This window comes from Ruegeria sp. AG6, assembly GCF_056541565.1.
Map to the genome: position 1 here is coordinate 1 of NZ_JBQFYQ010000006.1, position 55,727 is coordinate 55,727.

The following is a 55,727-nucleotide window of genomic DNA, read 5'->3' on the forward strand; positions in this document are numbered from 1 at the left end:
AGGTCGTAGGTTCAAATCCTACTCCCGCAACCAATATTACCTACATAAAACAGTATGTTACGCACCGCCTCAAGGCGGTGTTGCAATTTGTCCCAACCCCGCTGGAAGCACTGTGGAAGCAAGCGGGCGTAATTAAGGTTGTGCTTTCGGGGTACGCTGTAACCGTCGCGTCATAGGGACCATCGGAGCTGTGCCAGAGCTCCTTCACCGGACGGTCACGTTCTTATTGATGGATTGCGCCAAACATAATCGAGACCCCGATCACATAACGAGGCGTTCTGAGGAGCCCGCTCCGACCGGTTTTGAGATCAAAAAGCAGTTCATAGCAGAGGCGGAAGAGGTCAGGTCAGCCGGTCTAGTATGCCAGCTGACTTTGAGAACAAATCAATCAACTTCCGGCAGCCAGAACCCACCACGTTCCCAACGGTAGACGCGGTCAACCAATTTCGACGGGCAACAATTTGGATCACCGTCAGCGAAGTCTTTTCCGACGATATGCATTCGGTTAGACGCGAGCGCTTCTATTGATATCAATCCGCGCGCAGGTATACCTACAAATTCAATTTCCGCCGTTGCCCACATGTCGACATGGGCCGCCGAAGGCCGGTATTCCGGAACACGTACTACGACCGGCGTGAATGCGCTTGTTCCAGCCCCACCTGCGCATCCGACATCTACAACCGGAAACGCAATATATGTAGTGACGTCAAAATCGTCAGTGCCAAGTTCCGCAAGCAAAGATTGTGCGGCTTCTGGATCCGCGCAGCCTACAGCGTCAACAAAACTACCTACTTTCTCGTTAATAATAGCCTCTCTGTCAGCATCCATTGCCATCGCATTCGACATGACCAATGCCATCGCTCCAGCGGATGCGAGAAATTTCTTCATTCTGTGCCCTTCTTGGATTTATTAACCACACCGCTCTTAATAAAGGCGAGGGTGGTCGTAAAGTGAGCCATTATTCGTTTGCATTGCCCTGCGCTGCCGCCGCTGCCCGGAGGAAATGTAATCTAATCGAAACAAGAGAGCTTCTTCGCTTTCAGAATGCGATCTCTCAATCGACGCAGCAATGCAGAATGGGGATTCGATGTGCCCTGTCGTTTCGAACCAGGCGGTTCGGTGGTTTAACGTTGGAGAACGCCCCGGAAAAATTCTCCAATTCTGGCCGATGATTCATTTAAGTTGGCGCCTTTTACCGTGATTTCAACGGGTTCAGCAATTTTGTCAGAGAGAGGCACAAATCATATTTTTCGCCTTGTATTCCCGTCGCTTGCAAGGATATACCCGTCGGCGGAGACGTGGCCGAGTGGTCGAAGGCGCTCCCCTGCTAAGGGAGTAGGCGGGAAACCGTCTCGAGGGTTCGAATCCCTTCGTCTCCGCCATCAACCTATTTTAGACAATTGACGTGGTGCGTATAACGTTCCATTTAGTTTTTATTAATAGGCGTTTACCGACTCACAGCATCATCGTGAATTTTACTGGTTACCCCTAGTGTTATTCAATAAGTGGCATTTAAATGTCTGCGCTAAGCGCAAAGCTGACAAAGAAGCTGGTGGAGAATCTGGGTCCGGGTCGGCATAGCGACGGCTCTGGTTTGCACCTTGTTGTTGATCCATCGCGTGCGCGGCGTTGGATAGTACGCGTACCAGTCACCCGACCGAACTGATGGTTCGGGTGCGGGAAAGCGTCAAACCAGAAGTGGCATCATTGCGGTTGCAAGGCTCAGGACGAGGAAGAACCCCGCCATGTCGGTTATAGTCGTCAGTAAAGGGCCGCTGGCGACAGCAGGGTCCTGACCGATGCGCTTCAACAGCAATGGCAGAACACCGCCAATGGACACGGCGACGACGGTGTTGAGCGCAAGCGCTCCACCAATCACCAGCCCCAAAAACGGGTTGCCTTTCCACACCCAGGCAACGAGGCCGATCAGAAGCCCCAGAACGAACCCGTTGATCACCCCGACCGACACTTCTTTGAACCAGACACGCATGGCGTCGATGGGCCGGACAAGGCCGAGGGACAACTCGCGCATGCTGACGGCGACGGCCTGATTGCCCGAGCAGCCGCTCATGTCGGACACCATCGGCAAGAACACTGCAAGCGCGATCACCGCGGCAAGGGTTTGTTCATACGCGGCGATTACGCTGGCCGCGATCACATTGAGAACAATGTTGGCCGAAAGCCATTGAAGCCGTCGCCTCGCACGAAGCGGCAGTGGCATCGACCGAAGCTCATCGCCGAAGACACCCTGGCGTTTCAGGCTGGCCGATTCCGCACGTTCCAAAAGGGCTTCATCAACGGCAGACCGCGAGACAACGCCCACCAGGTGCCCGTCTGCTTCCACGACCGGTAATCCAAGAAACGGGTGTTCATCGAACAAGTCTTCCAGTTTCTCCAGCGGCATGTTGGCTGGGACGGTAATTGGGGGCACCATGATATCGGTCAAACGCGCGCTTCGGCGTGTGGACACGAGGCTGCGCAATGAGACCACGCCAATTGGGGCACCATTCGAATCCAGCACATAGGGGTGCTGACCCCGATAGCGTTCAAGGTCGTATTCTTCGTTGGCGAACCGCCGTAGAACCTTCCCAACTGTATCGGTTTCGGAGAACGTGAAGGCTTCGGCAACCATGAGGCCGCCCGCGACATTATCCTCGTATTCCACCAGCCGACGAACATCTGCGGCGTCCTCAGGATCCATCCGGGTAAGGATTGCTTCCGCATCTGCGTCTTCAAGCTCTCCGATGACATCGGCCTGAACATCAGAAGCCAGCTCTTCGATGACTTCTGCGGCCTGCTCCGACTCCATGCGCTCGACAAGATCGACCGCCATCGCGTTCGGCGCCTCTTCGACAAGTTCGGCAGCCAGTTCCGGTGGCAGCAAAGACAGTACGGCACTCCGCTGCTCTACTGGCAGATTGAGCAGTTCACGCAGGGCATCGCTCAACGGAAGCGGATCAAGCAGCCGAGCGAGTTCAGCGCCGTCACGCTCTGCCAGGGCTTGCTGCAACTGCGTTTCCAGTTCCCTCGGGATAGTATCTGTGTCGCTCATATTCGATTCTTTGATGTGAATTCTGGAGAATGTATGACTTTTAGCAGATTTTTTTTACCTATAGACAAATTTTAATTGCCAATATAGAAAAAGTCATGCTTGAAAATGACTGGATATCCATGACCGCCGTACGCCTCGCCGAGCTTTACGATCAGGACTTTGGCGGCAAGCCGAATGGCCGTTATCGAATACCGGACAAGCTCGTGCGCCGGATTGCAGGGCGCAGGCGATTGTACGAAACAGACATCCGTGCACTTTCGGTTGCACTTTTTGAACTTGGGTACGTGTTAATCGACATGGATACGTTCTATGTCGTGATGGGCGCCAATTCGTTTGTGAACTACAGACGTGCCAACGATGACTGCATAGAGTAGATGCTATGGTGAAGCGTGTCTCATACCCAGAAATCATAGGTTGGCGTGAACGCATCAGCCTGCCCGACTTCGGAATAGAGAATATCCCGGCCAAGATAGACACCGGCGCAAGAACCGCAGCGCTCCATGCCGTGGACCAGACCGTATTTGAGATTGACGGCGAGCGATGGGTCGAGTTCATGATACCAGTCCAAAACCGCCGTTCACCAAACCGGGTTCGAACCAGGGTTGTCGACGAACGCGAGATCAAGAACACAGGCGGTGTCCCCGAACGTCGACTGATCGTGAGAACGCAGCTTTTGCTTGGGCGGCATCGCTGGCAGATCGACGTTTCGCTGGCCAACCGTGCGAAGATGGAATTTGATCTGATCCTCGGCCGCACCGCCATTCGCAGGCGGGGAATTCTTGTCGATCCGGGTCACTCCTATCTGCTGGGTTCCGGAAAAGCTCCAACTGGGATCAAGAGAAAAGCCACATGCAACGACCCGGAAGGACAACGCCAATGAAATTTGTCATGCTGGCCCGCAATCCAGAACTTTACTCCCATCGTCGTCTGAAAGAAGCCGCCGAGCAGCGCGGCCACGAGCTTGATATCGTGAACACGCTGCGCTGCTACATGAACATCGCTTCACGCCGACCCGAGGTCTACTATGACGGTAAGAAGCTTGGGCGTTATGACGCGGTAATCCCCCGGATCGGAGCATCGGTCACATTCTATGGGCTGGCCGTGCTGCGACAGTTCGAGATCATGGGGGTCTTTCCGCTCAACGAGTCAGTGGCGATTGGCAGATCTCGCGACAAGTTGCGTTCCATGCAACTCATGGCGCGGGACGGCATTGGCCTGCCTGTCACCACGTTCGCTCATGATCCTAAGCAAACCGACGAAGTTCTCAAACTCGCGGGGGACGCTCCTCTGGTGGTCAAGCTTCTGGAGGGTACGCAGGGCATCGGAGTGGTTCTTGCCGACTCGAACCGCTCGGCAAAATCCGTGGTCGAGGCATTTCGCGGCGCGAAAGTTAACATCATGGTACAGGAGTTCATCAAGGAAGCGGGCGGTACAGATATTCGTGCGCTTGTGGTTGGTGGCCGCGTTATCGCGGCGATGCAGCGGAAGGGAGCCGAAGGAGAGTTCCGATCCAACCTGCACCGGGGCGGAAGCGCCCAGCCCATCAAGATTTCACCCGAGGAACGCTCTACCGCTGTGCGTGCAGCCAAGACGATGGGGCTGAATGTCTGCGGCGTAGATATGCTGCGCGCCAATCATGGGGCGGTTGTCATGGAGGTGAATTCCTCACCCGGACTTGAAGGGGTGGAAAAGGCAACTGGCATTGATGTTGCAGGCAAGATCATCGAGTTTCTTGAAAAGAACGCCACCAAGGGAAATACCAAGACCAGAGGGCGCGGATAACAGCCATGCGCGAGCCATTTGAAATCGGCGGTTTCACCGTCCCGGCAGGCACGCGGACTACGCTGGACCTGCCGGTGAGCGTGATGTCCGATCATACGCCGGTCAGCATGTCAGTGCATGTGGTTCATGGCCGCCGCCCAGGACCGGTCCTGTTTGTCAGCGCGGCGATTCATGGCGATGAAGTGATTGGCGTCGAAATCGCACGGCGATTGCTACGGGCCCCTCAACTCGACAAGATCGCGGGCACGTTGCTGGTTGTGCCAATCGTGAACGCGTTCGGCTTCATGACACAATCGAGATACCTTCCGGACAGGCGCGACCTGAACCGGTCGTTTCCCGGCAGCGAGGGCGGATCATTGGCGGGCCGCCTCGCACATATCTTTATGACCGAAATTGTTGCGCGTTCCGACCTCGGTATCGATCTTCATTCTGCCGCGATCCACCGCACCAACCTGCCTCAAATTCGAGTTTCCCCGGCCTCGGATGCGACGATTAGATACGCCGATGCGTTCGGTGCACCGGTCGTCATGATTTCCAAGCTGCGCGACGGGTCCCTGCGAAAAGCGGCACAAGAGCGAGGTGTCGATGTGCTGCTGTTCGAAGGGGGAGAAGGGCTGCGTTTCGACGAACTTTCGGCCCGGGCGGGTCTTGCAGGTATTCTTCGGGTTATGAACGCGATGGGCATGGTCGCCAGGCGTGGCATCGCTACCGTGCGTGAGGCGCCGGTTCACGCACGGACGAGTTCCTGGGTGCGCGCTCCGGTCGGCGGTTTGCTTAGAACGTTCAAGGCAGCGGGCGAATATGTGGAGGTCGGCGACTTGCTTGGCCGGATCTCGGACCCGTTTGGCGAAGTAAGAAAGGACGTTCTTGGAGAAACGGACGGCATCATTGTGGGCCGTACCAATTTGCCATTTGTGCACGAGGGCGACGCGTTGTTTCATATCGCCAAAACGACGAGCGCAGATGTTGAAATGCGGATCGACATGATCGCCAATCAGCTCGACGGTGATCCAATGTTCGATGAGGACGAGATCATTTAGGTGGCCTGAATGTGGGGGCGCGGGGCAGTTTCCCACCCCGCGCCGGTTTACGAGATTGCACGCAATCCGCGGCTTGCCATTACCTCCCATGCGGCGAGCGCGATCAGCGCCGATCCCGTTAGCCATGCATTGGCCGTTGCCACAATATGGCCGGTGAAATTCAGCGCTGTTGGTGCGACGATCAGCGAAATCCCCAGTGCCGATACCGGAGTCACCCGTGCGAGAAGGTGGCTCCGACCGTCAGCGCCGGACATGACCAGAACACCAATGCCAATTGCCATGAAGGCGAGAGCTTCAAGTTCAGCCATGCCCTGCAAAAGAGTTTCCTCACGAAACAGGACAAAGGGGGACAAAACCAACCAGATACCCATCGCGGCAAGCAGCCATTTTTGAGGCAGGATTGGCTTCCTCATAACCGTGACAACCTTTGCTTACTGATCCCCTGTGGGACCAGGGAGAAGCTCTGCATCAACGGCGGCAACCAATTCGTCGTCATTGATGAAACCATCGGCATTTGCGTCGATCTCCAGGAAGAGATCATCCGAGACTTCAGGATACTTGGTCTGAAGCTCTGCCAGCGACGCCAGGCCATCCCCGTCCATGTCAAGATCAGCGGGCATGGCGAATGCCGGAACAGCAAACAGTGAAGAGAGCAGAGCAACAACAGAAACTCGACTCATTTTGTTATCTCCATGAGAAAATGGGCTTCTTGCCCATTGTGGGGTTGGTGCAGCGCTCCGGTGTCGGTGGCGTTTCTACAGGTTTCAGATTGCAACGGTTCCTCAGATCGAGATCTCCACTACAAACGAGAATTTTGATTGGCGTTCCGATCTGGCGGGGCACCTTCGCGCTACTTAGAGAATATGGCACACACGTATCTTATTGAATAGCGAATTTTTTGCGCAGATAATATCGGATATTCGAATAGGTGACCGATGGATATTGAACTTGCTCGAACTTTCCTCGCTGTGGTGGAAACTGGAACCTTTCTCGACGCAGCCAACAAGGTTCACGTCACACAATCGACAGTGAGCATGAGAATCAGAACTCTCGAGCAACAGCTTGGTCAGCCGGTGTTCCAACGTGGTAAGTCGGGTGCAACCTTGACCATTGCCGGGCGACATTTCCTCAAACACGCTCAGGTTCTGGTGCGCACCTGGACACAGGCAAAGCTGGACGCTGGTCTTCCCGCTTCCATGGCCGCAGCGCTGGAAATCGGCGCGGCGCCGAGCCTTTGGGACGGGTATCTCATAAACGCCTTACCAGAGTTGATGGCAGCGTTGCCGAACGTTGCCGTCAGAGCCTCGGCGGCCTCCTCCGAAGCGATGGCTCGAGAGATCGAGGAGGGCAGCCTCGACCTCGCCGTCATGTACCGTCCGCGGAACGCCTCGGGCTTGTCCGCACTTCAACTTTTTGAGGATGAGTTTGTACTTGTCAGCAGCGGCCCTGACGCCGAACCCGCCGCACTGGGCAGCGCTTACATCCTGATAGATTGGGGCCCGGAGTTCCGCGCCGACCATTTGCTGAACTTTCCAGAGCTTGACGCACCGCGCCTTCAGCTGGGCATCGGAACCTTGGGCCTGCAGTATCTGAAATCTGTTCCCGCAGCTGGCTACTTCCCCAGGCGCGTGATCGAAACGGAACTTCAGGACGGGTGGCTCACGCTGATCGAGGCAGCACCAAGGTTTGCTTACGCGGCCTATGCGGTGTTTGATGAGAGCGAGGTGGATGGATTCCCGGGTCAGGCCGCGCGACGGCTTCGCAGCTTCGCGGACTCCATGGGTTGAATTGCCAACTGGTCAGAAACGACGTTTCACGAACTCGATTCCGGGAGAGATTTACTCAACAAACCAGTCCAGACTGAGATCACACATTGCAGGAGAGTTAGCAAGGAAGGGGCGGCAACTCGTCTCTAATGGAAACCCTGTGGAGGAAATCGTCGGCTTCAGCCGGGCGGTTCGGGTTGGAGCGTTCATCGCTGTCGGGGGCACCGCGCCAGTAGATGTGAACGGCAAGACGCTAGGCATCGGTGACGTCTATGCCCAGCCCAAGCAGTGTTTCGAGATCATCAAGGCCGCTCTCGAACATGTCGGGTCCGGCCTGCAGGACATCGAGCTAACCCGTGTTATCCTGACGGACATCAACAACTGGAAGGACGCGATCGAGGCCCGCAAACTGTACTGCCGCGACGCTCGACGCGATCTCGCTGCCAGCGCCCGCGCCCCGGGCATGCACTGCTAGGAGTGGATCGAAGCGTCGGCGCAATCCATGCCCCTCGACGACGGCGAGTTCGATCTGGCTTTCTGCCATCACGGCCTGCAGTTCTTTCCGGACAAGACAGCGGCCCTCAGCGAAATCCGCAGAGCGCTGAAGCCCGGTGCATTGTTGGTTGTAACGTGCTGGAAAGCCATCCCACCCCTTTTCGCGCCAAACCAGTTAGATCATGCTCATGCTGCGAAGGGAAAAGCAGATGAGAAACACCATCACAGGGTCGGTCGAAGAGAAAGATCCAGATTTGCGACCGAATGTCCGCTTCTGTAACGCTTGAGTGGTGACCCTGCGGTCGCATCGAACTTCCGCTTCCCGCCAAAAACGACAATTGTTGCGCTCGTTACCTAAGTCGTCTTTGGGGCTTGGAGCGGTCGTTTGCTGAACTCTGCTTGAGTGTCTGCTTTAGTGTTTTACCGACATCCTGTGATATGACACTGTGCGCGATGCTTGGCTCGAAATCGAACTTAGTGTGGTATATATCTCGGTATTATTTCTTTTTACCTAAATTTAACAGTAATTTGCAGGCTTAGTTATACTGACTTCGTCTCCGCCATCCAACTTTCTTTATCTTTCTGTCCGGTGGAATGCGGCTCGAAGCTGGCTGGGCCCGTGATATCCTGTCTTGCATTGGATTCCGAAATTTCTCGAAAGATCGGAATGCGGCGGCGGGGCCTGGTGTCCAGCGCGATCGAAGCCTTTTCTACCCTGGACATTCTCAAAGTGTTGCAGAACAGGGCAAAAAGCCTGTCGGAATGACCGGTCACGATCCGGTAACGGCTTCGTGCGAATCGTTGTCTCCGTCGATCGGGAGAGCAACATGCCGCAACATATCATTCCGTCTGAACCCTGGCAGGACCTGGAAAAGCCCAATCGTGGATTGAACCGGGATCAGTGTCTTTCGAACGCGCCGATTGGTGCCAGAGACAGGGCAGCCGCCGAACATAACGGCGAAGCAGACCTGTTTGCCGGGACTTGGCCCACGAGCTTTTCGAAGGGCTTGCGGCATGACGAAAATGGTATTGTCGACGCGCAGGTTTATACCGAGTTTCTGGAAGAAGTGGCTGACCCAACCGGCACCGACAATCATGGAAACAGGCTGACGCTGTTTGACACGCCAGCCTATTCCGGGCCCTTCCGCACCGCGCCATCAGAGGGTGGTGAATTTAGATGGCGTGCGTGGGAAGGGCCGATCCTGGGTCATCGGTTGGGGTTCAATGGATTGGATGCCGGCGGTTTGGGTATCGCTCCGGCGCCCAGGCTTGGGTCAGATGAACTGGCGGCAGAGATGGCCGAACTCTATGCGATGGCCTGTCTGCGGGATGTGCCCTTCGAAACCATTCGGGATGGTGCCGAGGGAACCGACAAGGTGCTTGGCGCCCTGGGCCGGTTGGAGTGGTTCCGCAAAGACGGTTGCCCAAAGGATGCCAGCGGTGCCGAGATCGGGAAAGTACCGGCGGCGCGCCAGGTTCGAGATGGCGAAGGTCTGTCTTCGCGAACTTTGTTCCGCGGCTCGAGCCAAGGCTGTTCGGAAGGGCCTTACATGTCGCAGTTCCTTTTGCAGGGGTACGGCCCGCTGACGTCAGACGCGGCGCATGTGCAAGGGCGGTGGTTGGAAAAAACAACAACACCAGGGACAATGCCGTTTGGTTCATTTCGGCTTGACCAAAGGGTTGTACCTCAGGCTGTTGGCGTGGACTATTTGCGGGACTGGGCCGAGTGGCTGGACGTTCAGAACGGGGCGGACGCAACCGGCGAACAAGCCTTTGAGGCCTGTGGCCCGAAGTTTGTTGAAACACCTCGCGACCTTGCTACCTATGTGCATTTCGACTCGATCTATCAGGCTTTTTTCAATGCCTGCCTGTTGATGTTGGGCAGAGGGTTTCAAGCAGATGACGGTCTGCCCGATGTCTGGAATTCCCGTGCGGAGGATAGTGGGGCCCATTGGGGCGGATCACACGCGCTGTCAATGCTGGCAGAAACCGCGACCAGGGCAATGCGGGCCGTGCGACGCCAGACCTTTCAGGTGCACAACCGCGCCCGCCCTGAAAAGCTGGGCAGCGTTGCAACCTTGGTGGCGAATGGTCATGGCGCGGTGCTTGGGGCAGCGGAACCGTTTGCCGCAGCCCATCTTGAGAAATTGGAAAGCGCCGCCTGCGAAGATTTCAGTCTTGTGGAAGCCATTGCCGCCGCGCCGGCCACCAAGCGGTTCGCCCACAACGCGGTTTCTCATAAAGGGCTGCCACAAATCGATCGCAACCTGCTTTTGCCTGTTGCTTATCCCGAGGGTTCGCCAATGCAGCCGTCCTACGGGGCGGCGCATGGCGCAGTTGCCGGGGCGTGCGCGACGCTGCTCAAGGCGTTCTTCAGAACACATGCGCTGGACGGGTCCAGGGTAACTTTGGCAGAGGCGGGTATGCCGCGCGTCTTTGTTCCGGCTCCGGGTGGCAGGACACTGGTTGAGTCCGTGCAGCCAGAGGACAACGCAGCGAAGCTTACGCTGAATGGCGAGCTGAACAAGTTGGCTGCGAATATCGCGATCGGGCGCAATTTTGCAGGGGTACATTTCTACAGCGACTATTTCGACAGTATCCGAATGGGTGAACGCGTTGCGGTGGGCATTCTGGCCGAACAGATGGCGAATTTCCGGGGGGCCGCGAAAATGTCGCTTGAAACATTTGATGGAGATCGCCTCAACATCGTTGGCGGTCGTTCTTGCGGTAGCGAAATCCACATTGTGAACAGTACGCCCGAATTGTGGTGGACCCGTCATTTGCCTGAACAGGCGGGGTGGGCATGATGAAGCTATCAGGCCCCATGACAGGTCGATTTCCATGATGCTTCCTTGTTCGTCACCGGTGGCGATCGCCCTGTCGGAATTGAAACCCTGCGGGCATCGACCTCTGACTTTCCATTCTAGTGTCTCTGAAGCCCAACGGTGTTCTTTGATGTCTGTATTCCAATCGCCGGGACTTGCTGATCAAGGCGTGAACGAAGCCACCCGGTCAGCGTGGAATTCAAGCATTCAGAACATATTCGACGTGCAAGGTGTCAGCCCGTTTCTGGTCATGGATCCGCGTGACATAGAGGCGGGCCAGCCTTCGAATGGGTTCAGATGGCGCGCCGATCCCCGGGAACCGCGGGACTGTCTGGGCGATGAGCTGGCGGCGCGCGTGTGTGACCAAGGCTGGCCCGGCAGGGTTGAGCTGCACAATGAATATCTTGAATACACGTTGGTAATGCGACCCGATGCCGGTGGCAGACTGCGCCCGAAGCGTTTTGTGGCCACTACCGAGTTTGTGGAGTGGTGGCAGTTCATGGCGGTGTTCGATCTAGATCACTTCCTGTCGGTGGTCGCATCGGTGACCGGGCGCTTCTACTCCTGCACGGACCTGCTTGAAGTCTCACGGTCGGTATGGACATCGATGGATGTGTCCGAGCGTGCGGCCCGCTTTCACAAAAGGCTGGTGGGCAATGATGACGCGCATCCGCCGGAACATCCGTTGAATATCCAGCATGCCCTGTTTCTGGCCAAGGGCACGAACCGTTTGACCGATCTGATCCAGACCATGTATTTTTCTTCCTTCCCGTATCTCGTGAAGGACGGCGAGAGCAGGCGGCGCGCCCGGCTTGAAGAAGTTCTTGATTTCGCGAACCGGCAGGATCTGTACTGCGGGCATGCAGGGATCCGCCTGGTGAGCGATACGCTTGAACTGGCCGCGGGGAACTGTGGCAAGTCACCTGCGGGCCGGGCGATGGCATTCTCAGATCCGCTTGGGCTGTATATTCAGGCATTCCATACATCAGAACTGTTTGTGGGTGCGGGCGGGGTGCCTCGGGGCTGGGTCCGGTTCAGGCGCGGTGCGCCGGGAATGCACATGCGACTTGAATTCGGACCTGCCGACGACGATCCCCGGTTTCTGGATGATATCACGCTGGGAACAGGCGCTTCGGCGCGCCCTGTCTCGGGCTATGCTCTGGCCAGCCTGATCGAGGTCGGACCGATGATCACAGTTGCCGCCAAGCCGCGCGTGATCACCCGTGTCGAATTTGTTGAAATTCCGCATGTTGATCCGGGGCGGGTTGTCCGCAGCCTGCCCGAGACCGAACGTTGCAGGCAGCTTTTGGAATTCGCGGACCGTTGCAAGGCAAAGACCAACGGCGACACGACACGCTTTCGCAGAGACGGATCCTGACAGGTGCTCAAACTGCTACGGCTTTGACCACCGGAAGGGGAATTTCAGGTGCCGTCATGTCAAAAACCGCAACCGGACGACCGAGGGCGCGGCTTGCCGCTGTCAATACCGTCGTCAGCGACGGGTTCGGGCTGTCCCACGCCTGCACGTCGTACAACCGCGTCGGAGCAACAGGCCGGTCATTCTGCGCGCCACGATAAAGCCGGAGCAGACGGGCCTGTTCGGCATCCATGCCGTGATCCGTTACACCGTTGTGTTCAAGCATCACCATGTTGCGCCAGGACACCACCGCCTCGGATGCTGCGTGCCAGACGCCCTGCGCCAGATTTGCGGAAAGCGCCGATCCGTAGGTCGGCCTGCCGCCATCCGCATCTGCGCAGACCGCGCGCAGCAGAAGGCCGATGCCCGGAACTTCGAGGATGTGAAGGCTCAGTTGCCGCAGCTGGACGTGCAGCCACTGCGTCAAATCACGGGGCAGGACCGTGTCCGGCGCCAGGTGGTCAAACCCCTGCGATCCAAGAGCGTGTTCCAAACACTCCAGCGCCGCCCACAGCGCAGCGGCTTCATGTGTCGGGCCAGCCGCGGCACCTTTCGAAGTGACCTTTCCGTCACTGCCCGGAACACCCAGTGCAAGCGCGTCGTTTGGCATCACATGGGATGCGCCATCCGACGCAATCAGGCTTTTGCGGGTTTGTGGTGCTTCGGCACTGTATTGCAAGGCATAGCGCTCAATCGCTTCGAACCCGGCCAGCCGCGCCGCCTCTTCCGGTGTGCGGCCGGTGCCGAAAGACACGCGATGGCCCATCCCGCCCTTGGGCGGCAGAGTTCCGTCGCGCAGCTCGATCAAGCGAAAAGCCGCGTGGATCGGCGCAGCTTTGGGGAATTCGGCAAACGAGGGTTTGGAAATTAGCCGAGCAGTTTCAGCGCGTTCAATCAACGTGTCGGTCATTTTCATTTCCGGATAAGCATATAACGGGGTATACAAGCGGGCATTGTTGTTTGAGAAGGAGATTTTACATGGCTCGTTTGGCAATCAATCCGAATTACTCGTTGAAAGACTTGGGGTGCGAAGTTCTGAATGCCGCGCGCGGCCGTGCGCTGGGGTCGCAAGATGATCAGGACGCGGCGGAACGCAAAATTCAAGAAATCCTCGCGGACAGTGGTAACCCTGAGGTCAGGTTTGTCTATGATACCAAGGATCTGGTTCATATCGTTGTTCCGGACCTGAGTGACAAAAAGCCGGATCCGAACCCCGATCACGAGTCATGGTGCTGCAAACTGGCCTATGAAGCGATGGGTGGTATCGTCATATTTGGATGCAGCGGTTAACGACAACCCCCGAACGTTTCTTGAGGGCTGTAAGTGACTGAGGCAATAACCAAGGTTTTTTTGACCGGACCGTTTCAGATTATCCGTGACGACGGTCAGGATGTGACGCCTCGGGGCACCAAAGCGAAAGCTCTTCTTGCTTTGGTGCTTCTGTCAAAAAACGCGATACGCAGCAGGGCTTGGTTGCAGGACAAGCTCTGGAGCGAGAGTTCGCCCGCACAAGGCGCGGCGTCGCTGCGCAAAGAGCTGAGTGTTCTCAGCAAGCACTTTTCCAAGCACAAACTTGATTTTCTTGAAGTCACACGTGAAACGGTGTCGATCAATCTGACAGCTGTCGAGGTTGATCTGTTTGACGAGCAGCTTAGTTCCGATCGGGCTGAATTGCTTGAAGGGTTGGACGTTGCCGACCCCGAGTTCGAGGCGTGGCTGACGGTTGAACGGCAGGCCTATTGGGACATCGATACAGACTCAGACGGACCGGTTCTGGTTGGCCGCGGTTTGCCGGTGCATTGGGGGCGCTTGCGTCCAGCGGTTGTGGTTGAGCCTTTTGAGGTTGTCGGGGAAACGCCGGATATCAGCATTGCTGCCTCCTCCATACGAGACGAACTCATGTTTCTTCTGGGCACAATGTCCGACGTGATCGAACTGCGTGACGCGCGCAGGCAGGAAGGCGCGGTTGAAGGTTATGTTCTCAGCGGCAGCGTGGTTGGCGCGGAAGGTCTGCGGGTGGCCGCTCAATTGACGTCAACCGCGGATCAGGTGTGCCTTTGGACACAGCGGTTCCGCTTTCGTGCGAAGGAAACATTCGACGCGGTCGAAGAAATCGCCATGAAGGTTGTCGAGGCGCTCCAACTGCGATTGCGTGACGGGTATTGGTCAGAAATCTGGTCTGGTCGTGCCACTTCGACCGAGGCCTGGTCTGCGTTCCAGAAAGCGCGCATATTGGAAAGTCAGGCAACGGAAGACGGGTTGCAGGATGCCATCCGTCAATACCGCGCCTGTCTCGAGTTTGACCCCGGATACCTGCCGGCCCGTGTGGCGATCGGTTTCTGTCATTTGGACATGATCCGCCTGGGCATGGATGCAAACCCGGCCGAGACGCTGGCAATGGTCGAGGCCGAATGCAAACAGTTGCGCACTCTGAACCCGACTGACCCGTATTGCTCGGCCCTCCATGCTTTTACCCACAGTGTTGCCGGCAACACGTCAGAGGCTTGCAGCTTGATGCTTGCCGTCGTGGAACGTTTCAGCGGAAGCCCGGAACTGTTGGGATATTACGGCATCCTGTTGGTGTATGATGACCGGGCCGAAGAAGGCGTTTTGGTCTGCAAGAAAGCGTTGGCGTTGACGCCGCATCCGCCCATTTGGATCGAAGCAAATCTGGCAATCGCAATGATGATAACCGGGGACAAGGCCGCGTGGCAGCATGCCCATAACGTGTTGCGGGTTGACCCCGGACGCGTTCGCCCCAGGGTCGTACTGTGCATGCTGTCCGCCGCCGCCGGGAACCATTCCCTGGCGCGTCGACATGCCCGGCAGATTCTGGAATTGCAGCCGGGCTTTACGGCCGAACGCTGGGCCTGGCCCGGCTGTTTCAAGAACCGGCAACACTACGAGAAAGGCGTGCGGCTGTTGTCGGCGGCTGGTCTGTGACGGGTCGTCAGGTTTCTTCCAGCACCTTGCGGGCCACGCGAAAACACTCCAGCGCCTGAGGAACACCGCAATATATCCCGACCACGTGGATGATGGCGCGGATTTCTTCCTTTGAAACCCCATTGTTGATAGCGCCCCGGCAGTGGATTTCCCATTCATGCATCTTGCCCAGCGCACCGATCATCGACAGGTTCATCATCGACCGGGTCTTGGCGTCGATCACGTCGTCGCCCCAGCCAAACCCCCAGCACCAGGCCGTCATGGCTTCTTGAAACGGGCGGGTGAAGTCGTCGGCGGCAGCAAGGTTTTTTTCCACATACTCTGCGCCCAGCGTGTTCTTCCTTTGCTCGAGTCCTTTCAGAAACAGGTCTTCGTCGAAAATGTCGGCCATTGCGGGTCTCCGGTGTGTCAGTGTGTCAGGCGGTGTTTGTAAAGGTGATCGTAATGCGGTTTCATCCTGCGGTGCACCTGTTTCACACGGTCTGGCGCGTCCGCGATGTCGATATGCGTGCGGGTCTGCGGCGCAAGCCCGGTCGATTTCGCCAGGTTGCCATGGAACGACCCGCCGTCCCACCAGCTGAGGGCGGACGGATCACCGCCCGGTTCCCATGTCAGCGCCTCCTGGATGAATGGGATTCCCACCGCGTCACAGAAGGCCCGGGTCATGCCGTGTGGGTCTTCCAGCAGGTCATCGCTGTCAATGACCGGCGGCGGAGTTCCGTTCAACGCCGTCAACAGATCGAACAGCGCGCGCTGTTCGGGAAAGCCAACCTCGCCTTCGGCAAAGTCCGGCCATTGTTTGTACATCGAAGTGATGGTCTTGGCCGGGTCCCGGATCAGGAAGGCGTGGGTGAAATACGACAGAAACTCGGCATCCCACATGTGGTTGATGTAATGCGGAAAATCCTTGAGAAAGACCGGCCCCCGTTTCGCCCGCTGCTGAATGTCCAGCCACACGCTGTCCAGTGTCAGGCCCGGCGTTGTCACATCACCCGGTTGGAACCGATGCCAAAGCGGGTCTTCACCCTGATACCACGCCTCGCCAAAGGGCTCGTGCAGGCAGTCGAGATCACCGCGTTGCCGCATCATCCACTCGAACGCGGTTGACGTGGATCTGGGCACGGCCCAGAGCGCGAGGATTTTGTGCATGGTCATGGCCTCTCGAACAACTCAAGACGTTTCAGCAATTGCCCGTGCGGTTTGTCGGGTGCGATACCGAGGGATTTGAAGATGCGCCAGTAAAGCGCGATGTCGTGGCCGATCACCGGTTTGCCCAGCGCGTCTTCTAGCGTATCGGCCAGATGCAGCGGGCGCTGGGGCAAGCCACCGGGACCTGTGCGGAAATTGCACATGCCATTGATCAGGATCGCTTCGGCCCGAGGTGCCTTGTCGGCCACATATTCAAAGCTTTTCAGTGCCAGATCGCCGTCAAAGACCCAGCGACAGGAATTGACGTCTTCCTGACTGTCGAACCAGCCCTGATCGTGGAAATTCCCGGCCCAGACCACATCAAACCCGGCTTCTTTCAAGAAGCCGACCGTGCCCTGCCACCATTCCGGCCAATGATAGGCGGCGTTCAGGGCAACCTTTTCGACATTCAGGTCACGCAATGCCTCGACCATGGCATATCCCGCCATGTGAAAGCGGGTGCCATATTTGTCTGACAGGCCTTCGCAGTGTTGCCGAACGCCTTCCACGCCCAGCCCGCAGGCATGGACCCAATTCGAACCGACCTGACCGCAGACATCCACACCGTTGCGAGACATACAGTGCACGAAGTCTTCGAGCATGCCAAAGTTCTGTCTCCGCTGATCCAACCCGTGCACATAATCTGGCACATGCAGCATCCACCCGTGAACGCCCACCGTTTCGGGGCACATGCGCAGGAAATCCGAGGGCGCGGCGTCAAAATCGAACGGCGGGCAGGTGAACCCGACCTGATGGGGGAACAGTTTGTGTTCCGGGCGCCAGACTTCAGGCATCAGCATCAGCGTGCTACCTCGGCCACTAATCCACAGCCTCGCGCATCCATTGCTGAAGCCGCGCGATGGAATGTTCCGACATCACCCCGCAGCCCGGATCCAGAACAAGCGGTCCGGGGCGATAGCCCCGCGACTTGAGCCCGCGATGAACGGATTCCACAAGGCGGATGTCTTCCTCGACCGTCGTTTCGCGGTCTTGGACCGCCAGTTGCCGGATAACCGCACTGTCCGAGCCGCTCTCGGTGTACCAGCCGCGCCAGACCGTGCAGTGATCGGCATCAACCGCGCGCCAGTGATAGGTGTTCAGCACGTTGCCGGGATAACACTGGAACGAGAACATCGGCCACAGGAACCACGATTGGTAATCGCCCGCGTGCGGTACCGACAGGTCGATGGGATAGGTCATCTTGTCGAGGCTCTGGCATTCCGTTGTGTGACGTAGGACGTAGCCGCCGCCCGCGTCCGGCTGAATGTCATAGGTTTCGGGCTTGACCACACCTTCGGCAAAGGTCGGGTGGTTGGTCGGGCAATGGTAGCATTCCGAGTAGTTCTCGACACTGACCTTCCAGTTGCAGTTTTCGGGGATCTCGACCCATTCCAGCGGTTCCAGATCGTCGATATGCGGGACGAATGCGCGGATTTCCTCGCGCACACCGGGGTACCATTCATCCATTGGCGCGGCGTTGTCGTCGAGGTTGACGAAAATGAAACCGTTGAACACTTCGGTGCGCACCGAGGTCAGGCAAATAGCGCTGCGGTCGAACCCGGGGACGGATTTGATATTGGGTCCGGCACGCAGTTGGCCGGTCAGCTCGTAAGTCCATGCGTGGTAGGGGCAGACGACGACACGCGTGTTGCCCGCGCCGGTGACCATTTCATGCGCGCGATGCTGGCAGACGTTATAGAAGGTGCGGATTTCGCCGTCGCGGCCGCGAATGCAGAACAGGTTCTGGCCGGCGATCTCAAACGCAAAGTAATCCCCCGTTTCCCGGACCTGCGCGACATGGCCCGCAAACTGCCACGTTCGGGCCAGAAGCCCCTGCATTTCCTGCTCGAAAATCGCAGGGTCGGTATAGTATCGCGCGTCCAGTGAGTGGGTCAGGGGTGCGTTCATTCGGGCTCCTCCGCATAGAGGCCAAGTTGGTGTCTGCGTTGGTGAAACCGTTCCACCCGCTCGACGATCTCATCGCTGGACACTGCGATCACGAAGGACAGCAGCGTTTCCAGCAAGGCAATCGTCGAAACGGATGACGGAAAGAACTGCGGCGTGTCGGCGGCGACGACAAAGCCGTGGTGGGCGTTCAGGATCACCGGGCTGGCCGGGCTGTCGGAAATACCGATGACGGTCAGACCCTGTTGCCGAGCCAGCTTGATCGCCTCGATGACTTCGGTGCGATAGGGGTGGCAGGTGATCGCGATCAGTACGTCCTGCTCATCGGCCCAGGCCAGATCATCGACCGGGTTCGAGCCGGGGCGGGGAATGGCGTGAAACTGCTTCATCCCGGTCGACGCAAGATAGGTGAAATTGCGCGCGTTCGCGTTGTTGACGCCAACGCCCAGCGTGAAGATCTGGCGGCAGTTCCAGATAACCTCGGCGGCGGCCTTCAGGGTCGCAGCGTCGATTCCGGCAAAGGTTTCTTCGATATTGCGGATCGCCGCGCCCACCATATCGGCATAAAGCCCACCCAGTTCCCCTGACTTGCCAATGTCCTGCAACCAACGCGCGCGGTCTGGAAACGACACGTTGCCCCGTCGAATCGATTCGCGGAAGGGGGCCCGGAAATCTTCGTACCCTTCGAAGCCCACCTGCCGGGCCATGCGCACGAAAGTATTGGGTTTCACCTTGGCCGCCTCGGCAATCTCGCGCACGGTTGAAACCCCAACATCCGTTGGGTTTTCCAGAACGTAACGCGCGGCTTTCTGCGCCTCGGGGGTAAGGGCGTCCCACTCCTGGCTCAGGCGGTCCAGAACGGTTGATGATACATTTGTGTCATTCATGATTGACGATGGTACATTTGTGGAATTAGCCTGTCGAGCAGAAACGCGACTCGGGAAGAGGAAAAATCATGTCCGGGAACGAACTGCCGTCACACGCCCGTGTGGTCATTGTCGGAGGCGGCGTGATGGGGGTCGGTCTGGCCTATCATCTGGCGCATGAAGGCTGGGGCGCTGATACCGTCCTGCTGGAGAAGGCCGAGCTGACCAGCGGCAGCACTTGGCATGCAGCGGGGCAGATCACGCATTCGACGTCCAGCTTTGGACTGGGCAAATGCGTGGATTACAATATTGGCCTGTACTCTGGTCAGTTGGAGGCCGAAACCGGCCAGCCCGTCACATGGCATGGCTGCGGTTCGTTCCGTCTGGCCTATACCGAGGATGAGATGGACTGGCTGCGCCACACCCTGTCGGTTGGTCGGTCGCTGGGTTTCAATATCGAGCTTGTTGGTCCCGAAAAGGTGGCCGAACTGCACCCGTTCTACAACCTCGAAGGTGTTTTAGGCGCGTTGCACACACCGGATGACGGACATGTCGATCCAACCAACGTGACCATGGCGATGGCGACCGGTGCGCGTCAGAAAGGCCTACGTATCTTCCGCAACTGCCGCGCGACCAACATCACGCAGGCCGAGAATGGCGAGTGGGCGGTTGAGACCGAGCAGGGCACCATCACCTGCGAGCATGTGGTGAACGCAGGCGGCACTTATGCCCGTCAGATGGGCGAATGGTCGGGGCTGCAATTGCCGATGACCTCGATGACGCACCATTACTTCGTGACCGAGCCGGTGCCTGAATTCCAGAACCTGGACACCGAACTGCCGGTGATCCGTGATGACCGCAAGGTCTCGGGCTATATCCGGATGGAGCAGCAGCGCGGTCTGATCGGGATTTACGAAAAAGAGAACCCGAACTCGGTCTGGCATGATCACTGCCCGTGGGAATACGAAAACTGGTTGTTCGACGCGGATTACGACCGGGTGATGCCGTGGCTTGAGGAAAGCCTGAACCGGATGCCGATCTTTGCCGAACTCGGTATTCAGCGCGACGTGCACGGGGCGATCTCGCACCCGCCGGATGGCAATCCGCTGATCGGACCAGCGCCGGGGGTTCGGAACTATTGGTGCTGTTGCGGGACCCAGATCGGCATCGGCTGGGGGCCGGGTCTGACCCGCGAACTGGCGCGGTGGATGGTGCATGGTGCCGCCGATATCTCGATGCGCGAATTCGATCCGCGCCGGTTCGGCAGCTATGCGACCAAGGATTGGCAGGTGATCAAGGCCGAAGAAGACTACTGCCTGCGCCATGAAATCCCCTTTCCACATTTCAACCGTCTGGCCGGGCGACCGATCAAGCCGTCGCCGCTGCATGAGCTGCTGAAATCCAAGGGCGCGGTGCATGAAGAAGTGTATGGTTTCGAACGCCCCCGCTGGTTTGCCCGCGATGGGGTGGAACAGCGCGACCATTATTCCTTCCGCCGCACACCTGCCGACGACATGGTCGCGGCCGAGGTCAAAGCCGTTCGTGAAAGCGTCGGCATCATGGACGTCACCGCTTTCACCAAGGTCGAGGTTTCGGGGCCGGGGGCTTATACCTTGCTTGACCGGCTGACCGCAAACCGGATGCCGCAGAAGGTCGGCTCGATCACGCTGACCCATATGCTGAACCGTCGCGGCCGTATCGAATTGGAGACCACGATTGTCCGCATGGCCGACGACCGCTTCTATCTGGTTTGTGCGGCCTTCTTCGAACAGCGCCTGCTGGATCATCTGGCGCAGCAGCGCGCGGATGAGGATGTGCAGGTAACTGCCCTGTCTGCCGACTGGTCGGCCCTGTCGCTGAACGGTCCTCGATCGCGGGATGTGCTGGCGCGCTGTACCGATGCCGATCTGACCAATGCCGGGTTCCGCTGGCTTTCCGCGCAGGAAATCACCATCGCCGGTCACAAGGTCTGGGCCTTCCGCATGTCCTATGCCGGGGAACTGGGCTGGGAACTGCACATGCCCAACGCTGCCTGCCTCGACGTCTACAACGCGCTTTGGGCGGCAGGTGAGGCGTATGGCATCACCGACTACGGCAGCTTTGCCATGAACGTGATGCGAATGGAGAAGGGCTTCAAAGGCGCGGGCGAGTTGACCAACGAGGTCACTCTGGCCGAGGCCGACGTGCTGCGTTTTGCGCGCACCGACAAGGATTATCTGGGCAAGGACAAGACGCTCAACACCGATCTGCCCTGGATCTGTGCCTATCTTTCAATTGAACCGGATGGAGAGATTGATGGGCATGGCGGAGAGGCGGTGCTGCTGGACGGGCGCGTCGTCGGGTCCACGGCGTCGGTCGCGTATGGCCACACCGTCGGTAAGATTCTGGCCTTTGCATACCTCAAGCCCGAAGCGGCCAAGGCCGGGACACAGCTGGAGGTCGTGATCCATGGCCAACCCCGTACCGCCCGTGTTCTGGACAAACCTGCCTACGACCCCGACAGTTTGCTGCCCCGCAGTGACGCCATACTGGAGACCGCTTGATGAGCCTGCCCGATACGATGAGAGCCATGGTCACAATGGGCCATGGTGGTCTGGAACAGATGGTGATGCAGGAAGACTGGCCGCGTCCAGAACCCGCAGCTGGTGAAGTTCTGATCAGGGTCGCAGCCTGCGGCCTGAACAATACCGACGTCAATACGCGGTCCGGCTGGTATTCCAAGACCGTAACGGATGCGACCACCGGTGGCGCATTCGAGGAAGTCGGTGAAGAAGACCCGACATGGGGCGGCAACCCGATCACCTTCCCGCGCATTCAGGGCGCAGATGTCTGCGGCCGTATCGTGGCCGTTGGCGAGGGCGTGGACAGCGCTCGTATAGGCGAGCGTGTCATCACGGATGGCTGGCTGCGAGATCCGGCTGATCCCGGCAACATGAACAAGACAGGGTACTTCGGTTCGGAACGCGATGGCGGGTTCGCCGAATATACCACGACTCTGGCGGTCAATGCGGTGCCGATCACTTCGGATCTGTCGGATGCCGAACTGGCCACATTCTCCTGTTCCTATTCTACCGCCGAAGGAATGCTGTCCCGTGCCAACGTGACGGAAAAAGACACCGTTCTTGTACCCGGTGCCTCTGGCGGGGTGGGTGGTGCTTTGGTTCAATTGGCCAAACGCCGTGGCGCGCGTGTGATTGCGATGGCATCCGAATCCAAACACGCCGACGTGGCCGATCTTGGCCCAGATGTGATATTGCCCCGCACACCTGAAGATCTGCGGTCGGCGCTGGGCGACGAGAAGATCACCGTGGTCGCCGATGTGGTAGGTGGCCCTTACTGGCCGAACCTGATCGACGTACTGGAGCGCGGCGGGCGCTACACCTGTTCGGGGGCCATTGCAGGTCCGATGGTCGAACTTGACCTGCGGACGTTCTATCTGCGCGATCTGACCTTCACCGGTTCGACCGTGATCGGACCCGAGGTCATGAAGAACCTCGTGACATATATTGAAGCCGGTGAAATCAAGCCGGCTCTGGCCGCAACCTATCCTTTGGAGGAGTTGCGGGACGCGCAAGCGGCGTTCATCGCCAAACAGCATACCGGCAACATCGTGGTGGTACCATGACGTTGGATGATGTTCTCGAGGCGGCCCGCCAATTGCATCAGGCGCATCCTGACCTTGCCGCGTTTGCATCATGGCCGGACGATCTGACACCGACGGGTTTGCAGCCTGCTCACATTCCGGCGACCGATCTGGTGGGCGATTTTGGCCTTGATGGCGTGGCGCCAACCCGTGATCTGGTCGCGGCGATCAAGGCCAGCGCGCATCTGGCGCAATGGAAACACACATACACCGAAGAGGAAGTCGGTGCGGATTTCCTGAATCGGTACGGGTATTACGAACTGTTCGGACCGACCGGGCATTTCCACTCGACCCAATTGCGCGGCTACGTTGGATATTGGGGCGCTGGTCTGGACTATGACTGGCACAGCCATCAGGCGGAAGAACTGTATCTGACCCTTGCGGGCGGAGCAGTTTTTCGCAGCTACGAGGATGAAACCTTCGTCGGCCCGCACCAGACACGACAGCACAAAAGCTGGCAAAGCCACGCCATGACAACGACGGACCAACCGATCCTGACCTTTGTCCTGTGGCGAGGCGAAGGGATGGGCGACCTGCCCAGAATGGACGCCGCATGAAAATCACCCGCATCCGAATTTACCAGACCGGGCTTCCCTATGTCGGCGGCACCTATGCCTGGGGTGCGGGAAACGCGATTGAAACGGCCATCGCATCGGTTGTCGCCCATTTTGCGGCGTCGACCCCGCCTGAATACCTGCAGAACACCACGGACATGATGAACTACAACACGCGATCTACGGGCGTCGGAGGTCCTGTCGATAAAGACGGAAAGCTTTATACAACCAATACGCCGGGATTGGGTGTAACCCCCGATTTTGAAAGCCTCGGCGCACCCGTGGCGGAGTATGCTCTATGAAGATTGAAACCATTACCGTTTTTCAGGTCGATTTGCCGCTCGAGCATCCCTATTGGCTTTCCGGGGGGCGCCTGAAGTTTGAAACGCTTGATGCGACGCTGGTCAGGCTCGAAACCGATACCGGTCTGGTTGGCTGGGGCGAGGGCACGCCCTGGGGGCACACCTATGTACCTGCGCACGGGCCGGGCATCCGGGCCGGGATCGAAACGATGGCCCCCTTCATCCTGAGCCTTGATCCGCGGCGCGTGCTGGACGTGGAACGGGCCATGGATCTAGCCTTGCCCGGACATCTCTATGCTAAAAGCCCCATAGACATGGCCTGCTGGGATATTACCGGTCAGGCGGCGGGCTTGCCGATTGCCGATCTGATGGGCGGCGGATCGCGTACACCGCGCCCGATTGCGTCCTCGGTCGGGGCAAAAACCGTCGAGGAAACACGCGAGGTTATGGAGCGGTATCGCAAGCGCGGCTATGTCGCGCATTCGGTGAAGATCGGCGGTGATGTCGAGCGGGACATTGCCCGTGTGCGGGATGTGGAAAGCATCCGGCAGCCCGGAGAGATTGTTCTGTATGATGTCAACCGTGGCTGGACGCGCCAGCAGGCCTTGCGGGTGATGAGCACCTGCGAGGACCTGAACGTGATGTTCGAGCAACCCTGCGAAACACTGGATGATATCGCGGCGATCTCAAGGCTTCATGCATCCCCAGTATCTGTGGACGAGTCCCTTGTGACCTTGCAGGATGCCGTCCGGATTGCCCACGATGGTCTGGCCCAGATATTCGGGATCAAGCTGAATCGCGTGGGTGGCCTGACCAAGGCCGCGCGGATGCGCGATATCGCGCTGGCCCATGGGATAGACATGTTCGTGATGGCTACCGGTGGAACGGTTCTGGCCGATACCGAAGCGCTGCATCTGGCCGCCACGATCCCGGATGACCATTGCCACGCGGTTTGGGCCTGTCAGGACATGATCACGGTTGATGTTGCAGGTGGTCGAGGGCCCCGTAACGTCGATGGCCATCTGCATCTGCCCGAAGCGCCGGGGCTGGGCGTGCATCCGGACGAAGCTGCATTGGGTGATCCAGTAGGAGAATATGCTTGAGAATTGACAAGATAACACTCTGGTCCGTCGATCTGACCAGCCATGAAACCTATCACATGGCTGGCGGCAAGACCTGCGCGACCGTGACGTCTCATATCCTGCGCCTTGAGACGGATACAGGTCTGACAGGTTGGGGCGAGGTCTGCCCGATCCCGCATTATCTGCCCGCCTATGCGGATGGCGTGCCGGGGGCCATCGCTGAAATGGGTCCCGAGATTCTCGGGGTTTCGCCAATTGGGGTCGATGCGCCGATGCGAAAGCTGGACGGGTTTCTGCAAGGCCACAGCTATGCGAAATCGATCGTCGACATCGCACTGTGGGATCTGTTCGGCCGCGCGGCGGAGGTGCCGGTTTACGCGTTGCTGGGCGGGCGGACACGGGCGGATATGGCGCTTTACCATTCGATCACATGTATCGCGCCGGACGAAATGGCGCGCATCGCCAAGGCAGCCTTCCAGACGGGCATTCGGCAATTCCAGGTCAAGCTGGGCGTCGAGGGCGATTGGCAGGCGGATGCCGAGCGGCTGATCAAAGTGCGCGAAGCCGTGGGAACCGGGCCGCTTGTGTATGGGGACTGGAACTGCGGCGCATCGCGCCTTCAGGCAACGCGAACCGGGCGCGCGGTGGCGCATCTGGATGTGATGCTGGAACAGCCCTGTAAAACACTGGAAGATTGCGCCGCTGTTCGTCAGTCGACGGGTCTGCCCATGAAGATCGACGAAAATGCTTTTGATCTTGCATCGCTGATGCGGGCGCATGAGTTGGGATGCATGGACGCGGTGGCGCTGAAACTGTCGAAATTCGGCGGTCTTTCGGCAATGCGTCGTGCACGCGATCTGACCGCGCAGCTGGGCGCCGAGATTTGTGCGGAATGCACCTGGGGATCGGATATCGTCACGGCGGCCTCGCTGCATTTTGCGGCTTCAACCCCGCATGGATCGCTGATGAACACTTGCGACTTGTCCTCTTACGTTGCCCCGCGCCTGTGCCCTGACGCACCAAACCGTGAAAACGGCCGGATTGCACCGCCCGAAGGCCCGGGTTTAGGTGTGACACCTGACCTCGAAATCCTTGGCGCCCCGATTTTGGAGATTGATTGAGATGCTGAAGATCCAGACACAGTCCGAGTGGATTGCACGCGCAAAAGACGTTCTGCCAGCTGGCGGTTTCGGCAACTTCGATCCGGGCATCATCATTGCCCGAGGCGAGGGCAGCCATGTCTGGGACGAGGACGGGAACGAATATATCGACTATCTGATCGGGTCCGGCCCGATGCTACTGGGCCATGGCCACCCCGAGGTGATGGAAGCGGTGCTGGAGCAACTGCCCAAAGGCATGACCTTCTTCGCCAACAACAGCAAGGGCATCGAACTGGCCGAGGCCATCATCGAAGCCGTCCCCTGTTGCGAGCAGGTGCGTTTTGTTGCCTCTGGGGGCGAAGCAGACATGTACGCCATGCGGCTGGCGCGCGCCTATACCGGGCGCGACAAGATCCTCAAGTTCGAAGGGGGGTATCACGGCATGAGCGCCGAGGCGCAGATGAGCCTGGCCCCCAGCCGCCGGGTCAATTTCCCGCAGGCCGTTCCCGACAGTGCCGGTATCCCCCAAAGCGTGGCCGAGCAGATGCTGATCGCGCCATTCAATGATCTTGACGCGGTGGCGGCGCTGCTGGACGAACATGATGATGTCGCTGCGATCATGGTCGAACCCTTGCAGCGGATCATCCCGCCCGAGCCGGGGTTTTTGCAGGGCTTGCGGACCTTGTGCGACAAATCTGGTGTGCTGCTGATATTTGATGAGATCGTCACCGGGTTCCGTCTGGCTTATGGCGGCGCACAAGAGCGATATGGCGTGACCCCGGATATCTGTACGCTTGGCAAGATCACCGGTGGTGGTTTCCCTCTGGCGGCATTGGGTGCCAGCACCGAGATCATGAAGCATTTCGACAAATCGAAAGTCGGAGAACAGGGCTGGCTGATGCAGTTGGGCACTTTGTCCGGCAATCCCGTCGCCTCAGCGGCGGGGCTGAAGACGATGGAGGTTTTGCGGCGCGACGGCACCTATGAACACCTGCGAGCGATTGGGAAGCAGCTGCAACAGATGCAATCGGACGCTTTGAATGAGGCCGGCATCGTCCATCGCATCTGCGGTGACGAGACTTTGTTCGACGTTTATTTCACCAAGGCCGAATGTCGGGACTATCGCAGCGCAAACCATGATGATCCGCAGCGCAATGCCACGTACAATGCAACCTTGCGGGCGCATGGAGTCTTCAAGGCTCCGGGCAAACTGTACCCGTCTCTGGCGGTTACCGAAGCGGATCTGGAACAGACCAGAGAGGCCGTACGTCACGCCGTTGAAGCGATTTCCTGAAGGCGGGTCTGGCATAACGTAAACGGGTCGCCGTTGAACTCAACAGCGACCCGCTACCTTTGGAAGCCGGGGGTCAGCCTCGCCCCCTCGAATACTGATTAAAACACCGGCAATCTAAAAACTTTTCGATACTTTCGAGACTGACCCGACTTCCTCTTCGGTATGTCACATTAATGCCTGATCGCGCCGCCTTCTACAGTGATCAAGTTCACACTAGGAAAACTTATTGTGAATTTTTCCAATCGAATAGATCAGGTCCCGCCTGTTCAAGCAGTTCAGCCGCCATCGCGCGGGCCATCTCGGGCCCATCCTCGAAGGGGCCGGTCATATCCCTGCTGGCGGTTTCCGTTCCGTCCGGGTGCAGCACTTCGCCTCGCAGCCTGAGTTTGTCGCCGTCCAGTTCGGCAAGACCGGCGATCGGGGTTTCGCAGGACCCGTCCAGCGCGGCCAGCAATGTGCGTTCTGCCGCCAGGCGCCATCCCGTTTCGGTGTGATGAATCGCGTCCAGCATTTCGGCTGCGCGCATGTCGTCGCAGCGCCGTTCGATGCCGATGGTGCCCTGCGCGATCGCTGGCAGCATGTCGTCAGGGGAAATGGCGCTGGCCGGAACCTCTTCCATTCCCAAACGGCGAATGCCTGCCATTGCCAGAAACGTGCAATCGGCAACCCCGTCTTCAAGCTTTTTCAGCCGTGTCTGCACGTTTCCGCGAAACTCGACCACTTTCAGATCCGGCCTCCGATTCAGCAGCTGCGCCCGCCGCCGCAAAGACGAGGTGCCCACAACGGCGCCTTCGGGCAGATCGTGGATCGAGCCCAATCGCGGAGATATGAAGGCGTCGCGCACATCCTCGCGCGGCAGGAACGTATCCAGGACCAGCCCTTCGGGTTGTTCAACGGGCATGTCCTTTGTTGAATGCACGGCGATGTCGATCTCGGCGCGCAGCATCGCCTCTTCGATTTCCTTGGTGAACAGGCCCTTGTTGCCGATTTCCTTCAGCGGTCGATCCGCGTCGATCATGGCGCGATTGTCACCGGTCGTCTTGATCACTACGATTTCGAACGCATCCTGTGGCAGATCAAAGGCATCGCTCAGGCGTTGGCGCGTTTCATAGGCCTGAGCCAGAGCCAGCGGCGAGCCACGAGTGCCGATTCTGAGGGGCGATGCGGGGGTGGGCAGGGTCAAAGTCATGTGCACAGCTTTAGTCGCGTCACATTGCCCTGACAATGGGGGCTGAGCTTGACAAATTGCCGCCGAAGGACGACCCGTTGCCTAAACCTGAATGCTGGGGACAAACATGGCCGAGACAAAGAAGCTGCTGCGGGCGCTGGCGGGCGAAGTACAGGATGTGCCGCCGATCTGGATGATGCGTCAGGCGGGTCGGTATTTGCCGGAATACCGGGCCACACGTGCTCAGGCCGGGGATTTCCTGTCACTGTGCTACAATCCTGAATTGGCAGCAGAAGTTACCTTGCAGCCAATTCGGCGATATGGGTTCGATGCGGCGATCCTGTTTGCCGACATCCTTCTTGTGCCACAGGCGCTGGGGGCTGACCTTTGGTTCGTGACAGGTGAAGGGCCGCGTTTGTCCACCATCACGCAGCAGGCCGAGTTTGATGCGTTGAAGCCTGTTGATGCGATTCACGAGACACTGTCACCGGTTTACGAGACGGTGCGCATTCTTTCGCGGGAATTGCCGTCGGAAACCACCTTGATCGGATTTGCAGGTGCGCCGTGGACTGTGGCCACCTACATGATTGCAGGGCGCGGCACGCCGGATCAGGGTTCCGCGCATGCGTTGCGCGAAGGTGATACCGCTTTGTTCGAGGCGCTGTTGGACCGCATCACCGCGGCAACGATTGAATATCTGTCCGCTCAGATCGACGCCGGAGCCGAGGTGGTCAAGATATTTGACAGTTGGGCGGGGTCTTTGACGGGCGAAGCTTTCCGCAAATACGCGGTGGAGCCGTGCCGGGTGATTACGCAGGCCATCAAGGAACGTCATCCTGGCATCCCCGTGATTGGATTTCCGCGGGAAGCAGGCGACGGGTATGTCAGGTTTGCAAGGTCGACCGGCGTGGATTGCGTGGCGCTGGACAATTCCGTGTCGCCCGAATGGGCGGCTAAGAACGTGCAGATTGATGGCTGTGTGCAAGGCAATCTGGCATCGTCGCACATGGTTACTGGCGGTCAGGCGCTGGTGGATGAGACTCGGCGCATCGTGCGCGCCTTTTCCAAGGGGCCGCATATTTTCAACCTCGGCCATGGGATCACTCCGGATGCCGACCCGGACAATGTTCAGCTGATGATCGACACGGTGCGCGGCGGGTAGAACGCATGGGAGGGGGCCAGCCCCCTCTTGGCCGCTGGCCAATTCACCCCCGGGATATTTCTGGCCAGATGAAGAGTGTGTCAGGTGCTTTCTGGGGCTTGGAGTTCATTCAGGATCTCGGTTGTGTGCTGGCCGCGGGCAGGGCTGGGCTTTGGTTGCCACTGGTGTGTGGAGAAGCGTGGGGCGGCGGCGGCCTGTAGGGTGCCGTCTGTCTGGCGCCAGGATTGACGGGCTGCATTCATCGGATGGGCTGTGGCCTCGTCGGGGCTGAGTACCGGGGCGACGCAGGCATCTGATCCGTCGAACAGTTTGGCCCAGTGGTCGCGCGGCCTGGATGAGAAGATCTCGGCCAGGCGCCGGGTCAGGTCGGGCCAGAGCTTGCGGGTGTACTGTTGTTGGAACGCCGGGTCCCGGGACAGGCCCAGGATTTCAAGAAATCGGGCGTAGAATTTTGGTTCGAGGCATTGGACCGAAACAAATCCGCCGTCCGCGCAGGTGTAGGTTCGGCTCCAATGCGGGCCGTCCAACAGGCTTTGGCCGCGGGTTTCAGACAGGTTTCCGGTTTGGCGCATGGTCATCAGAAGGTTCATCATATGGGCCGAGCCGTCGTAGATGGCGGCGTCGACCACGGTGCCTTTCCCGGTTCTTTGCGCGTTGATCAAACCTGCCAGGATGCCCGCGACAAGGTACATGGCGCCTCCGCCGATATCGCCGACCAAGGTTGCAGGGGTTTGAGGCGGCTGATCCGGGAGAGAGGCGTACCAGAGCGCACCGGACAAGGCGATGTAATTCAGGTCATGTCCTGCCGTGTCGGCCAGCGGACCATCCTGCCCCCAGCCGGTCATGCGGCCATATATCAGTTTTGGGTTGCGGGTCAGGCAAAGATCCGGGCCAAGACCCAGCTTCTCCATCACGCCGGGGCGAAAGCCTTCGATCAGCGCATCTGCCGTGTCAATCAGGCGACGGGCGGTCGCCAGATCTTCGGGATCCTTCAGATCAAGCGCAATCGATCGTTTGCCGCGGTCCAGAAGCGAGCGGTCGGGCATGCCCGGTGTTACTGCCTGGCCTTTGCGGTGGATCGTGATGACGTCGGCGCCCAGATCAGCTAGCTGCATGGCGGCAAACGGGCCGGGGCCCAGCCCTTCGATTTCGACTATGCGTATTCCATTCAGCATCGGCGCCCTCCGTTGTGGCAGAGTTTGCGGGTGGGTTGACGGATTGCAAGTTGGAATTGAGCATGGTTCTGACAACCATTACAGAATGCGCGGCACGTTGTGCGAAATTGACCTGTTACAGGCTGGTTCGGCGCGATAGGGTCTCGGTCGGAACGGGGAACGGATATGACGACCATTTTGTCCATCAAAGAACTTCGCAAGTCTTACGCGGATGGGTTCGAGGCGCTGAAAGGTGTGTCTCTGGATATTGAAGAGGGTGAGATACTTGCGCTTCTGGGGCCAAATGGGGCCGGAAAGACGACCCTGATTTCGACGATTTGTGGAATAACGACTCCGACCTCGGGGGTGGTCACGGTTGGCGGACATGACACCCAGTCCGATTATCGCGCAGCGCGCAGGATGATAGGGCTTGTACCGCAAGAGATCGCGTTGGAACCGTTTGAAAAGGTCTGGAACACGGTTCGACTGTCACGCGGGCTGTTCGGACTTGGCAAGGACAACGCGCGGATCGAAGAGATTCTGCGCAAGCTGTCCCTGTGGGACAAGCGCAACAACGCGATCAAGGAATTGTCCGGCGGCATGAAGCGGAGGGTGCTGATCGCCAAGGCCCTGGCCCATGAACCCCGTGTGCTTTTTCTGGACGAGCCGACTGCCGGAGTGGATGTCGAGTTGCGCAAGGACATGTGGGAGCTTGTGGCGGAACTGAAACGGGACGGTGTCACCATCATTCTGACCACCCATTACATTGAAGAAGCAGAAGCGATTGCGGATCGTGTCGGCGTCATCGACAAGGGTGAGCTTTTGCTGGTGCAGGACAAAGACACACTCATGTCGCAGATGGGAAAAAAGCAGATCGAAGTCATGCTGACCGAGCCCATAGATCGGATTCCCGATAATCTGGTCAGCCACAATCTGGCCCTCAACGGCGCGGGTGATTGTCTGATCTATACCTACGATACCCATGCGGATCGTACCGGCATAACGACCTTGCTGAATGACGTGTCCGAGGCCGGGTTGGTGTTGCGCGACGTGCAGACCAGACAATCAAGCCTGGAAGAGATTTTTGTCAATCTGGTATCGGGAGAGGCCGCATGAACTGGACCGCGATCGCTGCCATCTACCGGTTCGAGATGGCCCGTTTCTTTCGCACTCTGGCACAGAGCTTTCTGTCGCCGGTTCTGTCCACGTCGCTTTACTTCGTGGTGTTTGGCACCGCCATCGGCAGCCGTATCCAAGAGGTCGAGGGCGTTTCATACGGTGCGTTCATCGTGCCGGGGCTGATCATGTTGTCGGTGGTGATGCTGTCGATTTCGAACGCGTCGTTCGGAATTTACTTCCCCAAGTTTCTGGGCACCATCTACGAGCTGTTATCCGCTCCGGTCAATTTCATCGAGATCGTGATCGGATATGTCGGTGCCGCCGCAACCAAGGCGTTGTTCGTGGGGTTGGTGATATTGTTCACCGCGACGTTTTTCGTCGATATTCGGATCGAGCATCCATTCGCCATGGCCGCGTTTCTGATCCTGTCCTGTCTCAGCTTTTCGTTGCTCGGATTCATCATCGGCATCTGGGCCAGTAACTTCGAGCAGATGTCGCTGGTGCCGCAGTTGGTGGTGACGCCACTGATCTTTCTGGGGGGCACGTTTTATTCAATCTCGATGCTGCCGCCATTGTGGCAGACCATCACGCTGTTCAATCCCGTGGTCTATCTGATTTCGGGTTTCCGCTGGTCCTTTTACGGGCTGGCAGATGTGCCGATTGTTTTCAGTCTTCTTGCCATTGTCGCTTTTACAGGGCTGTGCCTGGCCGTCATAGGCTGGATATTCAAAACCGGCTGGCGCATTCGCAGTTGACCCTCGCCAAGGCGTTGCATTTTTGCCCATCGGGTGTGTGAATTTGGTTCACGTCGCGTTTTACGCCGGCAGAGTCCCTTGTTTACGGGTTGGGGGCACTCTACATCGGCACCCATGAAGCTCAGCCTGCCGTTTGTAAAAAAGCACCCTTGCGTGGCCGTTGTCCGTTTGTCCGGTTCCATTGGAATGGCCGGTCGCGGGTCCTTGAACGATACCACCCTGGCCCCGGTTCTCGACAAGGCGTTTCGAAAGGGGAAACCTGCGGCTGTCGCGCTCGAGATCAACTCTCCGGGCGGGTCGCCTGTACAAAGCTCTTTGATTGGCGCCCGAATTCGGCGTTTGTCGCAAGAGCTGGACGTGCCCGTGATCGGGTTTGTCGAAGATGTTGCGGCATCCGGAGGGTATTGGCTGGCGGCCGCTGCGGATGAGATCTGGGCCGACGACAGTTCGGTTCTTGGCTCAATCGGAGTCATTTCGGCAGGTTTTGGCGCGCATGTCTTCCTGGCACGGCAGGGGTTCGAGCGGCGCGTTCATACAGCGGGCAAATCGAAATCGATGCTGGATCCCTTTTCGCCGGAAAAGAAAGAGGATGTGGCACGCTTGCAAGGGCTGCTGGGCGACATCCACGAAAACTTCATCGCGCATGTCAAAGCCCGCCGGGGTGACAAGCTGGATCACAGTGCCGACCTGTTCACGGGTGAAGTCTGGCTGGCGCGTCGGGCGCATGAACTGGGTTTGATCGACGGTATCGCCCATCTGAAACCCAAGATGCAGGAACGGTTTGGCGACAAGGTCAAGTTCCGCCGTTATGGCGTGCGCAAACCGATCTGGTCTCGGTTCGGGGCCAGTCTGGCACAGGATGCCATTGCCGGATTAGAGGAGCGTGCGGCCTACGCGCGTTTTGGTTTGTGACGTGATCATCAAGGCTGTCACACTTTTTCTGATCTGCATGGGTGTCCTGGCGATGTTCGGTAAACTGCGCTTTCCGGGGCAGAAGAAACTGAGTTCGGCCAAGTGTCCGCGCTGCGGACGGTTTCGCATAGGCAAAGGCCCTTGTGCCTGCGAAAAAGGAGGTCGGACTTGATCACCACTTGGCTGCTGTCTGGTCTTGGGCTGTTGATCCTACTGCTTGCAGGCGATGCGCTTGTGCGCGGTGCTGTGAACCTGAGCTTGCGTCTGGGTGTTCCGGCGTTGATTGTCAGCCTGACGATAGTGGCCTTCGGAACGTCTGCACCCGAGTTGCTGATCGCCATCAGCGCATTGAAAGAGAACGCTCCCGGTATTGCGCTGGGCAACGTTGTCGGATCGAACACGGCCAACATCCTGTTGGTTCTTGGACTGCCCGCATTGCTGGCTACGATTCACACCAGTGAATGTGACAGCCGCAGGAATTACGTCTTCATGCTGCTGGCGACGGTTCTGTTCATCGGGCTGGCTTTTAGCGGAACATTCACATTCTTCAGCGGTCTGATCCTGCTGGCGGCGTTGAGTCTTGTCCTGATGACTGCCTTTCGTGAGGCGAAAGCACATCGCAAGGCCTGTGGTGAGGCTTGCGCGGATGATGACGAGCTTGAAGGCTTGGAGGAAGCCGACCCTGACATGCCCTACTGGAAGGTATCGATTTACCTGATCCTGGGGTTGGTGGGGCTTCCGATGGGTGCGCACTTGCTTGTCGACAACGCGACCGTCATCGCAAGAACCTATGGGGTCAGTGAAACGGTCATCGGCCTGACCCTGATCGCGGTTGGAACCTCTTTGCCCGAACTGGCGACGACGCTTATGGCCGCATTGCGCAGACAGGCCGATGTCGCGCTGGGCAACGTGATCGGTTCGAACATGTTCAACCTTCTGGCCATCATCGGGATCGCAACCTGGTTCGGGCGCATTCCGGTCGATCCGGAATTCCTTCGGTTCGATCTGTGGGTCATGCTGGGCGCATCGCTGCTGCTGGTTCCGTTTGTATTCCTAAAACGCGACATCTCGCGCGTCTGGGGGATGGTGTTGACTTTCCTTTATGTGCTTTACGTCATCGTATTGCTGGTGTGATCTGACCAAACGAGGTGAAGAATGACCCGAGCCCTAGTCACCGGTGCCGGTATTCGTCTGGGCCGGGCCATGGCACTGTATCTGGCAGATCGAGGTTTCGATGTGGCCGTGCATTACGCCTCATCCGAAGGTCCGGCGCAGGAGACGGCGGCAGAGGTACAGGCCCTGGGCCGAAAATCCGTGACCCTGAAGGCCGATCTGCTGGATGAAGCTCAGGTTCAGGCGCTGCTGCCCAAAGCGGCCGAGGCGCTGGGCGGGCCGATCACGTGTCTGGTGAACAACGCTTCGATCTTCGAATATGACAACATCCGCACGGCAACCCGGCAAAGCTGGGATCGACATCTCGACAGCAACCTGCGCGCGCCCTTTGTGCTGACGCAGGCCATGGCCGGTCAGGGGCTGAGCGCCGGAACAGATGAAAATGGCGAACCGCTTGCAACCGGCCTCATCGTCAACATGGTGGACATGCGTGTGCGTAAACTGACGCCCGAGTTCATGTCATACACCATCGCAAAAATGGGTTTGTGGACGCTGACCCGAACGGCGGCGCAGGCGTTGTCTCCGACGATCCGTGTCAATGCGATCGGGCCGGGCCCAACGATGCAGGGCCACCGCCAAAGCGAAGAACATTTCCAGGCACAGCGTTCAAATACCGTTTTGGAGCGGGGATCCAACCCGTCTGACATAACCGCTGCGCTTGGGTACTTTCTGGATGCACACGCGGTCACCGGACAGCTTTTATGTGTGGACGGCGGTCAGCATCTGGGTTGGAAAACTCCGGATGTTCTGGGTGTAGAATAAGTAATTCTGCTGCAAGTTTTGCACCGCTCTCAATCGTGTTACATGTGCGTTACAAAAATGTCTTTTTTTTCATACACTTGCTAAGTATGCAAAAAAATAATGTTTAAAAACAAACAGTTGATAAGTTGCCTATTTTTTGTGCAAGTAAAGGAAAAGGCAAGGAAACAAGGGGATTTCTGATCTTCCGGAATTTTATCTTCACACTTATCCACAGAAACCGTGGATTTGTTTTCTCTTGATCTGACAAGCGTGAGATTGCAGCCATTGCCAGAGAATCATATCTCAGGATCATGACCACCGACAGCGAATCATCCCCCACCGGCTATGCCTGCATTCAGCGCTATGTAAAAACGCTGGACAGTTCTCCGGGCGTTTACCGCATGCTCGATACAGACAGCCGGGTTCTGTATGTCGGCAAAGCCCGAAATCTCAGGGCACGGGTGTCGAATTACACACGGCCGGGTCATTCGGGGCGGATCGAAAAGATGATCGCCGCGACGGCCTCGATGATGTTCCTGACCACGCGAACCGAGACCGAGGCCCTGCTGCTTGAGCAGAACCTGATCAAGCAGCTCAAGCCGAAATACAATGTATTGTTGCGGGATGACAAAAGCTTTCCGAACATACTGGTCGCCAAGGATCATGACTTTCCGCAGATCAAGAAACACCGAGGGGCGAAGAAGGAAAAAGGTGCTTATTTCGGCCCTTTCGCCAGTGCCGGTGCGGTGAACCGGACGTTGAACCAGTTGCAAAAAGCGTTCCTGCTGCGCAACTGCTCGGATTCGATGTTCGACAGCCGAACGCGGCCATGCCTTCTGTATCAGATCAAACGGTGTTCCGGGCCGTGTGTCGGCCTGATCTCAGAGCAGGATTACCGTGAAAGCGTGAAGGACGCCGAACGCTTCCTGTCGGGCCGCTCGACCAAGGTGCAAGAGGAACTGGCCGAGCAGATGATGGCCGCATCCGAGGCGATGGAGTTCGAACGCGCCGCAGGTCTGCGTGACCGCATCCGGGCTCTGACGCAGGTGCAGACCTCTCAGGGCATCAACCCGCGCGGTGTGGCCGAGGCGGACGTGATCGGCCTGTATATGGACAGCGGTCAGGCCTGCGTGCAGGTGTTTTTCATCCGTGCGAACCAGAACTGGGGCAACAAGGATTTCTATCCCCGCGTCGGCCCGGATGTTTCACCTGCCGAGGTGATGGAGGCCTTTCTGGGCCAGTTCTATGACAACAAGGAGCCGCCGCGTCAGCTGATCCTGTCGGACGGAATCGAAAATGTGGATCTGATGCAGGACGCGCTGACTGAGAAAGCCGGGCGCAAGGTCGAAATCCTTGTGCCGCAGCGTGGCGAAAAACAGGAACTTGTTGCCGGTGCCTTGCGCAACGCGCGCGAGGCTTTGGCCCGCCGCATGTCGGAAAGTGCCACGCAGGCCAAGTTGCTGCGCGGGCTGGCCGAGGCGTTCGATCTGGATGGTCCGCCTGGACGGATTGAGGTCTATGACAACTCTCATATTCAGGGCACCAATGCTGTCGGCGGCATGATCGTGGCCGGCCCCGAGGGGTTCATGAAGAACGCTTACCGCAAGTTCAACATTCGCGGTGATGACCTGACACCGGGTGACGACTTCGGCATGATGAAAGAGGTGCTGAACCGCCGCTTCACCAGACTGCAAAAGGAAGACCCGGACCGCGACAAAGGGCTGTGGCCCGATCTGTTGCTGATCGATGGCGGTGCCGGGCAGGTAAGCGCGGTGCATCAGATCATGGTCGAACATGGGGTCGAAGACATTCCCATGGTCGGCGTCGCCAAGGGGGTCGACCGCGACCACGGCAAGGAAGAGTTTCACCGGATCGGCCAGCGCCCCTTTGCGCTGAAACGCAACGACCCTGTGTTGTATTTCATTCAACGCCTCAGGGACGAAGCGCACCGGTTCGCCATCGGCACCCATCGTGCGAAACGCGCCAAGGCCGTGGGTGCAACGCCGTTGGATGAAATCCCAGGGGTAGGGGCTGCGCGCAAGCGTGCTCTGTTGACCCATTTCGGCAGCGCCAAAGCCGTCAGCCGGGCCAATCTGGCCGATCTGAAAGCGGTCGAAGGAATCTCGGCCGGGTTGGCGCAAAAGGTTTACGATTTCTTCCACGACAAGGGCTAGGCCTGCCGGCCTCGCCACAGGATATAAAGACCCGACGCGACGATCAGCGCGCTGCCGATCCACATGTTGGGATCCAGCCTCTCTCCAAACATGGCTACGCCAAGCCCGATGCCGAACAACAGCCGGGTGTATCTGAACGGGGTCACGGCGGACACTTCGCCGGTGCGCATCGCCTTCATCAGCGACGCATAGGCCATTACGCCCATCAGCACCGCACCGATCAGATGCACGCTGGTGTGAAGGCCAACCGGTGCAATCGGCGCGCCCTCCCAGAACCGATAGGCCACGCCGGCCACGATGATGCTGAGGAAGCCGTAGAACCCCAGGACTTCGGTTCCAAGCGTGGCAGGTGCTGCGCGGCTGGCCAGATCACGTCCGGCAAATCCCAGCATTCCCAGCACCGCCAGTATCGACAGCAGCGAAAAGCTGTCTCCGGTGGGTTGCAGGATGACGACAACGCCGATCATGCCGACAAAGATAGCGCTCCAACGCCGCCAACCGACTGTCTCGCCGAAGAACAACGCGGCGCCTGCTACAACGACCAGAGGCGTGGCTTGCAGAATCACCGTGGCCGAGGACAACGGCGTCAGTGCGATGGCCAGAACATAGAACAACCGACCAAAGACCTCGAACAGCACCCGAATTTTCATCGGGCGGGACAGAACGTCAGGTTGCAGCAGCCGCTGCCCGCGGGCCCGAGCCACCGCAGCGAAAATCACCGACCCGCCCGCGCCGAAAAGAACCAGGACCTGCCAGATCGGCAGCGCGGCTGAGGCTGCCTTCAGCAACGCATCCTCCAGCGCAAACCCGGCCATCGCCGCGACCATCCAGAGGCTGCCGATCATGTTCGACCGTGTGTCGGTTTGAATATGCGCTGTCATCTGGTACTTTCCGGCTGGGCTTGCGCGGCAATCTGACCGCAAAGCAGGGAAAGGCCAAGAGGTACTGTTCTGAGACGTCGGGCCTGCGGCGCTTTGACCAAGCGTTTGTGAGTGATGCAGTTTTTTGTCTGATTGGCTTTTCTGTCCCGGACCGGCGATATAGGGTCCAAGCCATGAAGTGGAATTTACCTAATCTCCTGACCGTCCTGCGCCTGCTGGCCGCGCCCGGGCTGGCAGTCATGTTTCTGTATTTTACCCGTCCCTATGCGGACTGGTTTGCACTGATCCTATTCCTGTCAGCGGCGATTACCGATTGGTTCGATGGGTATCTGGCCCGCGCATGGAAGCAGGAGACCAAGATCGGAGCGATGCTGGATCCGATCGCCGACAAGGCCATGGTGGTGATCGCGCTTATGATCCTTGTGGGCTATTCGACCGAGCACTGGACGCCGTGGCTTGTCCTTCCTGCAACCGTGATCCTGTTTCGCGAAGTCTTTGTCTCGGGCCTGCGGGAATATCTGGGCGATGTGGCCGGGACGCTCAAAGTCACCAAACTGGCCAAATGGAAGACCACGGCCCAGATGGTCGCCATCGCGGTTCTGTTTTCGCAGGGTATCTTCGAGCACTATGCCGTGATGGCAAGTTTTGGCATGGATGCCGAGCTGGTCGAGCAGATCATTGCGGGTCAGGTCGAAGACGTGAACCACCTGCGCCTGAATGTCGATGGCATGTATTGGGCGGGTCAGGTCGGGCTGTGGCTGTTGTGGATTGCGGCTACGCTTACATTGATCACCGGCTATGACTATCTACGTAAGGCCATGCCTCATCTGAAGGAGAGCTAACCGATGGATGTTCTGTATTTCGCCTGGGTGCGCGAACGCATCGGCTTGCCAAAGGAAAAGGTCGAAACGCAAGCGGCGACGGTCAGCGAATTGGTGGCAGAACTGAGCGCTCGGGAAGAGCGCTATGCCGCGGCATTTGCCGATCTGTCCGCGCTGCGCGTTGCGTTGGATCAGGAGCTGTCGGATTTCGATGCGTCGCTGTCAGGTGTTCGGGAAGTTGCGTTTTTCCCACCGATGACGGGCGGTTGACCGATGCGGATCGCGGTTCAGGAAGAGGCATTTGATCTGGGGGCCGAGGCCAATGCCTTTGCCGCCGGGGATGATTCCAACGGCGCCATCGTCACCTTCACCGGCGTTGTGCGTGATCTGGCGAGCGGTGATCTGGATGTGATGGAGATCGAGCACTATCCCGGTATGACCGAACGCGCCCTGACCAAGATCGCCGAAGAGGCGCAGGCGCGTTGGGCATTGGGCGATGTGCTGGTGATTCACCGCCATGGACGTCTGGCCCCGGGCGACAAGATCATGATGGTGGCCACCGCTGCACGGCATCGCAAGGATGCGTTCGAGGCGGCGGAGTACCTGATGGATTACCTGAAATCCCGTGCTCCCTTCTGGAAGAAAGAAATCACCCGGTCGGGTGCGGAATGGGTTGCCGCCAAGGATGAGGATGAAGACGCGCTGACCCGGTGGTGAGGATGCGTCGAGCGGGCGGATCGGCTGTCGCGGCCTTATTTCGGCAGATTATTGAACGGGCAAACATCGTCTTCGAACGGAACTCTCTTGCGGCGGAACATGGCACCCTCAACGCATTCCGGGTCGCTGATCCTGTCCATGCGGAAACGCCGAAAATCATCTCGCTGCGGATCCCAGGCAACCAGGTACCAGAGCGGTGGCAGGATCAGCATAGCTTGCGGTTCAACTTCGCGAAAACTCTGGACACCTTTGGCGTCGCGATAACCAAAGCGCAGGTAAAGCCGGTTCAGAAACGCCTGTTCGAAGGCGGGCAGAGGGGCCGCATCCATGGGTCCGAGGTCTGACAGGTTCTGCTGAGGCGACAATTGTCCAACGTAGAGGCAATCGAGAAAGCGACGCAGATCGCGCACCCGGTCCGCTGGCAGGGATTTTTCGATCTTGGCCAGACCTGCATCCGCCAGATCCGAGAACGGCAATGCACGTGCCGCCGGCATTGACGCCACGCCGAGCAGCAGGGCAAAAACCTCGGTTACCGACAACCGGGCGGTTGTTTGGACGGATTGCGGATCAAGTTGCAGCCCGCCACCCCGGCCACATTCGGAATAGATTACAAATCCCTGATCACGCAGTGCAGCGATGTCGCGCAGGATGGTGCGGCGCGAGACGCCGACCTCTGCGGCCAGCGCATCTACGGTGGAACTGCTGTTGCGTCGTAGGATACGGGCGATGGCGTCTTGTCTGGTCGCGGCTTTCATTAGCCCAACCTAGCATATTCAGTGACAAAATTTGGCACTAATACCGTCTAGACCTGTCCTTGCACTTCAGCAAGGATTTCGAACATGACACTTGAAAAACAAAATCTCGAAACGACCCTGCGTCCTCAGATCGTCAATCCCGGAAACCTCCACGACCCATCCCCGAACGGCTATAGCACCGCCGTTGTAACCCCGGGCGCCGGTCGGTTGGCCTTTGTCTCGGGTCAGGGTGGGCAGGATCAAACCGGAGCGTTGTCGCCTGATTTCGGCGCGCAGGTCGAACAGGCCTATACCAATCTCAAGGCGGTGATCCACGAGCTTGGGGCGCAGTGCGATCAGGTTGTGAAGTTGACGGTTTACGTGGTGGACCACGACTTGTCGAAACTCGGCCTGCTGACTGACGCCGTCAAACGCGTGTTTGGAGATACTCTGCCAGCGCAAACCCAGGTTCCGGTGCCAAAGCTGGCAATCGAACCGATGCTGTTCGAAGTTGAGGCTGTCGTTTGCCTGAACTGATACTGTAGCGTTTAGTCGGCGTTGTTGATGCGACCGCGCATTTCTTCGGCCTCTTGCCGCGCGGCGCGCAGACCGTCCATGGCCGCGGCCAGTTCTGCCTCTGTCTGGGTCAGCTGGTTGGTCAGCTCGGCTTCACGTTGCTGAAGATAGGTTATGGCCTGATCGCGGGTTTCTTCCGCTTCGTGCAGTTCCTGGCTCATGCGATCCAGATCGGCAACGTCGCTTTGGCGGACGCGGGACAGGCGGTGTGCCAGCCAGTTGGCAAACCAGCCCATGCAGAAGGCCGCAAACAGGATGACGGCTGTGGCAATGATGAATTCGGTTCTGTTCAACTTACTGGTCCTCTGCGTCCGTGTCTGGTGCGGTCGATTCGGTCTGATCCGTTTCAGGCGCGTCAGCCTCAGCCCCAGCCTCGGCCTCAGCCTCGAGCGCTTCGAGACCTGTTTCGGAGGCTTCGACCGGCTCGGGACGGATCAGCCGGAACTCGATCCGCCGGTTGGCTTCGCGGCCTTCTTCGGTGTCGTTGTCCGCGATGGGCTGTGTTTCACCATATCCAACGGCAGTGTAGCTGCTGGTGGGAATGCGCCGCCCGCGCAGCTCGTTCAGAATCGATTGCGCCCGTGCCTGGCTGAGCTGCTGGTTCATCTCTTCGCGGCCCTGGCTGTCGGTATGGCCCTGGATCTCCAGCCGGATCGGCCCGCAGTCGCGCAGGATGTCGGCGATCTGGTTCACCGTATCGCGCGAGTCGGATGCGATCGTCGCTGATCCGGGTTCGAACGCAATTTTGCTGACGGTCTGGATTTCGGCGATCTGCGCTTCGCAGACTTCAGGATCGGGCAGCGCGTCTTCGGGCTCTGGCGGAGGCTGATAGGTGATCGTCAGGGTGAATTCCTGCCCTTCGCCCAGCTTGTCCGACAACTGACCTGCGATACGGGCCTTGGCATCCTCTTCATGGCTGAGGCCGGTCAGTTCGACCGAGCCTGGTGTTACGGTCAGGGCCCCGTTGTGAAGCTGGGCCAACGCCTCGAGGCCGGCCAGAACACGCACCGGCCAATCTGCCGGAAGCCCCGGCGCGATGCGGGTCGCGGTATAGACCTGATCCGAGCCGAAGGCCGCGCGGGCATAGCTGTCGACCATGTCCCGCAACGTTTCATCCCCCAGGCGCCCTCGTAGTTGCACAAGCCCTTCGGGGCTGCGGGTCGCCGAGAACTCGACGGGTCCGGTCTGTTCGCTGGTTTCAGGTTCCGGCAGCACGGCATGCAGGGCAAAGACCTGAGGCAACGCTGTTTCAAGTTCACCTACAACCCGGTCGAACAAGGCTGGATCCGTGCCTTGCGCCGCAACCAGGGTGATGTCCGCATCCGACATCGTGACCGAGCCTTTGCCGATTCTGGCCAGTGCCTGAATGCTCTTCTCGGCGGCTTCGGGCCAGCGTGGCGAGGGCTCGCCCAGACCGATGGTGCAGGAATATGTTCCCGACAAGCCGGCATCGCGCGCAGCGGTCACGATCCGGTCGCGTGCTTTTGCATCTTGTGCCGAGCAGGCGTCAAATTGCCCACCGTTTTCGTTGATCAGAAAACGCAGCGTAAAGGGCGTTATGACGGGACGAGGTGCCGAGATCGCCAGCCCGATCCGCAGGCTGGGCGGCGCGGCGCGGGTCAGATCGCGTTCGAGACGTTGTTTTTCCTGTTGGCTGTCCGCAATGGCGGTGATTTTGACCAAATCGGCGTTTGCGGAAATTTTGGCGCGTGGCAGGCTGGCCAGCGCCTCGATGGCATATGATATCGCGGCATCCCAACCATCGGGCTTGGGGTAATCCGCGGTTTCCATCAGGTCTGAAACTGCGATGTTGCGGTCGAGGTTGCCCAGCCTTCTGATCAGGGCATCTCTGTCTTCGCTGGCCGGGATAAGGCCGATGATCGAGATGCCGTGATCGTTGCGCAGAATTTCCGCCGAAAAGCGCGGCGGCGCCAGGGCAGAGGTCGCTTCAACCTCCATTTCATCGATTACGCGGGACGCATCGACCTCGGTTCCGGCTGCGGTCAGTGCGTTGAACCGTGTCGCCTCATCGGGTGCAATCCCGGTCAGGACCACGCGCAAGCCGTCTGACTCGACCTCGGCCCAGTCGTGCCCTTTGAGGTCAAGCGCCCGGCGCACAGCGAATTCCGATGTCTCTTCGATCTTTGTGACGGCATAGCTGGCTGCCAAAAGCGACAGCCCGGCTGATACAAGAAAGATCAGGGAAACAACGATAAAATACGGCAGACGCATATTTGGGTTTGACACTCCTCAGGCGGTTGGGCCGATCTTTACAGGCCACGTTCAGCAGGTGCAATCAGAGCAACAGGGCGACGCAGAGGAAGATCAGCGGAATCAAGCCAGTGTCGCGGTTGACCCTGAACAATTGCAACAGCCTGGCATTGTCTTCGATGTCCAGCGCGCGGAGTTGCCACATCATGTGCCAGCCCATTGCCCAAGGCCCACAGAGCGCAACACCCAATGCCAGCATCGAGGTCTCCGGCACCCCTGCATCGACGATGGCCAGCCCCATCAGCGACACGGTCGCCACCAAAAAGTACTTCAGCCACCGCGCTGTATCGGCTCCGAACAGACGAGCGGTTGATTTGATGCCGATCAGTTCGTCATCCTCGGCATCCTGATGCGCATAGATGGTATCGTAGAACAGGGTCCACGCGATTCCAGACAGGTAAAGCGTCACCGCTGGCCATCCCACGGAACCGCTATGGGCCGCCCAGGCCAGAAGGGCGCCCCAGTTGAAGGCCAGCCCCAGAAACACCTGAGGCCACCAGGTAAATCGTTTGGCAAACGGATAGATCGTCACGGGCAGCAGGGACAGAACACCCATTGCGATTGCCGCCTGATTGAAGCTGAGAAGGATACCAAGCGCCAGAATGCATTGCAGGATCATCCAGACCACGGCCTGCCGGACACTGACCTGACCCGACGGAATCGGGCGCGAGCGTGTGCGTTCGACCTGACCGTCGAATTCCCGGTCCGTAATGTCATTCCACGTGCAACCGGCGCCCCGCATCAGGAAGGCCCCAAATGCGCATCCCACGGCGATCCACAGATCTTCCCAACGCGGCTGACCATCATGCAGGATCGCCAGCGCCAGCCCCCACCAACAGGGAATCAGCAGCAGCCATGTCCCGATGGGCCGGTCCGCGCGGCTGAGGCGCAGATAGGGGCGGGCAAAGGCCGGGGCGTGGGTGTCGACCCAGTTGCCGCTGGCGGCATCGGCGACTTGACCATCTGGTGTTGGGGCATTGCCTTGCATATGTAGGGTCTCATGAGTGCGAAGATCAGACTGTATGTAGAGCAGCCCTTGGGTCAGGGGCAATCGGTTCCTTTGACGCGCGACCAGGCGCACTACCTCTTTGGTGTCATGCGCCTTGCGGTCAAAGGGCAGGTCGCCCTGTTCAACGGGCAGGACGGAGAGTGGTTGGCCGAAGTCTCCGAAGCGGGAAAACGCGGCGGGACGCTAACCTGCCTTGAACATACGAAACCGTTGCAGCTGCCGCCCGATCTGTGGTTCCTGTTCGCGCCCATAAAAAAGGCCCGCACCGATTTCATCGTGGAAAAAGCCGCCGAAATGGGCGCGGCGCGTATCCTGCCGGTGCAGACCGAGTTCACCAATTCCGAACGCATTCGTCAGGACCGCCTGCAGGCCCATGCCGTCGAGGCGGCCGAGCAGTGTGGCGGAACCTTCGTGCCTGAGGTTGCCGAATTGCAGCGGTTGGATCGGCTGCTGGATGCATGGCCCGAAGATCGGCAACTGATGTTCTGCAACGAAGCCGAGGTTGGATCGGCCCTGCGATTGGCCGCCAATGAAAAAGGACGGCCCTGGGCGATTCTCATCGGCCCAGAAGGCGGGTTTTCGGACCAGGAACGCGCGCGTCTGACAGGGTTGCCATTCGCGCATGTGGTCAGCCTTGGCCCTCGTATCCTGCGGGCCGACACGGCAGCGGTGGCTGCATTGACCATGTGGCAGCAGGCGCTGGGGGATTGGGGTTAGGTTGGAACAATGAAAGCGCAATATCGGGATTGGCTTGTTGCCGAGGGCTATGCAGAAAACACCTGTGTCGCTCAAATTCACCGGGTCCAGAAAGTCGAAGCGCATTATGGCTCATTGGACGAAGCCTTTGACCTTGGGAAACTGGAAGACGTTCTGGCAAGTCTGAGCTATTCGACTTCGGACGAGCGCAGCGACAAAGAGAACCCCTCACGGATTCCGATCAATGGAAATCTGCGAAACGGGTTGCAATCCTACAAGAACGCAGTTCAGCGCTACGCACGGTTCTTGCGTGAAATCCAAGCTGGAACCAGTTTGACAGCCGCGAACGAAAGACTTGAAACTACAGGACAGACGAAGCCTGAAAGGCAGCGGTTTACGCTTGAGCGAGATATGCAAACCGCAATTCGGCAAAATATCTCTTTGTTGGATACCGGATTCGAAATCGTGGATGACGGTGCTGAACGGGCAGTGGCCTCGGGCTTTATCGATATTCTGTGCCGCGGCGCGGATGGCAGCCTGGTCGTTGTGGAGTTGAAAGCCGGCAAAACCGATTCGAAGGTTGTCGCCCAGATATTGGGGTACATGGGTGATTTGGTCGAGGAAGGCGAAGAAGCCGTCAGAGGGATTATCGTCGCTCATGAGTTTGACCGGCGCACGATCTCGGCCTCAAAGGCAGTCCCCAACCTAACGTTGGTTCGTTACTCGGTTTCGTTTGCGTTCGAGGCTTTGTCATGAGTTTCATCCGACCCGAGGCAAAACTGGCCCTGTGGCGCTGGCGCGAAGTGCTGGTTGCCGGGTTTGTCCTGATCCTCGGTCTCAGCTGGATCAACGGGCCCGGTGGTCTGCTGGGGTGGATCGGCTGGCTGCTTGTCGCTGTCGCAATCGCCCTGGCGGTGATCGGGGTGCAGCGCGCAAGGTTCAGAACCGGCACTGGCGGACAGGGTGTCGTGACCGTCGATGAAGGTCAGATCACCTATTTCGGCCCACTGGATGGCGGCACCATCGCCACGCGCGAGATTGAGCGGCTGGCGCTTGATCCGACCTCGACGCCGGCGCATTGGGTGTTGGAACAACCGGGTCAGGCGGTGCTTCACATTCCTGTGAATGCGGAAGGGGCCGAGGCGCTGTTCGATGTCTTCTCGGCGCTGCCGGGTCTGAAAACCGAGCATATGCTGGCCGAACTGAACGGTGGATCGGCCCATCCGGTCGTGATTTGGGAGCGTACGCCCTCGCGCCCTCCACACCTTCGGCTGCATTGACACTGGCGCGGTTTGCCCCCACGACTGGCCAAAAGACAGACACATCAGGATCGGAGCACGGGTCTCATGTCCATCCCCCAGTCCGGCGGCGGACCAATCGAACGCCACGAGCAATTGGCCGAATATCTGGAGTCGGGCTGCAAGCCCAAGGCAGACTGGCGCATCGGCACCGAGCATGAGAAGTTCGGCTACTGCAAAGACACGCTGAAACCGTTGCCGTTTGAGGGTGCGCGATCCATCGTGGCGGTGTTGGAGGGCCTGCGCGACCGGCACGGTTGGGCCGAAGTCCGTGAAGCGGGTCATCTGATCGGTCTGGAAAAGGATGGCGCCAATGTCAGCCTGGAGCCGGGCGGCGCGCTGGAGCTGTCGGGTGCTCCGCTCGAGACCATCCACGAAACCTGCGATGAGGTGAACACCCACCTGCGCGAGGTGAAGGACATCGCTGATGAGATCGGCGTGGGTTTCATCGGTCTGGGCGCGGCACCGACCTGGACACATGAGGAAATGCCGCTGATGCCCAAGGGGCGGTATCGGCTGATGAACGACTATATGGAAAAGGTCGGCACCATGGGCCGCGCCATGATGCGACGGACCTGCACGGTTCAGGTCAACATCGATTTCGGGTCCGAGGCCGACATGGTGCAGAAACTGCGCGTGGCGTTGGCCTTGCAGCCGGTGGCAACGGCGTTGTTTGCGAACTCGCCCTTTTTCGAAGGCAAGGTAAATGGCCAGAAAAGCTGGCGCAGTTACATCTGGCGGCATCTGGACGATGCGCGTACGGGCATGCTGCCTTTCGTGTTCGAAGACGGCTTCGGGTTCGAGCGCTACGTGCAATACGCGCTCGATGTTCCGATGTATTTCGTCTATCGCGATGGCCAGTACATCAATGCGCTGGGCATGTCGTTCCGCGACTTCCTGAAAGGCGAACTGCCCGCTCTGCCGGGTGAAACGCCCACGCTCAGCGATTGGGCCGACCACCTGACCACCGCCTTCCCCGAGGCGCGGATCAAGAAATTCATGGAAATGCGCGGGGCCGATGGCGGCCCATGGCGTCGTCTGTGTGCCTTGCCCGCCTTCTGGGTTGGCCTGACTTACGATCAAACGGCCCTGGACGCGGCCTGGGATCTGGTCAAAGGCTGGGATACCGAGACCCGCGAGGCGCTGCGTGTCGCGGCTGCCAAAGACGGTCTGCAAGCGAAGGTCGGCACCATCAACATGCACGATCTGGCGCGTGAGGTTGTGGCGATCTCCGAAGCCGGCCTGAAAGCCCGCGCCTATCCCGGGGCCGGTGGTCTGGTTCCGGACGAGACCCATTTCCTCAACGCGCTCAAGGACAGCATCCAAAGCGGGAAAGTGCCTGCGGATGAGTTGCTGGAACACTACAACGGCGACTGGAACGGTGATCTGACCCGGATTTTCCCCGAATACAGCTATTGATCCGCCCGGTCCCGCTTGCATTCGCGGGGCTGGCCCGATAGCAGGTTGGCGACCAAATTCAGAGGGCGTCATGGACGATCTTAAGGCAAAATATCTGGGCCAAATCGCCGAAGCAGGCGATGAAAACGCGCTTGAGGCGATCCGCGTCGCTGCCGTGGGCAAAAAAGGCGAGGTCGCGCTGAAGATGCGCGAGTTGGGTAAAATGACGCCCGAGGAACGCCAGGTGGCAGGCCCCGCGCTGAACGCCCTGAAGGATGAGATCAACTCGGCCCTGTCCGCCAAAAAGGCCGCTCTGGCCGATGCCGCGCTGGATGAGCGTCTGCGCACCGAATGGCTGGACGTCACCCTGCCGACCCGCGCGCGCCGTCAGGGCTCGATCCACCCGGTCAGCCAGGCGACCGAGGAACTGACCGCGATCTTTGCCGAACTGGGTTTCTCTGTGGCCGAAGGTCCGCGGATCGAAACCGACTGGCACAACTTCGACGCCCTGAACATCCCCGGCCACCACCCCGCGCGGGCCGAGATGGACACGTTCTACATGCACCGCGCCGAGGGCGACAATCGCCCGCCGCATGTGCTGCGGACCCACACATCCCCTGTGCAGATCCGGTCGATGGAGAAACAGGGCGCGCCCATCCGCGTGATTTGTCCGGGCGGCGTCTATCGCGCCGACTATGACCAGACCCACACGCCGATGTTCCATCAGGTCGAAGGGCTGGCCATCGATAAGGACATCTCGATGGCGAACCTGAAATGGGTTCTGGAAGAGTTCGTGAAGGCGTTTTTCGAGGTCGACGACGTCGAACTGCGCTTCCGCGCCTCGCACTTCCCCTTCACCGAGCCGTCGGCCGAGGTCGATATCCGCTGTTCCTGGGATAACGGTCAGCTGAAGATCGGCGAGGGCGACGACTGGATGGAGATTCTGGGCTCGGGCATGGTCCACCCCAAGGTGATCGCCGCCGGTGGCATCGACCCCGAGGTCTATCAGGGCTTTGCCTTTGGCATCGGCATCGACCGTCTGGCGATGCTGAAATACGGTATTCCCGATCTGCGGGCGTTCTTTGATTCCGACCTGCGCTGGCTGCGCCACTACGGGTTCGCAGCGCTGGATATGCCGAACCTGCATGGTGGTTTGAGCCGGTAAGTGTACCCGTTGGGTTTATTTCTGGCGCGTTATGTCGATTGGTGCAAAAGGCGCGCCAAAGGTATTCGGTTGTGGCAAATATTTGGATTGTTCACGCTCTCATTTGTCGCAATGCTCTTGGTTTTCGGGTTTGGCGGGGAGTTGTTCGGCTACTTGTTCACAGTCGTAGTTGTTCTTCCTGTAATGCACTTTTTGCAAATCGCCGGGGACGTTTGGTTAAAGGACAAAACTCGCCGCCAAGACGAGAATGAGCAGCTTCAGAAGACTAGAAAGCTCTTGAAAGATTTCCGGAAGTAGAATGCGCGGAGCAAAGGCCGATAGGCCGCCGCGCTATCGCCAGACCGCCCGTACGGGCTGGCGATTTGTCTCCGCAAGTACAACGCTCGAACAGCGCGCGGATTTGGCAATCATAAACCGCCCAACTCAAACCACGGATCGCCACCCCGCGGTCTGGCGACAGCGCGGCTTGTCACAATCTCGCACGGGGTTGTGACGTGACAGCGGGCGCAGGCTCGTTAGGGTTCGGCAGATGATTTACCGACTGCTCTGCCTTCTCCTGCTGACCGCCACCCAAGCCGTTGCCGTGGATACCTGCCACGGTGATACCGCCTGTCAGGTCGGGGACCGCTCGTATCATGTGTTGGAGCCGGATGGGTGGGACGGCGAAACGCCTCTGCCGGTGTTGCTGCATTTCCACGGTTGGGCGCGGCAGGGGACCGTGGTGGTGAACCACGAGCGCATCGCCGGAGCCACAAAGCTGCGCGGTGTGCTGCTGGTGGCTCCGAACGGGTTGGGCAAAAGCTGGGATTTCTGGACCTCGAACACGGGCGACGTGCCTTTTGCTGATCGGGTGCTTGAGGATGTAGCCCAACGCTATCCGATTGACCCGGATCGCATCTATGTCTCGGGCTATTCCTTTGGCGGCGCGATGGCGTGGCGTTATGTCTGCCAGTCGGGCAATGACACTGCCGCGCTCTTGGGCATTGCAGGCACCATTCGTCAGACTGAGCACTGCCCGCAGGCCCCGGCCGAGGTGCGCCATGTGCACGGAACCAGCGATACCGTAATGGACTTCCCCTTTGGCCCGGGAGGGGACACGACCTATCCGGTGGCGCTGTGGCGGCAGAAATTCGGCTGCGAAACAGCGACGCCGCGTGGCGATTGGAGCGTGGTGCCGATCCTGACGCTCAGCCGGGTGGAGTGGACCGATTGCACGCAGGGGCAGGTTTCACTGGACACGCATCCGGGTGGGCATTTCATCCCACACGGCTGGATCGGACGGCAGCTGGACGAGCTTTTGGGCCGCACCCCTACCTATCCGTGACGCAGGGCGCTTGCACCCCGGCCCATTCTTTGTCATTGCCTGTGCCGACTGGATATCTGCCAAAAAAGGCCCCGAGCAATGAAATTCACTCTGTCCTGGCTGAAAGACCACCTCGACACCGATGCGTCGGTTGATGAGATCACTGAGGCGCTGACCGACCTTGGCCTTGAGGTCGAAGAGGTCATCAACCCGGCTGACAAGCTCAAGGACTTTACGCTGGGCTATGTGAAACACGCGGAAAAACACCCTGACGCCGACAAGCTGCGTGTCTGCAAGGTGGACACGGATGAAGGCGAGTTGCAGATCATCTGCGGCGCGCCAAACGCCCGCGAAGGGATCACTGTCGTCGTCTGTAAACCGGGCATGTATATCCCCGGTCTGGACCTGACGATCAGCGTCGGCAAGATCCGCGGCGTCGAAAGCTTTGGCATGATGGCATCCGAGCGCGAGCTGGAATTGTCGGACGAACATGACGGCATCATCGAGTTGCCCTCGGGCGAGGTCGGTGACAGGTTCGTTGATTGGCTTGCCGAGAATGACCCGTCGAAAGTCGATCCCGTGATCGAGATCGCAATCACTCCCAACCGGCCCGATGCGCTGGGCGTGGAAGGCATCGCGCGTGATCTGGCGGCGCGTGGGATCGGCACTTTGAAACAGCGCGACTACGTGCCGGTGCCCGGAGATTTCGAAAGCCCGATCAAGGTGACGATTGACGACGACACGCTGGACGGCGCGCCGCATTTCACCGGCCGTCTGATCCGTGGTGTGAAAAATGGCCCCAGCCCGCAATGGTTGCAGGATCAGTTGAAGGCGATTGGTCTGCGTCCGATTTCGGCGCTGGTGGATATCACCAACTATATGACCTTTGACCATAACCGCCCGCTGCATGTGTTTGACGCGGACAAGGTGCAGGGCAACCTTCGCGTTCACCGCGCCAAAGGCGGTGAAACCCTGGTGGCGCTGGACGAGAAGGAATACACGCTACAGCCCGGCATGATGGTTATTTCCGATGACAAAGGCCCGGAATCCATCGCAGGCATCATGGGCGGTCAGGAAACTGGCTGCACCGAGGATACTGTGAACGTCTTCCTGGAAAGCGCGTTCTGGGATCATGTGCAGATCGCGCTGACGGGTCGGGCGCTGAAAATCAATTCGGACGCGCGGTATCGGTTCGAACGCGGCGTGGACCCTGAATACACGCTGGAAGGGCTCGAGCACGCAACCCAGTTGATTCTGGACATCTGCGGCGGCGAAGCGTCCAAAGTGGTCGAGGCGGGCAAAGCGCCGAACCACGCGCGTGCGTTCAAGCTGGATGCCGAACGGGTGCAGTCTCTGGTCGGGATGGACATTCCCGAAAGCGAGCAGCGTCAAACGCTGACCCGTCTGGGTTTCCGTCTGGAGGGCGAGATGGCCCACGTGCCCAGCTGGCGCCCCGATATCATGGGTGAGGCCGATCTGGTGGAAGAGGTCGCACGGATCGCCTCGTTGACCAAGTTGCAGGGCAAACCCTTGCCGCGTGTCACCGATGGTATTCCCAAGCCGGTGATGACACCGACGCAGCGCCGCCAGTCCATGGCGCGCCGCACCTGCGCCGCGCTGGGTTACAACGAATGCGTCACCTATACGTTCATCGATCAGGCTTCGGCTGCTTTGTTCGGTGGCGGGGATGACGCGACCATGCTTGAAAACCCGATCTCGTCCGAGATGAGTCACATGCGCCCCGATCTGCTGCCCGGATTGTTGCAGGCCGCAGCCCGCAATCAGGCACGCGGATACGCCGACGTCGCCCTGTTCGAGGTTGGCCCCGTTTTCCACGATGGCGAACCCGGCGACCAGAAAACCCAGATCGCCGGCCTGCTGGTTGGCCGCAACGGCCCCAAGGATGTGCACGGGGCCTCGCGCCCGGTGGATGTCTTTGATGCCAAGGCGGATGCCGAGGCCGTTCTTGCGGCGATCGGAGCACCGGCCAAGGTGCAGATTCTGCGCGACGGCGATGCCTGGTGGCATCCGGGTCGTCACGGCAAGATCTGTCTGGGTCCCAAAAAGGTGCTGGGTGTTTTTGGTGAGCTGCACCCGCGCGTGTTGCAGGCGATGGATATCAAGGGTCCGGCAATGGCCTTTACGATCTGGCCCGACGAGGTTCCCTTGCCCCGCAAGTCCGGCGCCACACGTGCCGCATTGGAATTGCATGACTTGCAAGCGGTTGAACGTGACTTTGCCTTTGTCGTTGATGACAACGTCGAGGCGCTGACATTGGTGAACGCGGCGGCAGGTGCCGACAAGGCGCTGATCGAAGATGTACGTGTCTTTGACGAATTCATCGGCGGCAGCCTGGGTGAAGGTAAAAAATCGTTGGCCATAACGGTACGTTTGCAGCCGACAGAGCAGACGCTGAAGGAAAAGGACATCGAAGCGGTGGCCGAAAAGATCATCGCCAAGGTCACCAAGGCAACCGGCGGTGTTCTGCGGGGCTGATGCAGGACCGCCTCCGGCGGGAGTATTTCAGAAAAGATGAAGGGGCGGTGGCGCCCTTTCCGTGTTTACGGAGGACGAAAGATGCTGAACGTGTACCTCTCTGGCGAAATCCACACCGATTGGCGCGAACAGATCATCGACGGCGCGCAGGGGTTGGACATCACATTCAACAGCCCGGTGACGGACCACGCGGCCAGCGACGATTGCGGCGTTGCCATTCTGGGGGAAGAGCCGAACAAATACTGGCATGACCACAAGGGGGCGATGGTCAACGCGATCCGGACCCGAAAGGGCATTTCGGATGCCGATGTGGTGGTTGTCCGGTTTGGCGACAAGTACAAACAGTGGAACGCAGCTTTTGATGCGGGCTATGCCGCAGCGCTGGGTAAATCCATCATCGTGCTGCACGGTCCCGAGCATCAACACGCGTTGAAAGAAGTGGATGCAGCCGCGCTGGCCGTGGCGGAAAAGCCCGCGCAGGTTGTCGAAATCCTGCGGTATGTGCTGACGGGTGCACTGCCGGGCTGAGCTTTGCGAAGAGGGTGCCAATTTTGGCACCCTCCCAATCGTGAAACAGATTAAGCGCGTGCGGGTATGGTCTTGCCGCGCTGCACCGCCGGGCGTTGCATGAAACGGTCGACATAGGCGACGACATTGGCGTAGCCGTCCCAGCCGACAACCTCTTTCGCGCCGTAGAAGTCCAGAGCATTCAACCAGGGGGCAAGAGCGATATCGGCGATGGAATAATCGCCGGCGATCCAGTCTTTCCCTTCCAGTTGCGTGTTGACCACGTTCAAAAGGCGTTTGGCCTCGTTGATATAGCGTTCGCGCGGTCGGGGGTCTTCGATTTCGCTGCCCGCGAATTTGTAGAAAAAGCCAAGCTGGCCAAACATTGGCCCCACGCCCCCCATTTGGAACATCAGCCATTGGGTAATGCGATGCTTGTCTGCTGCGCTTTGTCCCAGCAACATGCCTGATTTCTCGGCCAGATACAGCAGGATTGCCCCGCTTTCGAACAGGGCCAGCGGCTCACCGTCCGGCCCGTTGGGATCGATGATGGCTGGGATTTTGTTGTTTGGGTTCAGCGACAGAAACTCGGGGCTTTTGACATCCGCATCCGACAGCGTCACCAGATGGGGCTCATAGGGCAGGCCGGTTTCCTCCAGCATGATCGACGCCTTCACGCCGTTTGGAGTCGGATAGGAATACAGTTGAATCCTGTCCGGAGATTGCGCGGGCCAGCGCGCCATGATCGGATGCGGTTTGTTGTCCAGCATTGGGGGCTCCTGTTTGGCTGTCCCTGTAAAAGCTAGGGGCCACGCCTGATTTATTTAAGCCCTTGGCGATGTGCATTTCCGGTCAGGCCGTGTTTTCTGACGAACAAAGGGGAAATCCCACGAAACTCGCACCTAGACCGGAAGCCAAACTTGGCTCACAATCTGGTGACCCCCGCGAAAACCTCGCGGGTTTCTTGCTGTTGAAAGGAGATGGGCGTGGATGAGGTCGTAACACAGGTGGGTGCATTTGCCCCGCTGATCATGAGTGCCGTCAAGGCGCTTGTCGTTCTGATCCTGGGCTGGATCGTGGCTGGTGCAATCGGGGGCATGGTTCGCCGCCGGATCAATTCGACGCCGCATATTGATCCGACGCTTGGGAACTTTATGGCAAGCCTGGTCAAATGGGCCATTCTCGCCATGGTTCTGGTTGCGGTTCTAGGCATCTTCGGAATTGAAGCCACCAGCATCGTCGCCATTCTGGGTGCTGCGTCCCTGGCTATCGGCCTGGCGCTTCAAGGCACGCTCAGCGATCTGGCGGCCGGTGTGATGCTGGTTGTCTTCCGGCCCTACAAGCTGGGTCAATTTGTTGATATCGGCGGCACGTCGGGCACCGTAAAGGACCTGAACCTGTTCACCACCGAACTGGTGACGCCGGACAACGTGCAGATCATCGTTCCGAACGGTCAGGCATGGGGCTCGATCATCACGAACTACTCTGCCCATGACACGCGTCGTGTCGATCTGGTATTCGGAATCGACTATGGTGACAGTGCTGACAAAGCCATGCAGGTCATTCTGGATGTGGCCAAAGCGGACAGTCGCATTCACAGCGACCCGGAACCCTGGGTTCGGGTTACGAACCTGGGTGACAGTTCGGTGGATCTGACAGCACGGCTGTGGTGCTCGGCGCCAGACTATTGGGATGTCAAATTCGAGTTGACGAAAACGATCAAGGAAGCCTTTGACGACAAGGGTATTTCGATCCCTTACCCTCATTCTGTGGAGATCCAGAAACAGGGGTGACGGCTCCCGCCCGTCGATCGGGCATTCGAAAATGCCCTCCTCCCGTTGGGCCGGGCACCGCGCAAGGGCGCGGTGCCCTTTTCTTTGTTCAAACCATCGCTTTGAGTCCAACCGCGCCACGCCTGTGGCGTGGCGCTATGCCCAACGCTGGAAACCGCTTTTCAAAAACGATTTCAGGGGCAGGAGTGGTTACGACTTGACGATCACGTTGGGCGAGACGACGTCAATACCAAGGGCCTTGCCGACCGCATAGTAGGTCAGCTTGCCAGCGTGGACGTTCAGACCTTCCAGCAGATGCGGATCGTCCTGACACGCCTGTTTCCAGCCTTTGTCCGCCAGAGACAGCATGAACGGCATTGTTGCGTTGCCCAGGGCGATGGTCGAGGTGCGCGCCACCGCGCCCGGCATGTTGGCAACGCAGTAGTGCATGATGCCGTCGACGTCGTAGAT

57 protein-coding genes and 1 tRNA gene (1 of these 58 running past the window's edge) are annotated in these 55,727 nt (G+C 58.8%); 39 read left to right on the plus strand and 19 right to left on the minus strand.

Annotated features, from left to right (window positions below; genetic code table 11):
- Positions 1-384 precede the first annotated feature (384 nt).
- Positions 385-888 carry a hypothetical protein gene (locus tag ACR0I0_RS13250; RefSeq protein WP_171638636.1) on the minus strand — a complete coding sequence of 168 codons (504 nt, stop codon included), beginning with the start codon at positions 886-888 and terminating at the stop codon, positions 385-387.
- A gap of 404 nt (positions 889-1,292) precedes the next feature.
- Between ACR0I0_RS13250 and ACR0I0_RS13255 the strand changes: the two genes are divergently transcribed.
- A tRNA-Ser gene (locus tag ACR0I0_RS13255) sits at positions 1,293-1,382 on the plus strand.
- 305 nt (positions 1,383-1,687) lie between these two features.
- Here the strand turns inward: ACR0I0_RS13255 and mgtE are convergent.
- Positions 1,688-3,052: a magnesium transporter gene (gene mgtE / locus ACR0I0_RS13260; protein WP_210093388.1), complete on the minus strand. Its 1,365-nt coding sequence runs from the start codon at positions 3,050-3,052 to the stop codon at positions 1,688-1,690.
- Positions 3,053-3,171: 119 nt separating this feature from the next.
- Between mgtE and ACR0I0_RS13265 the strand changes: the two genes are divergently transcribed.
- The 4 genes from ACR0I0_RS13265 to ACR0I0_RS13280 are packed head-to-tail and all read left to right on the plus strand — an operon-like array spanning position 3,172 to position 5,874.
- The gene (locus ACR0I0_RS13265; RefSeq protein WP_245223572.1) at positions 3,172-3,426 is read left to right on the plus strand and encodes a hypothetical protein; all 255 of its coding nucleotides are present in this window, start codon (positions 3,172-3,174) and stop codon (positions 3,424-3,426) included.
- 5 nt (positions 3,427-3,431) lie between these two features.
- Entirely contained in the window at positions 3,432-3,932 is a 501-nt protein-coding gene (locus ACR0I0_RS13270; protein WP_480491796.1) for an ATP-dependent zinc protease family protein, read from the plus strand.
- On the plus strand, positions 3,929-4,834 hold the full coding sequence (gene rimK, locus ACR0I0_RS13275) for a 30S ribosomal protein S6--L-glutamate ligase (protein ID WP_171638640.1): 906 nt from the start codon (positions 3,929-3,931) through the stop codon (positions 4,832-4,834). The genes ACR0I0_RS13270 and rimK overlap by 4 nt, the downstream gene beginning before the upstream one ends.
- 5 nt (positions 4,835-4,839) lie before the next feature.
- Positions 4,840-5,874 carry a succinylglutamate desuccinylase/aspartoacylase family protein gene (locus ACR0I0_RS13280; protein ID WP_480485915.1) on the plus strand — a complete coding sequence of 345 codons (1,035 nt, stop codon included), beginning with the start codon at positions 4,840-4,842 and terminating at the stop codon, positions 5,872-5,874.
- Between the two features lie 47 nt (positions 5,875-5,921).
- Here ACR0I0_RS13280 and ACR0I0_RS13285 read toward each other — a convergent pair whose 3' ends face one another.
- Both ACR0I0_RS13285 and ACR0I0_RS13290 read right to left on the minus strand, forming a co-directional pair.
- On the minus strand, positions 5,922-6,287 hold the full coding sequence (locus tag ACR0I0_RS13285) for an SPW repeat domain-containing protein (protein WP_171638642.1): 366 nt from the start codon (positions 6,285-6,287) through the stop codon (positions 5,922-5,924).
- A gap of 18 nt (positions 6,288-6,305) precedes the next feature.
- Positions 6,306-6,554, minus strand: coding sequence for an EF-hand domain-containing protein (locus ACR0I0_RS13290; protein WP_171169366.1), 249 nt, complete (start codon positions 6,552-6,554; stop codon positions 6,306-6,308).
- A gap of 255 nt (positions 6,555-6,809) precedes the next feature.
- Here ACR0I0_RS13290 and ACR0I0_RS13295 point away from each other — a divergent pair, with 255 nt between their 5' ends.
- The 5 genes from ACR0I0_RS13295 (at position 6,810) to ACR0I0_RS13315 (ending at position 12,338) form a co-directional block, all read left to right on the plus strand.
- Positions 6,810-7,661 carry a LysR family transcriptional regulator gene (locus tag ACR0I0_RS13295; RefSeq protein ID WP_209834763.1) on the plus strand — a complete coding sequence of 284 codons (852 nt, stop codon included), beginning with the start codon at positions 6,810-6,812 and terminating at the stop codon, positions 7,659-7,661.
- 139 nt (positions 7,662-7,800) lie between these two features.
- Positions 7,801-8,115 (plus strand): Rid family hydrolase, encoded by a 315-nt coding sequence (locus ACR0I0_RS13300; protein WP_480491798.1) that lies wholly within the window; start codon positions 7,801-7,803, stop codon positions 8,113-8,115.
- Positions 8,116-8,121: 6 nt separating this feature from the next.
- The gene (locus ACR0I0_RS13305; protein WP_480491944.1) at positions 8,122-8,415 is read left to right on the plus strand and encodes a class I SAM-dependent methyltransferase; all 294 of its coding nucleotides are present in this window, start codon (positions 8,122-8,124) and stop codon (positions 8,413-8,415) included.
- A 547-nt stretch (positions 8,416-8,962) separates the two neighbouring features.
- Positions 8,963-10,942: a phosphatase PAP2 family protein gene (locus ACR0I0_RS13310; protein ID WP_480491800.1), complete on the plus strand. Its 1,980-nt coding sequence runs from the start codon at positions 8,963-8,965 to the stop codon at positions 10,940-10,942.
- A 148-nt stretch (positions 10,943-11,090) separates the two neighbouring features.
- Positions 11,091-12,338, plus strand: a complete 1,248-nt coding sequence (locus ACR0I0_RS13315) for a hypothetical protein (protein ID WP_480491802.1) — start codon at positions 11,091-11,093, stop codon at positions 12,336-12,338.
- A gap of 7 nt (positions 12,339-12,345) precedes the next feature.
- Here the strand turns inward: ACR0I0_RS13315 and ACR0I0_RS13320 are convergent, their stop codons facing one another.
- Positions 12,346-13,287, minus strand: coding sequence for a YcaO-like family protein (locus tag ACR0I0_RS13320; RefSeq protein WP_480491804.1), 942 nt, complete (start codon positions 13,285-13,287; stop codon positions 12,346-12,348).
- Positions 13,288-13,355: 68 nt separating this feature from the next.
- Here ACR0I0_RS13320 and ACR0I0_RS13325 point away from each other — a divergent pair, with 68 nt between their 5' ends.
- Together ACR0I0_RS13325 and ACR0I0_RS13330 are read left to right on the plus strand one after the other, a co-directional pair.
- Entirely contained in the window at positions 13,356-13,667 is a 312-nt protein-coding gene (locus ACR0I0_RS13325) for a hypothetical protein (RefSeq protein WP_152456717.1), read from the plus strand.
- A 33-nt stretch (positions 13,668-13,700) separates the two neighbouring features.
- Positions 13,701-15,320, plus strand: a complete 1,620-nt coding sequence (locus ACR0I0_RS13330; protein ID WP_480491806.1) for a hypothetical protein — start codon at positions 13,701-13,703, stop codon at positions 15,318-15,320.
- Between the two features lie 7 nt (positions 15,321-15,327).
- Here the strand turns inward: ACR0I0_RS13330 and ACR0I0_RS13335 are convergent, their stop codons facing one another.
- Genes ACR0I0_RS13335 through ACR0I0_RS13355 form a run of 5 tightly spaced genes read right to left on the minus strand, consistent with a single transcriptional unit; the run spans position 15,328 to position 19,300 of the window.
- Positions 15,328-15,711 carry a carboxymuconolactone decarboxylase family protein gene (locus ACR0I0_RS13335; protein ID WP_152456719.1) on the minus strand — a complete coding sequence of 128 codons (384 nt, stop codon included), beginning with the start codon at positions 15,709-15,711 and terminating at the stop codon, positions 15,328-15,330.
- Positions 15,712-15,728: 17 nt separating this feature from the next.
- Positions 15,729-16,475 carry a sulfotransferase-like domain-containing protein gene (locus ACR0I0_RS13340; RefSeq protein ID WP_480491809.1) on the minus strand — a complete coding sequence of 249 codons (747 nt, stop codon included), beginning with the start codon at positions 16,473-16,475 and terminating at the stop codon, positions 15,729-15,731.
- Entirely contained in the window at positions 16,472-17,308 is an 837-nt protein-coding gene (locus ACR0I0_RS13345; protein WP_480491810.1) for an aspartate racemase/maleate isomerase family protein, read from the minus strand. Before ACR0I0_RS13345 ends, ACR0I0_RS13340 begins: the two co-directional genes overlap by 4 nt.
- A gap of 19 nt (positions 17,309-17,327) precedes the next feature.
- The gene (locus ACR0I0_RS13350; RefSeq protein ID WP_480491812.1) at positions 17,328-18,416 is read right to left on the minus strand and encodes an aromatic ring-hydroxylating oxygenase subunit alpha; all 1,089 of its coding nucleotides are present in this window, start codon (positions 18,414-18,416) and stop codon (positions 17,328-17,330) included.
- Complete coding sequence (locus ACR0I0_RS13355) at positions 18,413-19,300, minus strand: MurR/RpiR family transcriptional regulator (RefSeq protein ID WP_209834748.1); 888 nt, start codon at positions 19,298-19,300, stop codon at positions 18,413-18,415. The genes ACR0I0_RS13350 and ACR0I0_RS13355 overlap by 4 nt, the downstream gene beginning before the upstream one ends.
- A gap of 68 nt (positions 19,301-19,368) precedes the next feature.
- On the opposite strand from ACR0I0_RS13355, the gene ACR0I0_RS13360 reads away from it, so the two are divergent.
- Genes ACR0I0_RS13360 through ACR0I0_RS13390 form a run of 7 tightly spaced genes read left to right on the plus strand, consistent with a single transcriptional unit; the run spans position 19,369 to position 27,254 of the window.
- Positions 19,369-21,822: an FAD-dependent oxidoreductase gene (locus ACR0I0_RS13360; protein ID WP_209834747.1), complete on the plus strand. Its 2,454-nt coding sequence runs from the start codon at positions 19,369-19,371 to the stop codon at positions 21,820-21,822.
- Entirely contained in the window at positions 21,822-22,904 is a 1,083-nt protein-coding gene (locus tag ACR0I0_RS13365; protein WP_245223569.1) for an alcohol dehydrogenase family protein, read from the plus strand. The genes ACR0I0_RS13360 and ACR0I0_RS13365 overlap by 1 nt, the downstream gene beginning before the upstream one ends.
- Positions 22,901-23,479, plus strand: a complete 579-nt coding sequence (locus ACR0I0_RS13370; RefSeq protein ID WP_480491814.1) for a dimethylsulfonioproprionate lyase family protein — start codon at positions 22,901-22,903, stop codon at positions 23,477-23,479. The genes ACR0I0_RS13365 and ACR0I0_RS13370 overlap by 4 nt, the downstream gene beginning before the upstream one ends.
- Positions 23,476-23,778 carry a hypothetical protein gene (locus ACR0I0_RS13375; protein ID WP_480491816.1) on the plus strand — a complete coding sequence of 101 codons (303 nt, stop codon included), beginning with the start codon at positions 23,476-23,478 and terminating at the stop codon, positions 23,776-23,778. The genes ACR0I0_RS13370 and ACR0I0_RS13375 overlap by 4 nt, the downstream gene beginning before the upstream one ends.
- Positions 23,775-24,881, plus strand: a complete 1,107-nt coding sequence (locus ACR0I0_RS13380; protein ID WP_480491817.1) for a mandelate racemase/muconate lactonizing enzyme family protein — start codon at positions 23,775-23,777, stop codon at positions 24,879-24,881. The genes ACR0I0_RS13375 and ACR0I0_RS13380 overlap by 4 nt, the downstream gene beginning before the upstream one ends.
- A complete protein-coding gene (locus ACR0I0_RS13385; protein ID WP_480491818.1) occupies positions 24,878-25,981 on the plus strand; it encodes a mandelate racemase/muconate lactonizing enzyme family protein in 1,104 nt (367 codons plus the stop codon). Before ACR0I0_RS13380 ends, ACR0I0_RS13385 begins: the two co-directional genes overlap by 4 nt.
- 1 nt (position 25,982) lies before the next feature.
- Entirely contained in the window at positions 25,983-27,254 is a 1,272-nt protein-coding gene (locus ACR0I0_RS13390; protein WP_480491819.1) for an aspartate aminotransferase family protein, read from the plus strand.
- Between the two features lie 223 nt (positions 27,255-27,477).
- Here ACR0I0_RS13390 and hemC read toward each other — a convergent pair whose 3' ends face one another.
- A complete protein-coding gene (hemC, locus tag ACR0I0_RS13395) occupies positions 27,478-28,443 on the minus strand; it encodes a hydroxymethylbilane synthase (protein ID WP_480491820.1) in 966 nt (321 codons plus the stop codon).
- A gap of 106 nt (positions 28,444-28,549) precedes the next feature.
- On the opposite strand from hemC, the gene hemE reads away from it, so the two are divergent.
- Complete coding sequence (hemE, locus tag ACR0I0_RS13400) at positions 28,550-29,584, plus strand: uroporphyrinogen decarboxylase (protein ID WP_480491821.1); 1,035 nt, start codon at positions 28,550-28,552, stop codon at positions 29,582-29,584.
- 80 nt (positions 29,585-29,664) lie between these two features.
- Here hemE and ACR0I0_RS13405 read toward each other — a convergent pair whose 3' ends face one another.
- Positions 29,665-30,759 carry a CaiB/BaiF CoA transferase family protein gene (locus tag ACR0I0_RS13405; protein ID WP_171724321.1) on the minus strand — a complete coding sequence of 365 codons (1,095 nt, stop codon included), beginning with the start codon at positions 30,757-30,759 and terminating at the stop codon, positions 29,665-29,667.
- Between the two features lie 165 nt (positions 30,760-30,924).
- Between ACR0I0_RS13405 and ACR0I0_RS13410 the strand changes: the two genes are divergently transcribed.
- From ACR0I0_RS13410 to uvrC, 6 genes are all read left to right on the plus strand, one after another.
- A complete protein-coding gene (locus ACR0I0_RS13410; RefSeq protein ID WP_480485877.1) occupies positions 30,925-31,854 on the plus strand; it encodes an ABC transporter ATP-binding protein in 930 nt (309 codons plus the stop codon).
- Positions 31,851-32,612, plus strand: a complete 762-nt coding sequence (locus ACR0I0_RS13415) for an ABC transporter permease (protein WP_171635104.1) — start codon at positions 31,851-31,853, stop codon at positions 32,610-32,612. The genes ACR0I0_RS13410 and ACR0I0_RS13415 overlap by 4 nt, the downstream gene beginning before the upstream one ends.
- 114 nt (positions 32,613-32,726) lie before the next feature.
- Positions 32,727-33,524: a S49 family peptidase gene (locus ACR0I0_RS13420; protein WP_171724319.1), complete on the plus strand. Its 798-nt coding sequence runs from the start codon at positions 32,727-32,729 to the stop codon at positions 33,522-33,524.
- Positions 33,525-33,695: 171 nt separating this feature from the next.
- Positions 33,696-34,658, plus strand: a complete 963-nt coding sequence (locus ACR0I0_RS13425; RefSeq protein WP_171635180.1) for a calcium/sodium antiporter — start codon at positions 33,696-33,698, stop codon at positions 34,656-34,658.
- Between the two features lie 21 nt (positions 34,659-34,679).
- Positions 34,680-35,459, plus strand: coding sequence for an SDR family oxidoreductase (locus tag ACR0I0_RS13430; RefSeq protein WP_171724318.1), 780 nt, complete (start codon positions 34,680-34,682; stop codon positions 35,457-35,459).
- 290 nt (positions 35,460-35,749) lie between these two features.
- Positions 35,750-37,612, plus strand: a complete 1,863-nt coding sequence (uvrC, locus tag ACR0I0_RS13435) for an excinuclease ABC subunit UvrC (RefSeq protein WP_171635096.1) — start codon at positions 35,750-35,752, stop codon at positions 37,610-37,612.
- Here uvrC and ACR0I0_RS13440 read toward each other — a convergent pair.
- The gene (locus ACR0I0_RS13440) at positions 37,609-38,493 is read right to left on the minus strand and encodes a DMT family transporter (protein WP_210093374.1); all 885 of its coding nucleotides are present in this window, start codon (positions 38,491-38,493) and stop codon (positions 37,609-37,611) included. The two genes, uvrC and ACR0I0_RS13440, sit on opposite strands and share 4 nt — an antisense overlap.
- 173 nt (positions 38,494-38,666) lie before the next feature.
- Here ACR0I0_RS13440 and pgsA point away from each other — a divergent pair, with 173 nt between their 5' ends.
- From pgsA to ACR0I0_RS13455, 3 genes are read left to right on the plus strand one after another with little or no spacing between them, the layout of a single operon-like run.
- Complete coding sequence (gene pgsA / locus ACR0I0_RS13445) at positions 38,667-39,335, plus strand: CDP-diacylglycerol--glycerol-3-phosphate 3-phosphatidyltransferase (protein WP_117872882.1); 669 nt, start codon at positions 38,667-38,669, stop codon at positions 39,333-39,335.
- A gap of 3 nt (positions 39,336-39,338) precedes the next feature.
- The gene (gene moaD / locus ACR0I0_RS13450) at positions 39,339-39,584 is read left to right on the plus strand and encodes a molybdopterin converting factor subunit 1 (RefSeq protein WP_210093373.1); all 246 of its coding nucleotides are present in this window, start codon (positions 39,339-39,341) and stop codon (positions 39,582-39,584) included.
- 3 nt (positions 39,585-39,587) lie between these two features.
- Positions 39,588-40,031 (plus strand): molybdenum cofactor biosynthesis protein MoaE, encoded by a 444-nt coding sequence (locus ACR0I0_RS13455; protein ID WP_171635087.1) that lies wholly within the window; start codon positions 39,588-39,590, stop codon positions 40,029-40,031.
- Positions 40,032-40,066: 35 nt separating this feature from the next.
- Here the strand turns inward: ACR0I0_RS13455 and ACR0I0_RS13460 are convergent, their stop codons facing one another.
- A complete protein-coding gene (locus tag ACR0I0_RS13460; protein ID WP_480491822.1) occupies positions 40,067-40,786 on the minus strand; it encodes a helix-turn-helix transcriptional regulator in 720 nt (239 codons plus the stop codon).
- A gap of 84 nt (positions 40,787-40,870) precedes the next feature.
- Between ACR0I0_RS13460 and ACR0I0_RS13465 the strand changes: the two genes are divergently transcribed.
- The gene (locus ACR0I0_RS13465; protein WP_480491823.1) at positions 40,871-41,302 is read left to right on the plus strand and encodes a RidA family protein; all 432 of its coding nucleotides are present in this window, start codon (positions 40,871-40,873) and stop codon (positions 41,300-41,302) included.
- Between the two features lie 11 nt (positions 41,303-41,313).
- On the opposite strand, the gene ACR0I0_RS13470 is transcribed toward ACR0I0_RS13465, so the two are convergent.
- The 3 genes from ACR0I0_RS13470 to ubiA form a co-directional block, all read right to left on the minus strand.
- Positions 41,314-41,634 carry a hypothetical protein gene (locus ACR0I0_RS13470; protein WP_117870533.1) on the minus strand — a complete coding sequence of 107 codons (321 nt, stop codon included), beginning with the start codon at positions 41,632-41,634 and terminating at the stop codon, positions 41,314-41,316.
- Position 41,635: 1 nt separating this feature from the next.
- On the minus strand, positions 41,636-43,573 hold the full coding sequence (locus ACR0I0_RS13475) for an OmpA family protein (RefSeq protein WP_171724313.1): 1,938 nt from the start codon (positions 43,571-43,573) through the stop codon (positions 41,636-41,638).
- A gap of 64 nt (positions 43,574-43,637) precedes the next feature.
- Positions 43,638-44,600, minus strand: coding sequence for a 4-hydroxybenzoate octaprenyltransferase (gene ubiA, locus ACR0I0_RS13480; protein WP_480491824.1), 963 nt, complete (start codon positions 44,598-44,600; stop codon positions 43,638-43,640).
- Positions 44,601-44,612: 12 nt separating this feature from the next.
- Between ubiA and ACR0I0_RS13485 the strand changes: the two genes are divergently transcribed.
- The 8 genes from ACR0I0_RS13485 to ACR0I0_RS13520 all read left to right on the plus strand — a co-directional run bounded on the left by ACR0I0_RS13485 (position 44,613) and on the right by ACR0I0_RS13520 (position 53,505).
- Positions 44,613-45,338, plus strand: a complete 726-nt coding sequence (locus ACR0I0_RS13485; protein ID WP_480491825.1) for a 16S rRNA (uracil(1498)-N(3))-methyltransferase — start codon at positions 44,613-44,615, stop codon at positions 45,336-45,338.
- A gap of 9 nt (positions 45,339-45,347) precedes the next feature.
- Positions 45,348-46,073, plus strand: a complete 726-nt coding sequence (locus tag ACR0I0_RS13490) for an endonuclease NucS domain-containing protein (protein ID WP_171724310.1) — start codon at positions 45,348-45,350, stop codon at positions 46,071-46,073.
- On the plus strand, positions 46,070-46,597 hold the full coding sequence (locus tag ACR0I0_RS13495) for a hypothetical protein (protein WP_171724309.1): 528 nt from the start codon (positions 46,070-46,072) through the stop codon (positions 46,595-46,597). The genes ACR0I0_RS13490 and ACR0I0_RS13495 overlap by 4 nt, the downstream gene beginning before the upstream one ends.
- Positions 46,598-46,663: 66 nt before the next feature.
- Positions 46,664-48,034, plus strand: a complete 1,371-nt coding sequence (locus ACR0I0_RS13500; protein WP_152456747.1) for a glutamate--cysteine ligase — start codon at positions 46,664-46,666, stop codon at positions 48,032-48,034.
- Between the two features lie 70 nt (positions 48,035-48,104).
- On the plus strand, positions 48,105-49,178 hold the full coding sequence (gene pheS, locus ACR0I0_RS13505; protein ID WP_171635078.1) for a phenylalanine--tRNA ligase subunit alpha: 1,074 nt from the start codon (positions 48,105-48,107) through the stop codon (positions 49,176-49,178).
- A 529-nt stretch (positions 49,179-49,707) separates the two neighbouring features.
- A complete protein-coding gene (locus tag ACR0I0_RS13510; RefSeq protein WP_210093365.1) occupies positions 49,708-50,502 on the plus strand; it encodes a CE1 family esterase in 795 nt (264 codons plus the stop codon).
- Between the two features lie 78 nt (positions 50,503-50,580).
- Positions 50,581-52,977, plus strand: a complete 2,397-nt coding sequence (gene pheT / locus ACR0I0_RS13515) for a phenylalanine--tRNA ligase subunit beta (protein ID WP_480491826.1) — start codon at positions 50,581-50,583, stop codon at positions 52,975-52,977.
- An 81-nt stretch (positions 52,978-53,058) separates the two neighbouring features.
- Complete coding sequence (locus tag ACR0I0_RS13520) at positions 53,059-53,505, plus strand: YtoQ family protein (RefSeq protein WP_171119768.1); 447 nt, start codon at positions 53,059-53,061, stop codon at positions 53,503-53,505.
- Between the two features lie 50 nt (positions 53,506-53,555).
- Here ACR0I0_RS13520 and ACR0I0_RS13525 read toward each other — a convergent pair whose 3' ends face one another.
- On the minus strand, positions 53,556-54,254 hold the full coding sequence (locus tag ACR0I0_RS13525) for a glutathione S-transferase family protein (RefSeq protein ID WP_480491827.1): 699 nt from the start codon (positions 54,252-54,254) through the stop codon (positions 53,556-53,558).
- 210 nt (positions 54,255-54,464) lie between these two features.
- Here ACR0I0_RS13525 and ACR0I0_RS13530 point away from each other — a divergent pair, with 210 nt between their 5' ends.
- Entirely contained in the window at positions 54,465-55,277 is an 813-nt protein-coding gene (locus ACR0I0_RS13530) for a mechanosensitive ion channel domain-containing protein (protein WP_217355578.1), read from the plus strand.
- Positions 55,278-55,466: 189 nt separating this feature from the next.
- Here ACR0I0_RS13530 and ald read toward each other — a convergent pair whose 3' ends face one another.
- A protein-coding gene (gene ald, locus ACR0I0_RS13535) for an alanine dehydrogenase (RefSeq protein ID WP_152456755.1) crosses the window boundary here: on the minus strand, positions 55,467-55,727 show its end. 858 nt of this gene lie beyond the right edge of the window; the window shows 261 of its 1,119 coding nt (coding positions 859-1,119); the start codon falls outside the window, past its right edge — the gene reads right to left on this strand; its stop codon occupies positions 55,467-55,469.

Coding starts and splice junctions, on each gene's coding strand:
- ACR0I0_RS13500 (WP_152456747.1), top strand. CDS start 46,664: ATGTCCATCCCCCAGTCCGGCGGCGGACCAATCGAACGCCACGAGCAA.
- ACR0I0_RS13365 (WP_245223569.1), top strand. CDS start 21,822: ATGAGCCTGCCCGATACGATGAGAGCCATGGTCACAATGGGCCATGGT.
- uvrC (WP_171635096.1), top strand. CDS start 35,750: ATGACCACCGACAGCGAATCATCCCCCACCGGCTATGCCTGCATTCAG.
- ACR0I0_RS13315 (WP_480491802.1), top strand. CDS start 11,091: ATGTCTGTATTCCAATCGCCGGGACTTGCTGATCAAGGCGTGAACGAA.
- ACR0I0_RS13525 (WP_480491827.1), bottom strand. CDS start 54,254: ATGCTGGACAACAAACCGCATCCGATCATGGCGCGCTGGCCCGCGCAA.
- ubiA (WP_480491824.1), bottom strand. CDS start 44,600: ATGCAAGGCAATGCCCCAACACCAGATGGTCAAGTCGCCGATGCCGCC.
- pgsA (WP_117872882.1), top strand. CDS start 38,667: ATGAAGTGGAATTTACCTAATCTCCTGACCGTCCTGCGCCTGCTGGCC.
- ACR0I0_RS13325 (WP_152456717.1), top strand. CDS start 13,356: ATGGCTCGTTTGGCAATCAATCCGAATTACTCGTTGAAAGACTTGGGG.
- ACR0I0_RS13430 (WP_171724318.1), top strand. CDS start 34,680: ATGACCCGAGCCCTAGTCACCGGTGCCGGTATTCGTCTGGGCCGGGCC.
- ACR0I0_RS13295 (WP_209834763.1), top strand. CDS start 6,810: ATGGATATTGAACTTGCTCGAACTTTCCTCGCTGTGGTGGAAACTGGA.
- ACR0I0_RS13420 (WP_171724319.1), top strand. CDS start 32,727: ATGAAGCTCAGCCTGCCGTTTGTAAAAAAGCACCCTTGCGTGGCCGTT.
- ACR0I0_RS13460 (WP_480491822.1), bottom strand. CDS start 40,786: ATGAAAGCCGCGACCAGACAAGACGCCATCGCCCGTATCCTACGACGC.
- ACR0I0_RS13530 (WP_217355578.1), top strand. CDS start 54,465: ATGGGCGTGGATGAGGTCGTAACACAGGTGGGTGCATTTGCCCCGCTG.
- ACR0I0_RS13380 (WP_480491817.1), top strand. CDS start 23,775: ATGAAGATTGAAACCATTACCGTTTTTCAGGTCGATTTGCCGCTCGAG.
- ACR0I0_RS13335 (WP_152456719.1), bottom strand. CDS start 15,711: ATGGCCGACATTTTCGACGAAGACCTGTTTCTGAAAGGACTCGAGCAA.
- hemC (WP_480491820.1), bottom strand. CDS start 28,443: ATGACTTTGACCCTGCCCACCCCCGCATCGCCCCTCAGAATCGGCACT.
- moaD (WP_210093373.1), top strand. CDS start 39,339: ATGGATGTTCTGTATTTCGCCTGGGTGCGCGAACGCATCGGCTTGCCA.
- pheS (WP_171635078.1), top strand. CDS start 48,105: ATGGACGATCTTAAGGCAAAATATCTGGGCCAAATCGCCGAAGCAGGC.
- ACR0I0_RS13465 (WP_480491823.1), top strand. CDS start 40,871: ATGACACTTGAAAAACAAAATCTCGAAACGACCCTGCGTCCTCAGATC.
- ACR0I0_RS13415 (WP_171635104.1), top strand. CDS start 31,851: ATGAACTGGACCGCGATCGCTGCCATCTACCGGTTCGAGATGGCCCGT.
- ACR0I0_RS13250 (WP_171638636.1), bottom strand. CDS start 888: ATGAAGAAATTTCTCGCATCCGCTGGAGCGATGGCATTGGTCATGTCG.
- ACR0I0_RS13410 (WP_480485877.1), top strand. CDS start 30,925: ATGACGACCATTTTGTCCATCAAAGAACTTCGCAAGTCTTACGCGGAT.
- ACR0I0_RS13440 (WP_210093374.1), bottom strand. CDS start 38,493: ATGACAGCGCATATTCAAACCGACACACGGTCGAACATGATCGGCAGC.
- ACR0I0_RS13285 (WP_171638642.1), bottom strand. CDS start 6,287: ATGAGGAAGCCAATCCTGCCTCAAAAATGGCTGCTTGCCGCGATGGGT.
- pheT (WP_480491826.1), top strand. CDS start 50,581: ATGAAATTCACTCTGTCCTGGCTGAAAGACCACCTCGACACCGATGCG.
- ACR0I0_RS13490 (WP_171724310.1), top strand. CDS start 45,348: ATGAAAGCGCAATATCGGGATTGGCTTGTTGCCGAGGGCTATGCAGAA.
- ACR0I0_RS13520 (WP_171119768.1), top strand. CDS start 53,059: ATGCTGAACGTGTACCTCTCTGGCGAAATCCACACCGATTGGCGCGAA.
- ACR0I0_RS13350 (WP_480491812.1), bottom strand. CDS start 18,416: ATGAACGCACCCCTGACCCACTCACTGGACGCGCGATACTATACCGAC.
- ACR0I0_RS13405 (WP_171724321.1), bottom strand. CDS start 30,759: ATGCTGAATGGAATACGCATAGTCGAAATCGAAGGGCTGGGCCCCGGC.
- ACR0I0_RS13310 (WP_480491800.1), top strand. CDS start 8,963: ATGCCGCAACATATCATTCCGTCTGAACCCTGGCAGGACCTGGAAAAG.
- hemE (WP_480491821.1), top strand. CDS start 28,550: ATGGCCGAGACAAAGAAGCTGCTGCGGGCGCTGGCGGGCGAAGTACAG.
- ACR0I0_RS13290 (WP_171169366.1), bottom strand. CDS start 6,554: ATGAGTCGAGTTTCTGTTGTTGCTCTGCTCTCTTCACTGTTTGCTGTT.
- ACR0I0_RS13360 (WP_209834747.1), top strand. CDS start 19,369: ATGTCCGGGAACGAACTGCCGTCACACGCCCGTGTGGTCATTGTCGGA.
- ACR0I0_RS13345 (WP_480491810.1), bottom strand. CDS start 17,308: ATGCTGATGCCTGAAGTCTGGCGCCCGGAACACAAACTGTTCCCCCAT.
- ACR0I0_RS13270 (WP_480491796.1), top strand. CDS start 3,432: ATGGTGAAGCGTGTCTCATACCCAGAAATCATAGGTTGGCGTGAACGC.
- ACR0I0_RS13485 (WP_480491825.1), top strand. CDS start 44,613: ATGAGTGCGAAGATCAGACTGTATGTAGAGCAGCCCTTGGGTCAGGGG.
- ACR0I0_RS13390 (WP_480491819.1), top strand. CDS start 25,983: ATGCTGAAGATCCAGACACAGTCCGAGTGGATTGCACGCGCAAAAGAC.
- rimK (WP_171638640.1), top strand. CDS start 3,929: ATGAAATTTGTCATGCTGGCCCGCAATCCAGAACTTTACTCCCATCGT.
- ACR0I0_RS13455 (WP_171635087.1), top strand. CDS start 39,588: ATGCGGATCGCGGTTCAGGAAGAGGCATTTGATCTGGGGGCCGAGGCC.
- ACR0I0_RS13340 (WP_480491809.1), bottom strand. CDS start 16,475: ATGACCATGCACAAAATCCTCGCGCTCTGGGCCGTGCCCAGATCCACG.
- ACR0I0_RS13510 (WP_210093365.1), top strand. CDS start 49,708: ATGATTTACCGACTGCTCTGCCTTCTCCTGCTGACCGCCACCCAAGCC.
- ACR0I0_RS13495 (WP_171724309.1), top strand. CDS start 46,070: ATGAGTTTCATCCGACCCGAGGCAAAACTGGCCCTGTGGCGCTGGCGC.
- ACR0I0_RS13375 (WP_480491816.1), top strand. CDS start 23,476: ATGAAAATCACCCGCATCCGAATTTACCAGACCGGGCTTCCCTATGTC.
- mgtE (WP_210093388.1), bottom strand. CDS start 3,052: ATGAGCGACACAGATACTATCCCGAGGGAACTGGAAACGCAGTTGCAG.
- ACR0I0_RS13265 (WP_245223572.1), top strand. CDS start 3,172: ATGACCGCCGTACGCCTCGCCGAGCTTTACGATCAGGACTTTGGCGGC.
- ACR0I0_RS13355 (WP_209834748.1), bottom strand. CDS start 19,300: ATGAATGACACAAATGTATCATCAACCGTTCTGGACCGCCTGAGCCAG.
- ACR0I0_RS13280 (WP_480485915.1), top strand. CDS start 4,840: ATGCGCGAGCCATTTGAAATCGGCGGTTTCACCGTCCCGGCAGGCACG.
- ACR0I0_RS13475 (WP_171724313.1), bottom strand. CDS start 43,573: ATGCGTCTGCCGTATTTTATCGTTGTTTCCCTGATCTTTCTTGTATCA.
- ACR0I0_RS13320 (WP_480491804.1), bottom strand. CDS start 13,287: ATGACCGACACGTTGATTGAACGCGCTGAAACTGCTCGGCTAATTTCC.
- ACR0I0_RS13370 (WP_480491814.1), top strand. CDS start 22,901: ATGACGTTGGATGATGTTCTCGAGGCGGCCCGCCAATTGCATCAGGCG.